Source organism: Streptomyces sp. NPDC018019 (genome assembly GCF_044327805.1).
GTDB lineage: Bacteria > Actinomycetota > Actinomycetes > Streptomycetales > Streptomycetaceae > Streptomyces.
The window spans coordinates 173,015-230,685 of the sequence record NZ_JBIRGD010000012.1 but is presented as its reverse complement, the minus strand read 5'-3'; the positions used below and the strand labels follow the sequence as shown (position 1 = coordinate 230,685).

Annotated in this window: 42 protein-coding genes and 2 pseudogenes (2 of these 44 running past the window's edge); 32 read left to right on the top strand and 12 right to left on the bottom strand. The window is 72.7% G+C overall.

What is annotated here, in order from left to right; genetic code table 11:
* Together miaB and ACH4FX_RS21460 are read left to right on the top strand one after the other, a co-directional pair.
* Positions 1-405: the end of a tRNA (N6-isopentenyl adenosine(37)-C2)-methylthiotransferase MiaB gene (miaB, locus tag ACH4FX_RS21465; protein WP_398481180.1), read on the top strand. Its footprint begins 1,080 nt before the window's first position; the window shows 405 of its 1,485 coding nt (coding positions 1,081-1,485); its start codon lies off the left edge, out of view; the stop codon is at positions 403-405.
* Positions 406-539: 134 nt separating this feature from the next.
* Positions 540-1,250, top strand: coding sequence for a class III extradiol dioxygenase subunit B-like domain-containing protein (locus tag ACH4FX_RS21460; protein ID WP_398481178.1), 711 nt, complete (start codon positions 540-542; stop codon positions 1,248-1,250).
* 449 nt (positions 1,251-1,699) lie between these two features.
* Here ACH4FX_RS21460 and ACH4FX_RS21455 read toward each other — a convergent pair whose 3' ends face one another.
* Positions 1,700-1,960: an antitoxin gene (locus tag ACH4FX_RS21455; protein ID WP_398481176.1), complete on the bottom strand. Its 261-nt coding sequence runs from the start codon at positions 1,958-1,960 to the stop codon at positions 1,700-1,702.
* Positions 1,961-1,985: 25 nt separating this feature from the next.
* A complete protein-coding gene (locus ACH4FX_RS21450; protein ID WP_398481174.1) occupies positions 1,986-2,267 on the bottom strand; it encodes a gliding motility protein in 282 nt (93 codons plus the stop codon).
* Positions 2,268-2,451: 184 nt separating this feature from the next.
* Here ACH4FX_RS21450 and miaA point away from each other — a divergent pair, with 184 nt between their 5' ends.
* From miaA to hflX, 6 genes are all read left to right on the top strand, one after another.
* Positions 2,452-3,390 carry a tRNA (adenosine(37)-N6)-dimethylallyltransferase MiaA gene (miaA, locus tag ACH4FX_RS21445; RefSeq protein WP_398481172.1) on the top strand — a complete coding sequence of 313 codons (939 nt, stop codon included), beginning with the start codon at positions 2,452-2,454 and terminating at the stop codon, positions 3,388-3,390.
* Between the two features lie 108 nt (positions 3,391-3,498).
* Positions 3,499-4,056, top strand: a complete 558-nt coding sequence (locus tag ACH4FX_RS21440; RefSeq protein ID WP_398481266.1) for a hypothetical protein — start codon at positions 3,499-3,501, stop codon at positions 4,054-4,056.
* A gap of 29 nt (positions 4,057-4,085) precedes the next feature.
* On the top strand, positions 4,086-5,027 hold the full coding sequence (gene dapF, locus ACH4FX_RS21435; RefSeq protein ID WP_398481170.1) for a diaminopimelate epimerase: 942 nt from the start codon (positions 4,086-4,088) through the stop codon (positions 5,025-5,027).
* A gap of 141 nt (positions 5,028-5,168) precedes the next feature.
* Positions 5,169-7,505, top strand: a complete 2,337-nt coding sequence (locus ACH4FX_RS21430; protein WP_398481169.1) for a RelA/SpoT family protein — start codon at positions 5,169-5,171, stop codon at positions 7,503-7,505.
* A 251-nt stretch (positions 7,506-7,756) separates the two neighbouring features.
* The gene (locus ACH4FX_RS21425) at positions 7,757-9,544 is read left to right on the top strand and encodes a M1 family aminopeptidase (RefSeq protein WP_398481167.1); all 1,788 of its coding nucleotides are present in this window, start codon (positions 7,757-7,759) and stop codon (positions 9,542-9,544) included.
* A 139-nt stretch (positions 9,545-9,683) separates the two neighbouring features.
* The gene (gene hflX, locus ACH4FX_RS21420; RefSeq protein ID WP_398481165.1) at positions 9,684-11,171 is read left to right on the top strand and encodes a GTPase HflX; all 1,488 of its coding nucleotides are present in this window, start codon (positions 9,684-9,686) and stop codon (positions 11,169-11,171) included.
* A gap of 165 nt (positions 11,172-11,336) precedes the next feature.
* Here hflX and ACH4FX_RS21415 read toward each other — a convergent pair whose 3' ends face one another.
* Positions 11,337-12,524: a trypsin-like serine peptidase gene (locus ACH4FX_RS21415; protein WP_398481163.1), complete on the bottom strand. Its 1,188-nt coding sequence runs from the start codon at positions 12,522-12,524 to the stop codon at positions 11,337-11,339.
* A 545-nt stretch (positions 12,525-13,069) separates the two neighbouring features.
* On the opposite strand from ACH4FX_RS21415, the pseudogene ACH4FX_RS21410 reads away from it, so the two are divergent.
* From ACH4FX_RS21410 to ACH4FX_RS21390, 5 genes and pseudogenes are all read left to right on the top strand, one after another.
* Positions 13,070-14,437 (top strand): annotated as a pseudogene (locus ACH4FX_RS21410) (diaminobutyrate--2-oxoglutarate transaminase family protein); the annotation flags it as partial.
* A gap of 742 nt (positions 14,438-15,179) precedes the next feature.
* Positions 15,180-17,387 (top strand): IucA/IucC family protein, encoded by a 2,208-nt coding sequence (locus ACH4FX_RS21405; RefSeq protein WP_398481161.1) that lies wholly within the window; start codon positions 15,180-15,182, stop codon positions 17,385-17,387.
* A gap of 216 nt (positions 17,388-17,603) precedes the next feature.
* Positions 17,604-18,353: a GNAT family N-acetyltransferase gene (locus tag ACH4FX_RS21400; protein ID WP_398481159.1), complete on the top strand. Its 750-nt coding sequence runs from the start codon at positions 17,604-17,606 to the stop codon at positions 18,351-18,353.
* Positions 18,354-18,945: 592 nt separating this feature from the next.
* Positions 18,946-21,009, top strand: coding sequence for an IucA/IucC family protein (locus tag ACH4FX_RS21395; protein ID WP_398481265.1), 2,064 nt, complete (start codon positions 18,946-18,948; stop codon positions 21,007-21,009).
* 41 nt (positions 21,010-21,050) lie between these two features.
* Positions 21,051-23,033, top strand: a complete 1,983-nt coding sequence (locus ACH4FX_RS21390) for an ATP-dependent DNA helicase (protein WP_398481157.1) — start codon at positions 21,051-21,053, stop codon at positions 23,031-23,033.
* Between the two features lie 214 nt (positions 23,034-23,247).
* On the opposite strand, the gene lexA is transcribed toward ACH4FX_RS21390, so the two are convergent.
* Positions 23,248-24,036, bottom strand: coding sequence for a transcriptional repressor LexA (gene lexA / locus ACH4FX_RS21385; protein ID WP_398481155.1), 789 nt, complete (start codon positions 24,034-24,036; stop codon positions 23,248-23,250).
* 543 nt (positions 24,037-24,579) lie between these two features.
* Here lexA and nrdR point away from each other — a divergent pair.
* Complete coding sequence (gene nrdR / locus ACH4FX_RS21380) at positions 24,580-25,110, top strand: transcriptional regulator NrdR (protein WP_398481153.1); 531 nt, start codon at positions 24,580-24,582, stop codon at positions 25,108-25,110.
* A 120-nt stretch (positions 25,111-25,230) separates the two neighbouring features.
* Positions 25,231-28,101 (top strand): vitamin B12-dependent ribonucleotide reductase, encoded by a 2,871-nt coding sequence (locus ACH4FX_RS21375; RefSeq protein WP_398481151.1) that lies wholly within the window; start codon positions 25,231-25,233, stop codon positions 28,099-28,101.
* A 146-nt stretch (positions 28,102-28,247) separates the two neighbouring features.
* On the opposite strand, the gene ACH4FX_RS21370 is transcribed toward ACH4FX_RS21375, so the two are convergent.
* The 3 genes from ACH4FX_RS21370 to ACH4FX_RS21360 form a co-directional block, all read right to left on the bottom strand.
* The gene (locus ACH4FX_RS21370; protein ID WP_398481149.1) at positions 28,248-28,781 is read right to left on the bottom strand and encodes a TerD family protein; all 534 of its coding nucleotides are present in this window, start codon (positions 28,779-28,781) and stop codon (positions 28,248-28,250) included.
* A gap of 142 nt (positions 28,782-28,923) precedes the next feature.
* Complete coding sequence (locus ACH4FX_RS21365) at positions 28,924-29,328, bottom strand: VOC family protein (RefSeq protein ID WP_398481147.1); 405 nt, start codon at positions 29,326-29,328, stop codon at positions 28,924-28,926.
* Between the two features lie 33 nt (positions 29,329-29,361).
* Positions 29,362-29,949 (bottom strand): TetR/AcrR family transcriptional regulator, encoded by a 588-nt coding sequence (locus tag ACH4FX_RS21360; protein ID WP_398481145.1) that lies wholly within the window; start codon positions 29,947-29,949, stop codon positions 29,362-29,364.
* 190 nt (positions 29,950-30,139) lie between these two features.
* On the opposite strand from ACH4FX_RS21360, the gene ACH4FX_RS21355 reads away from it, so the two are divergent.
* Positions 30,140-31,537, top strand: coding sequence for an amidase (locus ACH4FX_RS21355; RefSeq protein WP_398481263.1), 1,398 nt, complete (start codon positions 30,140-30,142; stop codon positions 31,535-31,537).
* 68 nt (positions 31,538-31,605) lie between these two features.
* On the top strand, positions 31,606-32,211 hold the full coding sequence (locus ACH4FX_RS21350; protein WP_385234997.1) for a YdbC family protein: 606 nt from the start codon (positions 31,606-31,608) through the stop codon (positions 32,209-32,211).
* Positions 32,212-32,295: 84 nt separating this feature from the next.
* Here the strand turns inward: ACH4FX_RS21350 and ACH4FX_RS21345 are convergent, their stop codons facing one another.
* Entirely contained in the window at positions 32,296-33,048 is a 753-nt protein-coding gene (locus ACH4FX_RS21345; RefSeq protein ID WP_398481261.1) for a TetR/AcrR family transcriptional regulator, read from the bottom strand.
* A 186-nt stretch (positions 33,049-33,234) separates the two neighbouring features.
* On the opposite strand from ACH4FX_RS21345, the gene ACH4FX_RS21340 reads away from it, so the two are divergent.
* The 4 genes from ACH4FX_RS21340 to ACH4FX_RS21325 all read left to right on the top strand — a co-directional run bounded on the left by ACH4FX_RS21340 (position 33,235) and on the right by ACH4FX_RS21325 (position 36,771).
* Complete coding sequence (locus ACH4FX_RS21340) at positions 33,235-33,894, top strand: histidine phosphatase family protein (protein ID WP_398481143.1); 660 nt, start codon at positions 33,235-33,237, stop codon at positions 33,892-33,894.
* 11 nt (positions 33,895-33,905) lie between these two features.
* Positions 33,906-34,811: an ADP-ribosylglycohydrolase family protein gene (locus ACH4FX_RS21335; protein ID WP_398481141.1), complete on the top strand. Its 906-nt coding sequence runs from the start codon at positions 33,906-33,908 to the stop codon at positions 34,809-34,811.
* 544 nt (positions 34,812-35,355) lie between these two features.
* Positions 35,356-36,057 carry a ribonuclease HII gene (locus tag ACH4FX_RS21330; RefSeq protein WP_398481139.1) on the top strand — a complete coding sequence of 234 codons (702 nt, stop codon included), beginning with the start codon at positions 35,356-35,358 and terminating at the stop codon, positions 36,055-36,057.
* A gap of 66 nt (positions 36,058-36,123) precedes the next feature.
* Complete coding sequence (locus ACH4FX_RS21325) at positions 36,124-36,771, top strand: hypothetical protein (RefSeq protein WP_398481137.1); 648 nt, start codon at positions 36,124-36,126, stop codon at positions 36,769-36,771.
* Positions 36,772-37,182: 411 nt separating this feature from the next.
* On the opposite strand, the pseudogene ACH4FX_RS21320 reads toward ACH4FX_RS21325, so the two are convergent.
* Together ACH4FX_RS21320 and ACH4FX_RS21315 are read right to left on the bottom strand one after the other, a co-directional pair.
* Positions 37,183-37,746 (bottom strand): annotated as a pseudogene (locus ACH4FX_RS21320) (hypothetical protein); the annotation flags it as partial.
* A gap of 233 nt (positions 37,747-37,979) precedes the next feature.
* Positions 37,980-40,142, bottom strand: coding sequence for a RecQ family ATP-dependent DNA helicase (locus ACH4FX_RS21315; RefSeq protein ID WP_398481135.1), 2,163 nt, complete (start codon positions 40,140-40,142; stop codon positions 37,980-37,982).
* 126 nt (positions 40,143-40,268) lie between these two features.
* Here ACH4FX_RS21315 and ACH4FX_RS21310 point away from each other — a divergent pair, with 126 nt between their 5' ends.
* The 7 genes from ACH4FX_RS21310 to ACH4FX_RS21280 all read left to right on the top strand — a co-directional run bounded on the left by ACH4FX_RS21310 (position 40,269) and on the right by ACH4FX_RS21280 (position 51,918).
* Positions 40,269-42,068: a DUF4192 family protein gene (locus ACH4FX_RS21310; RefSeq protein ID WP_398481133.1), complete on the top strand. Its 1,800-nt coding sequence runs from the start codon at positions 40,269-40,271 to the stop codon at positions 42,066-42,068.
* 113 nt (positions 42,069-42,181) lie between these two features.
* The gene (locus tag ACH4FX_RS21305) at positions 42,182-44,263 is read left to right on the top strand and encodes a glycogen debranching N-terminal domain-containing protein (protein ID WP_398481132.1); all 2,082 of its coding nucleotides are present in this window, start codon (positions 42,182-42,184) and stop codon (positions 44,261-44,263) included.
* 48 nt (positions 44,264-44,311) lie between these two features.
* Positions 44,312-45,076, top strand: a complete 765-nt coding sequence (locus tag ACH4FX_RS21300) for an NUDIX domain-containing protein (RefSeq protein WP_398481130.1) — start codon at positions 44,312-44,314, stop codon at positions 45,074-45,076.
* 407 nt (positions 45,077-45,483) lie between these two features.
* A complete protein-coding gene (locus tag ACH4FX_RS21295) occupies positions 45,484-47,697 on the top strand; it encodes an ATP-binding cassette domain-containing protein (protein WP_398481128.1) in 2,214 nt (737 codons plus the stop codon).
* 161 nt (positions 47,698-47,858) lie between these two features.
* Positions 47,859-48,815, top strand: coding sequence for a FadR/GntR family transcriptional regulator (locus ACH4FX_RS21290; protein ID WP_398481126.1), 957 nt, complete (start codon positions 47,859-47,861; stop codon positions 48,813-48,815).
* 576 nt (positions 48,816-49,391) lie between these two features.
* Positions 49,392-50,951, top strand: a complete 1,560-nt coding sequence (locus ACH4FX_RS21285) for an RNA polymerase sigma factor (RefSeq protein ID WP_398481124.1) — start codon at positions 49,392-49,394, stop codon at positions 50,949-50,951.
* 151 nt (positions 50,952-51,102) lie between these two features.
* On the top strand, positions 51,103-51,918 hold the full coding sequence (locus ACH4FX_RS21280; protein WP_398481122.1) for a S1 family peptidase: 816 nt from the start codon (positions 51,103-51,105) through the stop codon (positions 51,916-51,918).
* Between the two features lie 208 nt (positions 51,919-52,126).
* On the opposite strand, the gene ACH4FX_RS21275 is transcribed toward ACH4FX_RS21280, so the two are convergent.
* A complete protein-coding gene (locus ACH4FX_RS21275; RefSeq protein ID WP_003981845.1) occupies positions 52,127-52,357 on the bottom strand; it encodes a hypothetical protein in 231 nt (76 codons plus the stop codon).
* Between the two features lie 445 nt (positions 52,358-52,802).
* Here ACH4FX_RS21275 and ACH4FX_RS21270 point away from each other — a divergent pair, with 445 nt between their 5' ends.
* The 4 genes from ACH4FX_RS21270 to ACH4FX_RS21255 all read left to right on the top strand — a co-directional run bounded on the left by ACH4FX_RS21270 (position 52,803) and on the right by ACH4FX_RS21255 (position 57,528).
* Entirely contained in the window at positions 52,803-54,923 is a 2,121-nt protein-coding gene (locus tag ACH4FX_RS21270; protein ID WP_398481120.1) for a type IIA DNA topoisomerase subunit B, read from the top strand.
* Between the two features lie 179 nt (positions 54,924-55,102).
* The gene (locus ACH4FX_RS21265) at positions 55,103-55,591 is read left to right on the top strand and encodes a DUF1453 domain-containing protein (protein WP_398481118.1); all 489 of its coding nucleotides are present in this window, start codon (positions 55,103-55,105) and stop codon (positions 55,589-55,591) included.
* 72 nt (positions 55,592-55,663) lie between these two features.
* Entirely contained in the window at positions 55,664-56,854 is a 1,191-nt protein-coding gene (locus ACH4FX_RS21260) for a sensor histidine kinase (protein ID WP_398481116.1), read from the top strand.
* Complete coding sequence (locus ACH4FX_RS21255) at positions 56,851-57,528, top strand: response regulator (protein ID WP_398481115.1); 678 nt, start codon at positions 56,851-56,853, stop codon at positions 57,526-57,528. Before ACH4FX_RS21260 ends, ACH4FX_RS21255 begins: the two co-directional genes overlap by 4 nt.
* A gap of 5 nt (positions 57,529-57,533) precedes the next feature.
* On the opposite strand, the gene ACH4FX_RS21250 is transcribed toward ACH4FX_RS21255, so the two are convergent.
* Positions 57,534-57,671, bottom strand: the 3' end of a protein-coding gene (locus tag ACH4FX_RS21250; protein WP_398481113.1) for a response regulator. The gene runs 537 nt beyond the window's last position; 138 of the gene's 675 nt are visible here — the last part of the coding sequence; the start codon falls outside the window, past its right edge — the gene reads right to left on this strand; the stop codon is at positions 57,534-57,536.

Here is a 57,671-nt window from a genome sequence, read left to right as displayed (position 1 = left end):
TACGAGCGGCTGGTCGCCCTCCAGGAGGAGATCTCCTGGGAGGAGAACAAGAAGCAGGTCGGCCGCGTCCTGGAGGTCATGGTCGCCGAGGGCGAGGGCCGCAAGGACGACGCCACGCGCCGCCTGTCCGGCCGCGCCGCCGACAACCGCCTGGTGCACTTCGCCCGCCCCGAGGAGCCGGTGCGCCCCGGCGACATGGTGACCGTCGAGATCACCTACGCCGCCCCGCACCACCTGCTCGCCGAGGGCCCCGCCCGGGCCGTCCGCCGTACGCGTGCGGGCGACGCCTGGGAGAAGCGCAACGCCGCCCCGGCCGCCAAGCCGGCCGGTGTCATGCTGGGCCTGCCGACGATCGGCGCCCCGGCACCGTCCCCGGCCCCGGCGGCGGGCTGCGGCTGCGAGTGACGGAGCGGGCGGGGCGGTGGCTGTCCCGCCCGTACGGGGGCGCCACCGGACCGCGCGGCCCGGCCGGGCGCGGCTCCGGCACCCGGTCCCGGAGCTGCCGTGTCGCCCGCGGCGGCCTTGCTAGGGTTCCAGCCATGCTTGTCGCCGCCGCCGTCTGCCCGTGTCCGCCGGTCCTCGTCCCGGAGGTCGCCTCCGGTGCCGCACCCGAGCTGGACGGCCTGCGGGCCGCCGCCCTGGACGCGGTCGGCGTGCTCGCGGCGGCGCGGCCGGACCGGCTGGTCGTCGTCGGCCCGGCCGAACAGGCGGGCCGCGGGCCGCACGCACAGGGCGCGGTGGGCTCCTTCCGCGGCTTCGGCGTGGCCCTGGACGTCACTCTGGGAGCCGCCGAGACGCCCCCGGAACGGCCGCTGCCGCCGTCCCTGTCGGTCGGCGCCTGGCTGCTGGCCCGTACGGACTGGGCCGACGCGCCGGTCGAGGGGCTGGGCGTCGGCGAGCCGCTGCCCGGCGACCGCTGCGCGCAGGTCGGCCGGGAGATCGCGGCGTCGGCGGAGCGGGTCGCCCTGCTGGTCATGGGGGACGGCAGCGCCTGCCGGACGGTGAAGGCACCGGGCTACTTCGACGAACGGGCCGAGGGCTTCGACGCCGTTGTGGCGCGCGCTCTGGAGGCCGCGGACACCGAGGCGCTGGCCGGACTGGACGCGGAGCTGGCGAGCGAGCTGAAGGCGTCCGGACGCGCCTGCTGGCAGGTCCTGGCGGGCGCCGCAGAAGGCGCCGGGCTGCGCGGCGAGCTGCTGCGCGAGGAGGCCCCGTACGGCGTGGGGTACTTCGTGGCGGCCTGGTCGTAGGGCGCGTAGGCGTACGGGCGCGCGACGGGGGTCAGACACGTGCCGTGGTGGTGCGGGAGCGTCGTCGGGCGCAGGGGCGCACGGGCGTGCAGGCGGTCAGGTGTACGGGCATGCAGGCGCAACGGGCGTGCGGGCGTGCCGGGAGCCGCGTGGGAGCGCTGTACGGCGTGTGGGCGCGCCCTGAGCCGTCCTGGGACGACCTGAGTCGCCCAGGGGCGCTGGAGGGCGCGGGCGCCGGTCATGGGCGCTTCCGGAGCCGCACCGCCCGAGCTGCCCTGACAAGAGCGTGACGGCCCCTGCCGTCCTAGAGAGGTACGTGCCGGTCGCTGCCGTCCTAAGAGATACGCGCCGACCCGGGGCCCCGTGGACACGCGACGGCCGCGGAGCGCGTCGCTCCGCGGCCGTCGTGCGCCGTGCGGGCCGTCCCGGCCCGGAGTCCTGCGGGGACGTCAGGCGGCCGGGCCCTGCGGGCCGGGGCCGCCGCTGCCGTCGGACCGGCGGGATTCCCCGGCCAGCCGCCCGAGGGCGTCCTTCGCCTTGCCGGCGCCGGTCCCGATCTGACTGCTGTACTTGCCCTGGGTCCTCTCGTCGACCGCCCGTGCGGCCTTGTCGAGGCCCTGCTCGATCCGGTCCCCGTGCTGCTGCGCGAGATCACCGGCCCGGTCCTTCAGCGGACCGAGCTTGGCCTTGAGGTTGTCCAGCAGGCCCATGGGCCACCTTCTTCCGTACCGCGTGCTACTTGCGGGCGCCTTCCCCGGCCTCGCTGTCGGCGGCCTCCTCGGCCGACTGCTGCTTGGGGATCTCGACACCCTCGGCGGCAGCGGCCGCACCGGCCTCCTCGGCGGACGGCTGCGCGTCCGGGCCCGTCGCCCCGTCCTGCGCCGCCTGCCCGGCGGCCGCGGCGGAGCGCTCCGCCGACGCGTCGCCCCCGGCTTCCTCCGCCGTCACCGTCGCGGCGGCGGCTTCCTCCGTCGACGCCTCGCTCTTACGGCGGCGAAACCGTGAAAACACACCCATATCTCTGCTCCATACCGTACTCGTGCGGGCGAAATCCCGGGACGCCCGGAGCGTCCCATTGCGCCGCCCGCGGGCTCCGGTCCGTGAACCGGCGGCCGGAACCTCGCAACAGGCAACGAACTCGGAGGCGAGCCGTCACGTCGCTCATTCGGGATGCGGGCCGCGGGTTTGCGAGACTGGGCCGGTGAACACCGCAGTTCCCGCACCCCGGGTCATCGCCGTCGTCGGTCCCACCGCGGCCGGAAAGTCCGATTTGGGCGTCGCGCTCGCCCGGCACCTCGGTGGCGAGGTCGTCAACGCCGACTCCATGCAGCTCTACCGCGGCATGGACATCGGCACCGCCAAACTGACGGTGCCCGAGCGCCAGGGGGTTCCGCACCACCTCCTGGACATCTGGGACGTCACCCGTGCGGCGAACGTCGCCGAGTACCAGCGCCTGGCCCGCGCCGAGATCGACCGGCTGCTCGCCGCGGGCCGCACACCGGTCCTCGTGGGCGGCTCCGGCCTGTACGTACGCGGCGCCATCGACGCCCTCGACTTCCCCGGCACCGACCCCGAGGTGCGCGCCCGGCTGGAGGAGGAGCTGGCCGAGCACGGCAGCGGCGCCCTGCACGCCCGGCTCGCCGCCGCCGACCCCGCCGCCGCCCGCGCCATCCTGGCCGGCAACGGGCGCCGCATCGTGCGCGCCCTGGAGGTCATCGAGATCACCGGCCGCCCCTTCACCGCCAACCTCCCGGGACACGAGGCGGTCTACGACACCGTGCAGATCGGCGTCGACGTCGGCCGCCCGGAACTGGACGAGCGCATCGCCCGCCGGGTGGACCGGATGTGGGAGGAGGGCCTGGTGGACGAGGTGCGGCGGCTGGTGGACGAGGGGCTGCGCGAGGGCCGTACCGCCTCCCGGGCCCTCGGCTACCAGCAGGTGCTCGCGCAGCTCGCGGGGGAGTGCACGGAAGCGGAGGCACGGGCCGAGACGGTCCGGGCCACCAAGCGCTTCGCGCGCCGTCAGGACTCGTGGTTCCGCAGGGACCCCCGGGTCCACTGGCTCAGCGGTGCCGCCGCGGACCGCGCGGAACTCCCGGAACGGGCGCTGGCGTTGGTCGCGCCGCCGGTCACAGCCTGATCACGTCCTGGCATCGGGACGCTCCGCCCGTCATCCGGGCCCCCGGGAGCGTGTCATCATCGACCTTCGATCGAGGCGTGCAGTCAGCAGTGGGGAGGGCGCGTGGCGATGGAGGCCGGCCCTCGCAACAGACCGCAGCAACCGGACGGGCCGAGTGACCGACAGCGGGACGCGACGGAGTCGCTGACCCAGGACGGACCCGGGGCCATGGGTCCGGACGGGGCTGCCCTGGAACACCCCGCCGGCGGGCCGGACCCGCTGGGCGAACCGGTGCGCCCGGCGGCACTGGACGGCACGGACGCCCCCGAGGAGGCCGTGGCGGGCGGTGCGTCCTTCCGGGAACTGCGCCCGCCGCGCCGGCTGCGCATCTGGCAGCTCGCGCCCATCGTGGGACTCGCCATCCTCGGCTCGCTGATGTTCGCCTTCCCGCTCGCCTTCGAGTTCGGCGGCGACGGCGGCGCGGTGATCTCCATGCTCGGCCTGCTGCTGTTCGGCTGCGCCGCCGGCTGGGGCATGATGGCCGCCCGCCGGGTCGGCCACACCTGGCCCGGCCTGCCCGCCCGCGGCTCCGGCCGCCGCCCGGACTGGCGTGTCGTCCTGGCGTACGCCGCCGTCGTGGCCGTGCTGGCCCTGCTGGCCGTATGGCGGGTCGCCCGGCTGCACTGACTGTCGGTGCCGCGCCGTACGATGCAGTCATGACCATCGCACAGGGGACCGCACCGGCCACGGGGGCCGCAGTGGACACCGCGCCGGCCGCCGCGGGCGGCCCCGGCCGCGGCATCGCCTTCCTCAAGGGACACGGCACGGAGAACGACTTCGTGATCATCCCCGACCCGGACGGCGTCCTGGAGCTGTCCGCCGGCGCGGTGGCGCGGATCTGCGACCGCCGGGCCGGTGTCGGCGGCGACGGCCTGCTGCGCGTGGTGCGCTCCGCCGCCGACCCCGCGGCCCGCGCCCTGGCCGGCGAGGCCGAGTGGTTCATGGACTACCGCAACGGCGACGGCTCCGTGGCCGAGATGTGCGGCAACGGCATCCGCGTCTTCGCCCGCTACCTCCAGTACGCGGGCCTGGCCGGCGAAGGGGAGGTGGCCATCGCCACCCGCGCCGGCGTGAAGCGGGTCCGCCTGGCCGCGACCGGCGAGGTCACGGTCGCCATGGGGCGCGCCGAGCTGCTCCCGGACGGCGTGACGGTCACGGTCGGCGACCGCAGCTGGCCCGCCCGCAACGTGAGCATGGGCAATCCGCACGCCGTCGCCTTCGTCGAGGACCTCGACCACGCCGGAGACCTGTACGGCGTCCCGCCGTTCAGCCCAGCCGCCGTCTACCCGGACGGCGTGAACATCGAGTTCGTCGCCGACCGCGGCCCGCGCCACGTCGCGATGCGGGTCCACGAGCGCGGCGCCGGCGAGACCCGCTCCTGCGGCACCGGCGCGTGCGCCGTCGCGGTCGCCGCTGCCCGCCGGGACGGCACGGACCCCGCGGTCACCGGCAGCCCCGTCACGTACACGGTCGACGTACCGGGCGGCAGCCTGACGATCACCGAGCTGCCGGACGGCACGGTCGAGAAGACCGGCCCCGCGGTCATCGTCGCGCAGGGCACGCTGGACCCTGCGTGGCTGGTCACGGCCCTCGACTGAGAGTTCGCTCGAATGGGTGATCCGGTTCACGCTGGGCGAGAGCGGGACAGCGCTGCGTGATGGGCTCGGTAGCATCAAGCACCGGCCCGGGGCGACCGACTGCGGGCGCCCGACCGCCGGTCGACGCCGCCGGAGGTGCCCATGAGCGCAGAGGCCACGAACCCTGGTAACCCCGTCGCGCCGGTCCAGGCCGGTCCGTCCGGCCCGGGAGCCGGCCCGTCCGGGCTGGGAGATGCCTCGCACCGCAAGCGTGGCCGCCCCCGTCTGGAGCTGCGCGGGCTGCGCCGCATCGGCCGGGCCGCGCTGCTCGGACCGGCCCCCCGCGACGGCCTGCCGGACGCCCTGGAGCACGTCGCCAAGGTGCACCGCGCCCACCACCCGGACGCCGACCTGGACACCCTCAGCCGGGCCTACGCGCTCGCCGAGTCCTCGCACCGCGGCCAGCTGCGCAAGAGCGGCGAACCGTACATCACCCACCCGCTCGCGGTGACCCTGATCCTGGCCGAACTGGGCGCCGAGACCACGACCTTGACCGCCTCCCTGCTGCACGACACCGTCGAGGACACGGAAGTGACGCTCGATCAGGTGCGCCGGGAGTTCGGCAAGGAGGTCTGTTACCTGGTCGACGGCGTGACCAAGCTGGAGAAGGTGGACTATGGCGCCGCCGCCGAGCCCGAGACGTTCCGCAAGATGCTGGTCGCCACCGGGAACGACGTCCGCGTGATGTCCATCAAGCTCGCCGACCGGCTGCACAACATGCGCACCCTCGGGGTGATGCGGCCCGAGAAGCAGGTCAGGATCGCCAAGGTCACCCGCGACGTACTGATCCCGCTGGCCGAACGGCTGGGCGTACAGGCGCTCAAGACCGAGCTGGAGGACCTGGTCTTCGCGATCCTGCACCCGGAGGAGTACGCGACCACACGTGCCCTCGTACAGGAGCACGCCGCCCGCCCGGACCCGCTCGCCGCCGTCGCGGAGCGGGTCCGCACCGTCCTGGACGAGGCCGACATCGCCGCCGAAGTCCTCATCCGGCCGCGGCACTTCGTCTCCGTGCACCGGGTGCGCCTGGCCCGCGGCACGGTCACCGGCACCGACCTCGGCCGTCTGCTGGTGCTCGTCGCCGAGGACGCCGACTGCTACGCGGTCCTCGGCGAGCTGCACACCTGTTTCACCCCGGTGGTCTCGGAGTTCAAGGACTTCATCGCCGCGCCGAAGTTCAACCTGTACCAGTCGCTGCACACCGCCGTCACGGACGAGGACGGCGCCATTGCCGAAACGCTCATCCGTACGCACCGCATGCACCGCGTGGCCGAGGCCGGGGTGATCGCGCTGGGCAACCCGTACGCCCCGGCGGACGGCGCCGACCCCGCGCCGGAGCGCGCGCCCGCGGGCGGCGCGGAAGGGGCGCGCGCCGCCGAGGACGGGGAGCGGGTGGACCCGACCCAGCCCGGCTGGCTGTGCCGCCTCCTGGAGTGGCAGCGCGCCACCCCGGACCCGGACACGTTCTGGACCTCGCTCCGTGCCGACCTCGCCCAGGACCGGGAGATCACGGTCTTCTGCACGGACGGTGGCCCCGGCGACGACGGCGGCCCGACCGGCGTCGGCGCCGCCGGCACGGGCACGGCAGGCACCTCCGCCGTCGGCCTGCCCGCCGGCGCGAGCTGTGTGGACGCCGCGTACGCGCTGTACGGCGAAGGGGCGCACCACTGCATCGGCGCGCGCGTCAACGGCCGTCTCGCGACCCTCTCCACGGTCCTGTGCGACGGCGACAGCCTGCACCTGCTCATGGCCCCCGACTCCGCCGCCGGCCCCTCGCCCGACTGGCTCGACCACACCCGCACCCCGGCCGCCCGGCTCGCCATCTCCCGCTGGCTGGCGGCCCACCCGGGAGCCGACACGGGGACGGGCGAAGGCACGGTGGGGACGGGCGCGCCCAGCGGCCCCGGCGGGGCCCGCGGGACCGCGGCCACCACGGCGTCCGGGCGCTCCGGCGGGAGCGACACCGCCGGGCTGTCCACCGACCTCCCCGGCGCGACCGTACGGCTCGCGGGCTGCTGCACCCCCGTCCCCCCCGACAACGTCACCGGCTTCGCCGTACGGGGCGGCATCGTCACCGTCCACCGGGCGCTGTGCCCCGTGGTGGCCCGGATGGCCGCGTCCGGACGGAAGCCGGTCGGTGCCCGCTGGCGCGGCGCGGGGAACCGCGCGCAGGGCTGCCGGGTCACCCTCCTCGCGGAGGCGTTCACCCGGCCGCACCTGCTCGCCGACCTCACGGAGGCCATCGCGGCCGAGGGGGCCGCCGTGGTGGCCGCCGCCGTGGAACCGCCCCGCGAACAGCGGGTACGGCACACGTACACGCTCCACCTGCCGGACGCGGCCAAGCTGCCGTCCCTGATGCGGGCCATGCGGCAGGTACCGGGCGTCTTCGACGTGCTGCGGGCGGGCCGCACCCGGTCGACGATGGCGGCGCGTTCCTGATCCGCGCCTGCCGCTACGTGGTTCAGGACGGAGTTTCCGCCTGCCTCCGCACGGCCCACGCCGGAGAGGTGCTCCGAGTAAGCCCGCCCGCGCGCAGCCACGCGGGAGGCGCGTTCCCGAGAACGCCCGCCCCCGCGCGCCCGGTACACCCGTTCCCCACCGGCCTCGACGGACGTACGGCCCGCCCTCGTTCGGGTGCCGTACTGTCGCGTCGGCCACCGGCCGGGGCACCGCGCTGATAGCGGTGTGGCATGCCGCTTTCCTCGTACCACCCCGCCCCCGGCCCCGGCGGGCCCGCCCCGGCCCCCGGCCGGGGTCCAGAAGGCGCCCCGTCCCGTCCCCGGCCCGGAGCCGCCCGCCGCCGGGCCGCGCTCGGCCTGCTCGCCGCCGCCTCCCTGGTCGCCGCGGGACTGCCGGACGCGACGCCGCTCGGCGTCGGCGACCGGCTCTACCCGCACCTCGGCAATCCCGGCTACGACGTGCGCGCGTACGACATCGCCCTGACCTACCCCGGCCGCAACGACCGGCCGCTGGAAGCCGTCACGAAGATCACCGCACGCGCCACCGCCCGCCTGGACCGCGTCAACCTCGACTTCACGCACGGCACCGTCCGCTCCGTCGAGATCGACGGCCGGCCCGCGGCCCACGTCACCCGCGGCGAGGACCTGATCGTCACGCCCCACCGGGCCGTACGTCCCGGCACCCCGCTGCGCATCATCGTCCGGCACACCAGCGACCCGCGCCCCGGCAAGGGCGGCAAGGGCCGGGACAACGGCTGGCTGCGGACGAAGGACGGGCTGGTCATGGCCAACCAGGTCGACGCCGCACACCGCGTCTTCCCGGGCAACGACCACCCGTCGGACAAGGCCCTCTACACCTTCCGCGTGACCGCGCCCAAGGGCCTGACGGTCGTCGCCAACGGCCTGCCGGTGGCGCGCTACCCGGGCACCGTACGGGCCGTACCGGACGCGGGCGGGGCCCGCGCGGGACGAGCCGTACCGCCCGCGCGGGCGGTCCCGGCCACCACCTGGGTCTACCGCTCCGCCCACCCGATGGCCACCGAGGTGGCCCAGGTGTCCATCGGGCGCTCCGCGGTCGTCCGGCGCACCGGACCGCACGGCCTGCCGCTGCGGGACGTCGTACCGGCCGCCGACCGCAAGCGCCTGGAAACGTGGCTGGCCAAGACGCCCGGCCAGCTCGCCTGGATGGAGAAGAAGGTCGGCCGGTACCCGTTCGAGTCCTACGGGGTGCTGCTCGCGCAGGCCGAGACCGGCTTCGAGCTGGAGACGCAGACGCTGTCGCTCTTCGAGGAGCGGCTGTTCGCCACCGGCCCGTACCCCCGCTGGTACGTCGAAGCGATCATGGTGCACGAACTGGCGCACCAGTGGTTCGGCAACAGCGTCTCCCCGCGCACCTGGTCGGACGCCTGGCTCAACGAGTCGCACGCCACCTGGTACGAGGAGCTGTACGCCCACGAGCACGCCAAGAAGTCCATGGACGAGCGGACCCGGCGCGCCTACAGCGTCTCGGACCGGATGCGGCGCGAAGGCGGCCCGCCCGGAGCGCCGAAGCCCCCGTCCCCCGGCAACAAGACCGGCATCTTCCGCCCGGTGATGTACGACGGCAGTGCGCTCGTCCTGTACGCGCTGCGCGCCAAGATCGGGCACGCCGCCTTCGACCGGCTGGAGCGCGCCTGGGTGACCCGGCACCGCGACGGCGTCGCGGGCACCGCCGACTTCGTCGAGCTGGCCTCCCGCATCTCGGGACAGGACCTCGGCGGCTTCTTCCGCAGCTGGCTGTACGACACGAAGACGCCGCCGATGCCCGGCCACCCGGACTGGAAGAGCACCTACGCGACCCCGCACCCGCCCGCCGGGAAGCCGGGCGCGAAGCCGGCGGGGAAGCCCGCGGCCAAGCCGGGAAAGGGCGCGGCCAAGCCGGGCGCGAGGCCGGGGAAGCCCGCCACCGGGCCCGGGAAGGCGCGGGCCGCCGGGCCCGGGAGGACACCGCCCGCGGCCCCGCACGGAAAACCCGCGTGACGGCCCCCACCGGTCGTGCGACCATCATCTGGCCGACGACGGGGCGGCCGGGAATCTCCCGGGCCCTCCGGACGTTGTCACGAACGCAGGTTCCGGGGCCGTGCGGCCCGCGGGACGTTCCAACGACGCGAAGGATCAAATGACCTCCTCTTCTTCCCTTCCACAGGACCGACAGCGCCTCCCCGAGAGCCTTCGGGCCGACGCCCTGATGGAAGAGGACGTCGCCTGGAGTTACGAGATCGATGGAGAGCGTGACGGCGAGCAGTACGACCGCACGGAGCGAGCCGCCCTGCGCCGGGTGGCGGGACTGTCCACCGAGCTCGAAGACGTCACCGAGGTCGAGTACCGCCAGCTGCGCCTGGAGCGCGTCGTACTGGTCGGTGTCTGGACCAGCGGCACGGTGCAGGACGCGGAGAACTCCCTCGCCGAGCTGGCCGCGCTGGCCGAGACGGCCGGCGCGCTGGTGCTCGACGGCGTCATCCAGCGCCGCGACAAGCCCGACCCGGCCACCTACATCGGTTCCGGCAAGGCCTTGGAGCTGCGCGACATCGTCCTGGAGTCCGGCGCGGACACGGTGGTCTGCGACGGTGAGCTGAGCCCCGGCCAGCTGATCCACCTCGAAGACGTCGTCAAGGTCAAGGTCGTCGACCGTACGGCCCTGATCCTGGACATCTTCGCCCAGCACGCCAAGTCCCGGGAGGGCAAGGCGCAGGTCTCGCTGGCGCAGATGCAGTACATGCTGCCCAGGCTGCGCGGCTGGGGCCAGTCGCTGTCCCGGCAGATGGGTGGCGGTGGCTCCGGTTCGGCGGGCGGCGGTATGGCCACCCGTGGTCCCGGTGAGACCAAGATCGAGACGGACCGGCGGCGGATCCGCGAGAAGATGGCGAAGATGCGCCGGGAGATCGCGGAGATGAAGACCGGCCGGGACGTCAAGCGGCAGGAACGCCGCCGCCACAAGGTCCCCTCGGTCGCCATCGCGGGGTACACGAACGCGGGCAAGTCCTCGCTGCTCAACCGCCTGACCGGGGCCGGCGTCCTGGTGGAGAACGCGCTGTTCGCCACCCTGGACCCGACCGTGCGCCGGGCCGAGACGCCCAGCGGGCGGCTGTACACCCTCGCCGACACCGTCGGCTTCGTCCGCCACCTGCCGCACCACCTCGTCGAGGCGTTCCGCTCCACGATGGAGGAGGTCGGCGACTCCGACCTCATCCTCCACGTGGTCGACGGCTCGCACCCGGTGCCCGAGGAGCAGCTCGCCGCCGTGCGCGAGGTGATCCGCGACGTGGGCGCCACCGACGTACCGGAGATCGTGGTCGTCAACAAGGCGGACGCCGCCGACCCGCTGGTCCTCCAGCGGCTGCTGCGCCGGGAGAAGCACGCGCTGCTGGTCTCGGCCCGTACCGGCCAGGGCATCGACGAGCTGCTCGCGCTGATCGACGAGGAGCTGCCGCGCCCGCAGGTCGAGATCGAGGCGCTGGTGCCCTACACCCAGGGCGCACTGGTCTCCCGGGCCCACGCCGAGGGCGAGGTGATCTCCGAGGAGCACATCGCGGAGGGCACCGTCCTCAAGGCGCGCGTCCACGAGGAACTGGCCGCCGAGTTCCAGCCGTACGTACCGGCGGCGTGACGCGGCAGACGCAGCAGGACGCCGTGAGCACGACGCCATAGGCGGTACGAAGGCCCGCCCCTGGGAACAGGGGCGGGCCTTCGCGTTACGGGAGACGGCCGCACGCACGGCCGTACGACGAGGGCCCGCCCCCGGCAACCGGGAGCGGGCCCTCGTCCGCTGTGACTACTTCGACGCGAACTTCTTGCTCATCGCGCTGTACATGCTCTTGGCCTCCGGGCCGAGGTGCGGGCCCGCCAGCCAGCCGGCCGGACGCGGGCCGATCGAGGTGTTGGACACCAGCGTCGGCTTGCCGTCCGAGCCCTTGCCGAACCAGGGGCCACCGGAGGAACCGGCGGTCATCAGGCAGCCGATGCGGTACATGGTCGGCTTCTTGGCGTCCAGCGACAGACGGCCCGGCTTGTCGGTGCACTGCTGGAGCGTCGCGCCGTCGAACGGCGCCTCGGCCGGGTAGCCCTGGGCGGTGATGCTCGGGATGTCCGGGATCGCCGAAGCGTTGAAGTCCACCGAGTAGGCGCCGCCGGCGACCTCTTCGAGGGACTTGTTTCCCGCGCCCTTCTCCGGCGTCACGTGCATGATCGCGAAGTCGTACGGCGCCATCGGCACGCTGTTGCCCTGCGGACCGCCCTGGCTGATCCACTGGCTGGAGGTCGACGCGCCGTCGGCCCACCACACGCCCTTGGAGAACACCTGCTCACGCGTGGCGTTCTCCAGCTGGGCCGCGGACTTGCCGCTGTCGTTGAACGACGGGGCGAAGATCATGTTGCGGTACCAGCCACCGCTCCTGCCCGCGTGCACGCAGTGGCCCGCGGTCCAGACCAGGTTGGACTTGCCCGGGTGCGCCGGGTCCTTGACCACCGCGCCGGAGCAGACCGCGTGGCCCTCGGGCGTGTCGAAGAAGATCTTGCCGAGGCCGGGCGCGTTCTGGCCGAACGGCGGCTTGACCGCCTTGGCCTGCACCGCACGCGGCTCCGGGTCGGTCCGCCCCTGGTCACCGGAGATGTCCTTGGGCGTCGGCTCCTTCGGCGGCTTGGCCTTGCTCGCCCGGTCCGGGTCCCACAGGCCCTTGATGATCGGGTTGATGAACTCACTGGCCTCGCGGAGCCACTTGTCCTTGTCCCAGTTCTTCCACTCGCCGTTCTTCCACTTGTCCAGGTCGACGCCGTGTTCCTTCAGCTTGTCCTGGATGTCCTTGGGGATCGTGAAGCCACCCCCGCCCGCGCTGCCCTGCTCCGCGGACTGGCCGGGCTTCGCGTCCGCCTGATCGCTCTCGGGCCCGCAGCCGGTGGCGGTCAGCGCCACCACGGCGGTGAGAGCGGCCGCGGCCAGGACCGGCCGACGTATGGATCGCATGGGTGAACTCCCCCTGGTCTGTTCAGGCTTGCCGTTGTGAACTTGTCCGGCCCGGGCGGATGTATCGCGCCTCGGCCGGTCTTGCCGGTCATGCTCCGGCATGCTCCGGTCGTGCCTGGATCTGCTGTTTTGTCATGCACCGGAAAGCCGGGGCAGGTCCCCACTATGCCGGTGCCGTTGGGGACGGCGGCGGGCGGGTCCCTGGTTCCGGGAGTGGGGATCTTTACGGGAGAGGTGGGTGGGGCGTGGCCCGCCCTGGCCGGTGTCCGGTCTGCCCACCCCCGGCCGGCATCCGGTCCGCCCGCGGCAAGGATCTTCCGGCAGGCCGTGTTCTCCCGCCCGGTGCGTCGTTGACACGTACGGGGGACGGCTGAGCCGTGGCCGGTGGCAGGGGCAGCGGTCCGCCAGGAAGGCCCGGTCCGGCGGACCTGCCGACGACGGACCAGGCCCGGTGCGTGACGTGGCGGCCCAGCGGGGCCGTCGGTGCGCGGCGGGCCCGCTCGCAGTTCAACAGAAGAATCAGCCAGCAGGAGGACCGAACCGCCGTGGCCGTGACCCAGCCTCTGCCGATGTCACCCCCTCCCGCCCATGAGGGCATCCTGCGGCGGCAGTCGCTCCGCGAGTCCGCCGCCCGTACGTACGCGCGTTCGCTGCCCGTCGTCCCGGTGCGGGCGCGCGGGCTGACCATCGAGGGCGCCGACGGCCGCCGCTACCTGGACTGCCTCTCCGGGGCGGGCACCCTGGCGCTCGGGCACAACCACCCGGTCGTCCTGGAGGCGATCCGCTCCGTCCTCGACTCCGGCGCCCCGCTGCACGTCCTCGACCTGGCGACCCCGGTCAAGGACGCCTTCGTCACCGAACTGTTCGCCACCCTGCCTGCCGAACTGGCCGACCACGGCCGCATCCAGTTCTGCGGGCCGGCCGGCACGGACGCCGTCGAGGCCGCCTTCAAGCTGGTGCGCACCGCGACCGGCCGGGACGGGCTCGCCGCCTTCACCGGCGCGTACCACGGCATGACGGCGGGGGCGCTCGCGGCGTCCGGGGGCGCGCGGGACACCTCCGTGCTCCGCCTCCCGTATCCGTACGACTACCGCTGCCCCTTCGGTACGGGCGGCGAGCGCGGCGCCGAACTGGCGGCGCGCTGGACGGCGAACGTGCTCGACGACGAGAAGAGCGGCGTCGGCAGACCGGCCGGGATGATCCTGGAACCGGTCCAGGGGGAGGGCGGGGTGATCCCGGCGCCCGACGGCTGGCTGCGCCGGATGCGCGAGATCACGGCCGCGCGGGACATCCCGCTCATCGTGGACGAGGTACAGACCGGCGTCGGCCGCACCGGCGCCTTCTGGGCCGTCGGGCACAGCGGCGTGGTGCCCGACGTCCTCGTCCTGTCCAAGGCGATCGGCGGCAGCCTGCCGCTGGCCGTCATCGTCTACCGCGAGGAACTGGACGCCTGGCGCCCCGGCGCGCACGCCGGCACCTTCCGCGGCAACCAGCTCGCGATGGCGGCGGGCGCGGCCACCCTCGCCTACGTCCGGGAGAACGACCTCGCGCGGCGCGCCGCCGACCTGGGCGCCCGCATGCTGTCCCGGCTGGGCGGCCTCGCCGCGGAACACGGCTGCGTCGGTGACGTACGGGGCCGTGGCCTGATGCTCGGCCTGGAACTGGTCGACCCGGACGCCGCACCCGACCCGGCGGGCGCCCGGCCGGCCGCCCCCGCGCTGGCCGCGGCCGTCCAGCAGGAGTGTCTGGCCCGCGGCCTGATCGTCGAACTGGGCGGGCGGCATGGCGCGGTCGTCCGGCTGCTGCCCCCGCTCACCATCACCGACGAGCAGGCGGACGCGGTCCTCGACCGCCTCGCCGACGCGTTGACGACCGCGGCGCGCGCGGGGATGGAGAGGACGGATGGGGAGCCTGGGGTGCGTGTGTGGGCCGTGGCCCATGAGGCGGGTGGTGTACCGGGAGCGGACGTGGACGTGGACACGGATGCGGGCGCGAACTCGGCGTCTGCATCGGGTGATGCGGACGAAGCCGCGCCCGCGGCGGCTGTCGAGGATCTTTCGGTGCCAGGCCAGCGGGCCGCGCCGGGGGAGCGGGCGTGCGCGGGGGAGCCGGTGGTGGCAGGTGCGGAGGAGGCCGCGGACGGATCGTCCGCGGCAGGTGGGCAGGACGACTCGGTGCCTCGGCAGGACGACCCGGCGCCGCGGCAGGTGCCGACCCTCGGGGTGACGCCATGACCGGGGCTCTGTTCTGCTCCGGGGACGTGGGCGAGTGCGGTTCGTCGGGGGACCTCGGTCGTACGGAGGGCCACCGTGCGGTGGTTGCCGCTGGCCGTACGGTGGCCGACGCCGACCGTGCGAAGGACCGGCACGTTTCCGAAGCGCGCCCACCGGTCGGCCGCGACCGTACGGAGAGCCGCTGCCCATCGGCCCGCCCCGGACGTACTGGGAACCATCGCCCACCGCTCCGGCCCGGCCGCATGCGGGCCTTCTGTCTGCCGCTCCGGCCCGTGGCTCCCGGCCAACCCGTACGTCTCTGCCAACCCACGTCCCTCTGCCACTGCACCGCCCCCGCCTGCCCTACGACCCCCTCCCGCACCACGGCCCCCCGCCGTCCCCTCACCATCCAGACCGCGCCGACTCTGCGAGGCACACCCCGATGAACGAACGCCCCGGCCCCGACGGGACCCCGGCCGACGAGCGACGTCTGCCCCGTGAGCCCCTGGCCCGGCTGCGGGAGCCGGCCGTGCCGCGCCAGAACCGGCGTGCCGGTGCCCACGACAGTGCCGAGAACGGCGAGCACGGCGGCCATACCGGCTGCGCCGTACGGCTCGGGCACCACGAACGGCATGGTCACGAGGACTGCCACGGGCTCGGGACGACCCGGGTCGTCACCGTGTACTCCGATGACGAGGCCGATGACGGGTCCGACGACGGGATCGACGACGAAATCGATGACGGGATCGTCGATGAGGCCGACAATCGGGCCGACGACGAGACCGAGGCCGCGGCCGGACCTGCCGCCGGGCGGGAAACCGTCTCGCAGGGCCCTGCGCACGACCGGATGGAGCATGCGGATCCGGCCGTCGCCGCGGACGCCGCCGGTGCCGAGAGCCTGCTGCGCTGCTGGATCCGTGAGAGCGGCACGCCCCGCCCGGCCGGTGACCGGCTGCGCATCCCGCTCGACGCCAGCGCGGCGACCCTGCGCGTCCCCGTCCTGTACTGGTCGGACACCGGCTGGCACCGCTTCGGCGCCCCCGTTCTGGAAGGCACCCCCGCCGATGCCGCACCGCTGGACGCGGTGACTCTGGCCGCCTTGCTGCGCCGCGAGGCCGTACACGGCGGTGCGGGCGGGAACGCCGCCGGCGGAACCGGCGGTACGGACACCGACCCCACCGCCGCGCCGGACAGTGAGAGTGCCGACCTGGTCGGCCGCGTCGCCGACTCCGTACGGCACACCGCCGCCTTTCTCACGGACCGGCGCGCCACCCCGGCCGACGCCCCCGGCGGCTCCCGGTTCCTGGCCGCCGAACAGTCCCTGCTCTTCGGCCACCCCATGCACCCCACCCCCAAGAGCCGCGAGGGCCTGACCGAGGCCGAGACGCGCGCCTACTCGCCGGAGCTGCGCGGCGCGTTCCGCCTGCACTGGATGGCCGTCCACCCGGACGTGTTCACCACCGACTCTGCCTGGACCGAACGCGGCCGGACCGTCTCCGCCGAACGACTGGCCGTCCGGCTCGCCGAGGGCGCACCCCCGGCCCCTGCCGGCACCCTGCCGCTGCCGATGCACCCCTGGCAGGCCCACCAGCTGGACCACCGCCCGGACATCGCCACGCTGTACGCGTCGGGCCACCTCCGCGACCTGGGCCCCGGCGGCCCTGCCTGGCACCCGACCTCCTCCGTCCGCACCGTCTTCCGCCCCGGCTGCGACGCCATGCTCAAGCTCTCCCTGGGCCTGCGCATCACCAACTCCCGCCGCGACAACCTCCGCAAGGAACTGCGCCGCGGCGTCGAGGTGCACCGGCTGCTCCGCACCGGGCTCGCCGCGCAGTGGCGGGCCGCCTTCCCCGGCGCGCCGGGCTTCGACATCGTCCGCGACCCGGCGTGGTTCGGGGTCACCGGAGCCGACGGCGAGCCGGTGCACGGACTGGATGTGGTCATCCGGCACAACCCGTTCGCCGACTCCGACGACGCGGTCTGCATCGCCGCCCTCACCTCGCCGCGCCCCTGGCCCGGCCGCCCCGGTCTGCGTTCCCGCCTCGCCGACATCATCGGCAGGCTCACCGCGCGCACCGGCCGGCCCACGGGCGCCGTCGCCACCGAGTGGTTCCTGCGCTACCTCGAAGCCGTGGTCCGTCCCGTCCTTTGGCTCGACGGCACCGCCGGCGTGGCCCTCGAAGCCCACCAGCAGAACACGCTCGTCCTGCTGGACCGGAACGGCTGGCCCGCCGGCGGCCGCTACCGCGACAACCAGGGCTACTACTTCCGCGAGTCGCGCCGTACGGACCTGGAGCGGCGGCTGCCCGGCATCGGCGCCGCCAGCGACACCTTCGTCTCCGACGAGGTCACCGACGAACGCTTCGCCTACTACCTCGGCATCAACAACGTCCTCGGCCTCATCGGCGCCTTCGGCTCCCAGCGCCTGGCCGCCGAGAACGTGCTCCTCGCGGCCTTCCGGCGCTTCCTCACCGAGGCCGCAACCGGGCCCGCGGCGCACCGTTCACCCCTGCCCGGCCGGCTCCTGGAAGCCCGCACCCTGCGCTGCAAGGCCAACCTGCTGACCCGGCTGCGCGGCCTCGACGAACTCGTCGGCCCCGTCGACACCCAGTCCGTCTACGTCACCATCCCCAACCCCCTCCACTCGTGACCCCGCTACCGAACCGGTCCCGGTCCCGGCACTCGGCCTCCAGAAGCCCTGACCTGCCTACTCCCGCCTCCTGAAGCCCCGACCGCCTGCACCTGACCCCTGTCCCTGATCCCTGTCCCTGATCCCTCCGCCCCCTCCACGTCCCCTCCGCTTCCGATTCCCTGCCCGCCCGCCCCGTGACCTCGTGAGGAGGCCCGGAAAGGAGAGAGCGCCACCGTGCCCCCCACCGAATCCGGCATCGACCCGGGATCCGACGAGACCTTCGACCACCCCCTCGAAGCCCCTCCGGACGACGCGCTCGACGACACCCTCGACCTGCATCTGCCCCCCGACATCACCGCCCTGTTCAGCGACGCGCCGCTCTCCGCCGACCCGGCCGACGACCCGCGGAGCGGCCTCCTGCTCGACCACATCGCCGACTGGGGTCCGGCCGCGACCGACGTCGGCCCGTTCCAGCTCGTACCGGTACGCATCGAGCGCGACCTGCCGCTGATCTCCGCCTGGATGAACGACCCGGCCGTCGCGGCCTTCTGGGAACTGGCCGGGGCCGAGGAGATCACCGCCGCCCACCTGCGCGCCCAGCTCGACGGTGACGGACGCAGCGTGCCCTGCCTCGGCGTACTGGGCGGCGTCCCCATGAGCTACTGGGAGATCTACCGCGCCGACCTGGACCCGGTCGCCCGCTACTACCCGGCCCGGCCGCACGACACGGGACTGCACCTGCTGATCGGAGGCGTCGCCGACCGGGGCCGTGGCATCGGCACCGCGCTGCTGCGTGCCACCGCCGACCTCGTCCTGGATCACCGCCCGCAGTGCGGCCGGGTCATCGCCGAACCCGACCTGCGCAACATCCCGTCCGTCGCCGCCTTCCTCGGCGCCGGATTCCGCTACGCCGACGAGCTGGACCTGCCCGCCAAACGCGCCGCCCTCATGGTCCGCGACCGAGCCCACCGCCATCTCCTGTGAACACTTCCTTCCCCCGCGCCCGCCGCCGTCGCCCGCCCGTCGGCGGCTCCGGCCTGCCCGCCGCGCCCGGCGGCCCGACCGTCCCCTCTCGTCTCACCGGCATGTCCGTACGCCCCTCCCGCACTGTCCGTGTCTCCACACCTGTCCCCGTTCCCGAAGGCACTGTCCGTATAGCTCATGTCTCGTCCCCAGGAGTCCCGCCTTGCGTCCTTCCTCCGGACCTCTCCATAGCCCCGCCTCCGGCCCCGGCACCCCTGGCACGCCCGGCGCCGACGACCCCCACGACGGCAGCCCCGCACCGGGCAGCCCCACTCCGGGCCGTTCCGCTACCGGCGATGCCGTCCCCGGCACCTCCGGGCCCGGCGTCGGCGACAGCCCCGGGCCCGGCGTAACCGACAGCGCCACTCCGAGCGCCCACGGCCTCACCGCTCACGGCCTCCCCGTCACCGGCCACGCCTTCCCGGGCCCCGGCGCCCCCACCGCCGGCGCCCCGAGCGGCGGCCCCGCCCCCGGCGCCCCCGGCAGCGACCCCGCCGCCGGTCTCGGCGGGGCGAGCGACAGCAGCCGTGTCTGGCAGAGAACCGCTCGCCGGCTGCTGGCCAAGACGCTGGCGGAGTTCGCGTACGAGGGGATCATCACCCCCGAACCCGACCCCGGCGCTCCGGCCGTCCCCGGCCCTCGCGCCGCCCAGGACCTCGGCGACCACCACCACGACCACGGCCTCGGTGACCGCCATGGCCCCCACGCCGCTCAGGCCCCCGGCGCCCCCCACGGCTTCGACGACGGTCAGTTCCCCGGCGCCCGCCAGAGCCCCAGCGGCGACCACACCCCCGGCGGCAACCAACGCTCCAGCGACGACCCCGCCCCGCACGACGGCCGCAGCCCCGCCCCGAGCAACGGCCCCGGCCGCAACCAGTCCCGCCACCCGGCCGCGAGCCCCCGCTCCGGCTGTGAAGCCCCCACCCCCGGAGCCGAAGCCCCCGGAGATCCAGGCGCCCCGCACGCCCACACCGCGGACGGCTCCCGCGCCTATCGTCTGCCCCTGACCGAAGACGTCACCTATCGTTTCCGGGCCCGGCGCGGTGCGTACGGGCACTGGCGCGTCGATCCCGACTCCATCACCCCCACGGGCGACCCCCTTCACTTCCTCTTCCACGCCCACGCCACCGTCCTGGGCCTGTCCGGCGACACCACCGGCCACCTCATCCGCGAGCTGACCGCCACCCTCGCCGCCGACGCCCGCCTCGACACCACGGCCCTCAGCGCGGCACAGCTCGCCGACCTCGACTACGCCGCCCTGGAAGGCCACCAGACCGGCCACCCCTGGCTCGTCGCCAACAAGGGGAGGCTGGGTTTCTCCGCGACCGACGCCGCGGTCTGGTCACCCGAGGCCCGCATCCCACAGCGGCTGCCCTGGATCGCCGCACACCGCCGGCTGGCCGTCTACCGTGGCGTCCCCGCCCTGGCCACACCCGATCGTCTCTACGCCGATGAACTCACCCCCGAAATCCGCGCCGCCTTCGCCGAGACCCTCTCCGCGCAGGGGCTCGACCCCGCCGACTACCTCTACCTCCCCGTCCACCCCTGGCAGTGGGACGAGACCATCGCCCCCCTCTTCGCTCCCCAACTCGCCGACAAATCCATCGTCCCACTCACCACTGACAACGACCTGCGACTGCCCCAGCAGTCCATCCGCACCTTCCTCAACACCAGCCGCCCCAGGGCCCGCACGGTCAAGCTGCCGCTCTCGGTCCTCAACACCCTGGTCTGGCGCGGCCTGCCGACCGAACGCACCATCGCCGCCCCCGCCGTCACCGCCTGGGTCCACGGCCTGCGCGACGCCGACCCGTACCTGCGTGACGAGACCCGGGTGATCCTGCTCGGCGAGACCGCGTCCGTCACCGTCGAACACCCTCTGTACGACCGGCTGCCCGGCGTCCCGTACCAGTACAAGGAACTGCTGGGCTGTATCTGGCGCGAGCCGGTCAGCCGCCACCTGGACCCCGGGGAACGGGCCCGCACCCTGGCCGCGCTCCTGCAGACCGACCCGCACGGGCGGGCCTTGACGGCGGAGCTGGTGCACCGCTCCGGCCTGGCCCCCCGCGTCTGGCTGCGCCACCTCTTCGCCGCCCTGTTGCCGCCACTGCTGCACTTCCTCTACCAGTACGGCACGGTGTTCTCCCCGCACGGCGAGAACGCGATCGTCGTCTTCGACCAGCAGGACGTCCCCACCCGCCTCGCGGTCAAGGACTTCGTCGACGACGTCAACACCAGCGCCGAACCGCTGCCCGAGCACGCCACCATGCCCGCGGACGTCCGCGCGGTGCTGCTCACCGAACCGCCGGACTTCCTCACCCAGTTCATCCACTCCGGGCTCTTCGTCGGGGTCTTCCGCTACCTCGCCCCGCTGTGCGAGCAGCAACTCGCGGTCCCGGAGGCGGAGTTCTGGTCCCTCGTACGGGCGGAGATCCTGCGCCACCAGGGACGCTTCCCGCACCTGAAGAAACGCCACGAGACCTTCGACCTGCTCACCCCCCGCATTGCCCGGCTGTGCCTGAACCGCAACCGTCTCCACCTCGACGGATACCGCGACCGCGCGCAGCGTCCGCACGCCGCCGTGCACGGCACCGTACCCAACCCCCTCCACCACCCGTGACCGAGCAGATTGTCAGTGGGCCCGCGTAGGGTGGCACCGCTATGACGAAGCCCTCCCTCCCCGATCTGCTGCACGCCGCCGTCACCGCTGTCGGCGGCACCGAGCGCCCCGGCCAGATCGCCATGGCCGAAGCCGTCGCCGAAGCGGTCGACGACGGCTCCCACCTGCTCGTACAGGCCGGCACCGGCACCGGAAAGTCGCTCGGCTATCTGGTGCCGGCGCTGGCCCACGGTGATCGCGTGGTGGTGGCCACGGCCACCCTCGCGCTCCAGCGCCAGCTGGTCGAGCGCGACCTGCCGCGCACGGTCGACGCCCTGCACCCGCAGCTGCGCCGCCGTCCGCAGTTCGCCATGCTCAAGGGCCGCTCCAATTACGTCTGCCTGCACCGCCTGCACGAAGGCGTGCCGCAGGAAGAGGAAGAGGGCCTCTTCGACCCCTTCGAGCACGCGACACCGACCAGCAAGCTGGGCAAGGACCTGTTGCGGCTGCGCGACTGGGCGGACGAGACCGAGACCGGCGACCGCGACGATCTCACCCCCGGCGTCTCCGACCGCGCCTGGGGCCAGGTCTCGGTCTCCTCGCGGGAGTGCCTGGGCGCCTCGAAGTGCGCGTACGGCGCGGAGTGCTTCGCCGAGGCGGCCCGCGAGCGCGCCAAGCTCGCCGACGTGATCGTCACCAACCACGCCCTGCTGGCCATCGACGCCATCGAGGGCGCCCCGGTGCTGCCCCAGCATGACGTGCTGATCGTCGACGAGGCCCACGAGCTGGTCTCCCGTGTCACCGGCGTGGCCACCGGAGAACTCACCCCGGGCCAGGTCAACCGGGCCGTCAAGCGCGCCGCCAAGCTGGTCAACGAGAAGGCCGCGGACCAGCTCCAGACCGCCTCGGAGACCTTCGAGCGGCTGATGGAGCTGGCGCTGCCCGGCCGCCTCGAAGAGATCCCCGAGGATCTCGGCTACTGTCTGATGGCGTTGCGTGACGCCGCGCGTACGGTCATCTCGGCCCTCGGCACCACCCGCGACAAGTCCGTCCAGGACGAGGACGCCGTCCGCAAGCAGGCCCTCGCCTCCGTCGAGAACGTCCACGCGGTCGCCGAGCGCATCGCCAACGGCTCCGAGTACGACGTCGTCTGGTACGAGCGCCACGACCGCTTCGGCGCCTCCCTGCGCGTCGCGCCGCTGTCCGTCTCCGGGCTGCTGCGCGAGAAGCTCTTCGCGGACCGCTCCGTCGTCCTCACGTCCGCCACCCTCAAGCTGGGCGGGGACTTCAACGGCGTCGGCGCCTCCCTCGGCCTCGCCCCGGAGGGCACCGAGGGCGAGGACGTCCCGCGGTGGAAGGGCCTGGACGTCGGCTCCCCGTTCGACTACAGCAAGCAGGGCATCCTGTACGTCGCCAAGCACCTGGCCCAGCCGGGCCGCGAGGGCAGCCGTACGGACATGCTCGACGAGCTGGCGGAGCTGATCGAGGCCGCGGGCGGCCGTACGCTCGGCCTGTTCTCCTCCATGCGCGCCGCCCAGGCCGCCGCCGAGAACCTCCGCGGCCGCCTCGACATGCCGATCCTCCTCCAGGGCGAGGAGACCCTCGGCGAGCTGATCCGCACCTTCGCGGCGGACGCCCGTACGTGCTTGTTCGGGACGCTCTCGCTGTGGCAGGGCGTCGATGTGCCGGGCCCGAACTGCCAGCTGGTGGTCATGGACCGGGTGCCTTTCCCGCGGCCCGACGACCCCCTGATGAGCGCCCGCCAGAAGGCCGTGGAGGAAGCCGGCGGCAACGGCTTCATGGCGGTCGCGGCGACCCACGCCGCCCTCCTGATGGCCCAGGGCGCGGGCCGTCTCGTACGGGCCACGGGCGACCGCGGCGTCGTCGCCGTCCTGGACCCGCGCGTGGAGCGCGCCCGCTACGGCTCCTTCCTGCGCAAATCCATGCCCGAATTCTGGTACACGACCGACCGCAACCAGGTCCGCCGCTCTTTGGCGGCCATCGACGCGGCGGCCAAGGCGGCGGAAGGGGCAGAGGGCGCGTAGACCCCTCAGGGCCGTGTCGGGGGTCGTAACGGTGCCGCGGGCCGACCCCGCGCTTACCCGACGCCCCGCACCCCGTAAGAGCCCCGTAGCGACCCCACCATCCGTCGAGCAGCCCCCACGGAGATCGACCACGTCCGCGAGAGCGGCGTCGGCGCAGGGCAGAACCGAGCCCCGGGACCGGCGCAGTGGTCCCGGGGCTCGGTCGAGGGGTGGGTCAGACGCGCCGCAGCACCGCCACCACCTTGCCGAGGATCGTGGCCTCGTCACCGGGGATGGGCTGGTACGCGGAGTTGTGCGGCAGCAGCCACACATGGCCGTCCTCGCGCTTGAAGCGCTTGACCGTCGCCTCGCCGTCGAGCATGGCGGCGACGATGTCGCCGTTCTCCGCGACCGGCTGGCGACGCACGGTGACCCAGTCGCCGTCGCAGATGGCGGCCTCCACCATGGAGTCGCCGACGACCTTCAGCACGAACAGCTCACCGTCGCCGACCAGCTGCCGGGGCAGCGGGAAGACGTCCTCGACCGACTCCTCGGCGAGGATGGGGCCGCCGGCGGCGATCCGGCCGACGAGCGGGACGTACGACGCCGCGGGCTTGCCCGTCGTGTCGGTCGGCGCACTGCTGGGCTGGTCGGAGCCGCGGACCTCGTACGCCCGGGGGCGGTGCGGGTCGCGGCGCAGGAAACCCTTGCGCTCCAGAGCCATGAGCTGGTGGGCGACGGACGAGGTGCTGGACAGCCCGACCGCCTGGCCGATCTCGCGCATGGACGGCGGATAGCCGCGGCGCTGGACGGAATCCCGGATGACCTCGATGACCCTGCGCTGTCGGTCGGTGAGTCCCGAACTGTCGGCGCGGATGCCTGGAGGACGGCCGGGCAGTGAGCGGGCCGGCTTCTGCCCCTCGGGTGTCATTGCGTCGTCCATCGGCGGTTTCCGGGTCTGCTCGAATCGGCTCTGGGAGTGGCTCTGGGCGGTGATGGTGGCGCTGTCTGCGGTGGTGGTCACGTCGGCCCCTCTCGGAATGTGCTCCCTAGTTAGCCAACGGTAGTTGCTTTCGAAAGGTTGCGCCAAACACACGTTCGAGTGAAAATTTCCGGATTAGCTGACCTGATCACGGGCTTAGGTGTATAGCCGAAAGGCAATTCGGGTCATTGCGGTACTCTTCGCCCCGAGCTCGTGGCCGGGTGCGCGTACCGGCCCGCGAGGTGCGGGCGGGCGCCGCGACCTGCCGGATTCTGTCATCCCCGCCCCGCCGGAGCCGCCCCCGGGTCCCGTCCCGTACTCTCGTCGACGGCCCTCCGAGCGGCCGGCGAGGCTCCGCCCCCCTGCGACACGCCTGGGGCGTCGATGACCTCCGGACACCACATCTAGTGCTTTGATGACTACAACCGCCTACAAGTTGTGGTGCCGGTGTCTTACGGGGCTCCCGGGATCGCCTATGCTTGGGGCTGCTCCGAGGGGCCCGTGAGGGCCACCGGAGGCCATCAGCCGTACGCCGGAACCATGGGCGTGCGACCGTAATTTTTCGAGGGTGAGGAGGGTGAGATCATGCATTGCCCCTTCTGCAGGCACCCCGACAGCCGGGTGGTCGACAGCCGTACCACCGATGACGGCACCTCGATCCGCCGGCGCCGCCAGTGCCCGGACTGCTCCCGCCGCTTCACGACCATCGAGACCGCGTCACTGATGGTGATCAAGCGGAGCGGGGTCACCGAACCCTTCAGCCGTAACAAGGTCATCGCCGGCGTGCGCAAGGCGTGCCAGGGCCGGCCGGTCACCGAGGACGCTCTCGCCAAGCTGGGACAGCGGGTCGAGGAAGCGGTGCGCGCCACCGGCAGCGCCGAGCTGTCCACCCACGACGTCGGGCTGGCCATACTGGGCCCGCTGCAGGAACTGGACCTCGTCGCGTACCTGCGGTTCGCGAGCGTCTACCGGGCCTTCGACTCGCTGGAGGACTTCGAGGCGGCCATCGCCGAGCTGCGGGAGCAGCGCGAGCAGGAGCCGCCCGCGCGGGAGTGCGGATGCGAGGGGAGCGCCGGACAGCCGGCGGTCCCGGTGCCCGCCACCGCCGCCGACTGAGATCGGCGCACCACAGACCTGACCGGGGCATGTGCAGGCGCCCCGGTTCCAGACAGACACACACCGTGCCACGGGAAGAAGTGCGCACATATGGGCGTTTTGCCCGTACAGGGAGGCGGAATGACAGAGACGACGAGCGGCCCGGCACGAGGCTCCCGCGCCAAGGGCAGCAAGGCGAGCAAGGGGCTGCGCATCGAGCGCATCCACACCACCCCCGGCGTACACCCGTATGACGAGGTGACGTGGGAGCGCCGTGACGTCGTCATGACCAACTGGCGCGACGGCTCGGTCAACTTCGAGCAGCGTGGCGTCGAGTTCCCCGAGTTCTGGTCGGTGAACGCGGTCAACATCGTCACGAGCAAGTACTTCCGCGGCGCGGTGGGCTCCGACACCCGGGAGTCGAGCCTCAAGCAGCTCATCGACCGGGTCGTCAAGACGTACACGAAGGCCGGCGAGGACAACGGCTACTTCGCCTCCCCGGCGGACGCCGAGATCTTCGAGCACGAGCTGGCGTACGCCCTGCTCCACCAGGTCTTCAGCTTCAACTCCCCGGTGTGGTTCAACGTCGGCACGAAGCAGCCGCAGCAGGTCAGCGCGTGCTTCATCCTCTCCGTCGACGACTCCATGGACTCGATCCTGGACTGGTACAAGGAAGAGGGGATGATCTTCAAGGGCGGCTCCGGCGCCGGCCTGAACCTCTCCCGCATCCGCTCCTCCAAGGAACTGCTGTCCTCCGGCGGCAACGCCTCGGGACCGGTCTCCTTCATGCGCGGCGCCGACGCGTCCGCCGGAACGATCAAGTCGGGCGGTGCCACCCGCCGCGCCGCCAAGATGGTCGTCCTGGACGTGGACCACCCGGACGTCGAGGCCTTCATCGACACCAAGGTGAAGGAGGAGGAGAAGGTCCGCGCGCTGCGCGACGCGGGCTTCGACATGGACCTGGGCGGCGACGACATCACGTCCGTCCAGTACCAGAACGCGAACAACTCGGTCCGCGTCAACGACGAGTTCATGAAGGCCGTCGAGAGCGGCTCGAAGTTCGGTCTGCGCGGCCGGCTGAACGGCGAGGTCATCGAGGAGGTCGACGCCAAGGCGCTGTTCCGCAAGATGGCGGAGGCCGCCTGGGCGTGCGCCGACCCCGGCATCCAGTACGACGACACCATCAACCACTGGCACACCTCGCCGGAGTCGGGCCGGATCACCGCCTCGAACCCGTGCAGCGAGTACATGCACCTGGACAACTCCTCGTGCAACCTGGCCTCGCTGAACCTGATGAAGTTCCTGCGCGACGACGACAAGGGCAACCAGTCGTTCGACGCCGAGCGCTTCGCGAAGGTCGTCGAGCTGGTCATCACCGCGATGGACATCTCCATCTGCTTCGCCGACTTCCCCACCGAGAAGATCGGCGAGACCACCCGCGCCTTCCGCCAGCTGGGCATCGGCTACGCCAACCTCGGCGCCCTGCTGATGGCCACCGGCCACGCGTACGACTCGGACGGCGGCCGCGCCCTCGCCGGTGCCATCACCTCCCTGATGACCGGCACCTCCTACAAGCGCTCCGCCGAGCTGGCCGCGGTCGTCGGCCCGTACGACGGTTACGCCCGCAACGCCGACGCCCACAAGCGCGTCATGAAGCAGCACGCGGACGCCAACGGTGCCGCCAAGCGCATGGACGACCTGGACACCCCGGTCTGGGCCGCGGCCACCGAGGCGTGGCAGGACGTCATCCGCCTCGGCGACAAGAACGGCTTCCGCAACGCGCAGGCCTCCGTGCTGGCCCCCACCGGCACCATCGGCCTGATGATGGACTGCGACACCACGGGCGTCGAGCCGGACCTGGCCCTGGTCAAGTTCAAGAAGCTGGTCGGCGGCGGCTCCATGCAGATCGTGAACAACACGGTCCCCAAGGCGCTCAAGCGGCTCGGCTACCAGCCGGAGCAGGTCGAGGCGATCGTCGCGCACATCGCCGAGCACGGCAACGTGATCGACGCCCCCGGTCTGGACCCGGCCCACTACGAGGTCTTCGACTGCGCGATGGGCGAGCGCTCCATCTCGGCCATGGGCCACGTACGGATGATGGCGGCGGCCCAGCCGTTCCTGTCCGGCGCGATCTCCAAGACCGTCAACCTGCCCGAGTCGGCCACCGTCGAGGAGGTCGAGGAGGTCTACTTCGAGGGCTGGAAGCTCGGCCTGAAGGCGCTGGCGATCTACCGCGACAACTGCAAGGTCGGCCAGCCGCTCTCCGCCAAGAAGAAGGAGGAGAAGAAGGCCGAGGAGAAGCCGGCCGAGAAGGTCGTCGAGTACCGTCCGGTCCGCAAGCGTCTGCCCAAGGGCCGTCCCGGCATCACCACCTCCTTCACGGTCGGCGGCGCCGAGGGCTACATGACCGCCAACTCCTACCCGGACGACGGTCTGGGCGAGGTCTTCCTGAAGATGTCCAAGCAGGGTTCGACCCTCGCGGGCATGATGGACGCCTTCTCCATCGCCGTCTCGGTGGGTCTCCAGTACGGCGTGCCCCTGGAGACGTACGTCTCGAAGTTCACCAACATGCGCTTCGAGCCGGCCGGCATGACGGACGACCCGGACGTGCGGATGGCGCAGTCGATCGTCGACTACATCTTCCGCCGCCTCGCGCTGGACTTCCTGCCGTTCGAGACCCGCTCCGCGCTGGGCATCCACTCCGTCGAGGAGCGCCAGCGCCACCTGGAGACCGGTTCGTACGAGCCGACCGACGAGGAGCTGGACGTCGAGGGCCTGGCCCAGTCGGCGCCCCGCCTGGAGTCGGCGAAGGAGCCCGCCTCGACGAAGGAGATCGTCGAGGAGACCGCGGCCCCGGCCCCCAAGCAGGCCCACACCAACGCGGAACTGGTGGAAATGCAGCTCGGCATCAACGCCGACGCTCCGCTGTGCTTCTCCTGCGGCACCAAGATGCAGCGTGCGGGCAGCTGCTACCTGTGCGAGGGCTGCGGTTCCACGAGCGGTTGCAGCTGATTCCAGGCGCCGGTGAGGCGTGAAGTGAACAGCTGAAAGGAGGCGGAGTCGGCATATCGGCTCCGCCTCCTTCGTATGGGGAGGAAAGGGCAAATCGCGCGCCGGGATTCTTCGGCCTTGCCCGCTCCTGTTGTTCCCTTCTTCTCTTAGCTGCCCATTCCGCTGCCCATGACGGTCACGAAGGTTTCCGGGTCGGTGTCAAAACCCCGTACGTCAGGGCGGAACCGCCATTGCCCCGACGCGTCCCGGCGGAATTCCGCTATCACCGCCGCGGTCGCACCGGCGACCGCCGAGAAGTCGTCCGCCGACAATTCGTCGTAGCCCTCGTTGATGCGGACGGCGGTGTTGCTGATGTCGCCGAAGGTCGTGCGCCCGCCGCGCTGCTGAATGGCCACACCGACGACGACCCGGCCGTACCGGTCGGCCAGCCGGTTCAGCTCCAGGACCATCGCCTCGTCGGTGCCGAACCCGAGGCCGGTCCGGCTGTCCCTGCTCAGGGTGATGGTGCCGTCGGGTGAGCGGCTGTCGAAATGCACCAGGTAGTCCGGTGTGCCGTGCAGATCGTCCGTGACGTAGGTCGCGGCGATGATGTCCAGGTCATGGGCCGGAGTGCCCGCGGGGCTGGGGTCCCACTTGAGGGTCACTTCGGCTTTGCCGATCCCTTTGTTGAGGCTGCTCACAGAGATCCCTTCCGGTGTTGCAACTCACGGGCTGTGCAAGGCGGTCCACCATCGTTTCACGCTCCGCAAGCCCTGCCCCGGGGGTCGGGGCGACGCCGTCCCGGTCGGCAGGACTGGTACGCGTACTGCCTCTCCGACGTATTCAGTACGACTGGAGTTCCACCAGCGTCCCGTCCGGAGTACGCAGGTGGGCCGTACGGAGGTGCGCTCCCCAGTCGGGGCGGTCCTGCGGCTGTGCCACGATATCGGCGCCGTGCGCGGCCAGTTGCGGGGTCGCGTCGTCCACCACGGGTACCCGCAGTACGAGCATGGACGGGTCCTGGGCCGCCGGCCGGGGCGGCAGCGTGTCCGTACCGACCGCCTGTGCCATGGTCTCGCGCGAGAAGAGGGCCAGGACGGTCTGCCCGTCAACCTCCCCATGGGCGTATCCGGCCTGCGGTATGACCTTGACGGGCTCGATGCCCAGGAGGTCGCGCAGGGCGCCTTCCCAGAAGAGGGCGGCGGCTTCGAAGTCCTCCACGAGGAGGCGCGGATGGAGAGCATCCATGACCGGCAGATTAGCCCGGCCGGGAGGCGGTGATCAGGCGGTCACGTCGCCCCAGAGGCGCGTCAGATGACTGTCCAGGGCGTCCAGTGCGGTGTCGGGGGGGAGGTGGCCGATCAGGACGTGGGTGGTCAGGCCGTCGGTGAGGGCGAGCAGCGTGCGTGCCTCGCGCTCCGCGTCGGGGCTTCCGGTGGCCTCGGTGATGAGACGTGTGAACAGTCCGTGCAGGTCGGCGTAGTTGCCCCGCAGGATTTCGGCGAGCGGTGGGCTGACCGCGGCCTGCGCGACGAAGGCGAGCCAGACGCGGGCCTCGGCGCTGTGCTCGGGGCGCAGCAGGGAGATTTCCGTGGTCGCGTGCCCGAGTGCGGTACGGGCCGACTGCGCCGGTGACTCGGTGAGCCTTGCTGCCACCCGTGCCGAGATCCGCGCCCCGATGTGCCCGAGCGCGAAGATCAGCATCTCCTCCTTGGTGTGGAAGCAGCGCTGCACCGCCCCCATGGACACCTCGGCGCGTGCCGCCACGTCCCGCAAGGTGACGCCTTCCAGACCGCGTTCGTCGGCCAGGTGACAGACGGCGTCGGCGATCTGCCGGCGGCGGCTTTCGTGGTCCACCTGCTTGGGCATGGGGGCGCTCCCGGTATTGCGATGCGTTCGTATCGATGACAAGGGTACGATGTGATGCAGTTGCATCGGAACGGGTGTGGGGGCCGGGTGCCGGGGTGCGGCTGGTCGGTGGCCGAGTGCGTCAGTGGGGCGTCCGGTCGTGGAGAGAGCGAAGGAGCGCGTAGTGGAAGCACAGCAGGGGCTGTGGGAGATGTCCGCCGGGGCCCAGGCAGCCGCCGTCCGGAGCGGTGAGGTGACCGCTGTCGAGGTGGTGGAACGCCACCTGGAGCGCATCGCCGAGGTCAATCCGGCCGTCAACGCCGTCACACAGGTGTTCGCCGACCGGGCGCGTGCGGACGCGGCCGAAGTGGACCGGCGGCGCGCCGCGGGGGAGGACCCGGGGCCGCTCGCCGGCGTGCCCTTCACGGTCAAGGAGACCACTGCCGTCGAGGGCGTGCCGACCACGTACGGCGCGGAGCGCTTCCGGCACAATGTCGCGCACTCCGATGCGCCCCCGGTGGCGCGGCTGCGCGCCGCCGGCGCCGTACCGATCGGCCACAGCAACATGCCCACGCTCGTCCTCGCGGGCGTCCACACGCGCAGCGAGCTGTACGGCGACACCCACAATCCCTGGACGAAGGCCGTGACGCCGGGCGGCACCAGCGGTGGCGACGGCGCCGCCGTGGCCAGTGGCATGGCCGCGATCGGGCTCGGCAACGACTCCGGCGGATCGGTGCGCATCCCCGCATCCTTCTGCGGAGTGGCGGGCCTGAAGCCCACGTACGGGCGCTTTCCCGCCGATCACCGCCTCGGCCCGGACGATCCGGCGCTGGCCACCCAGGTGCTGGTCGTCGACGGGCCGCTGGCCCGTACGGTCGGCGACCTCCGTCTGGCGTACGAGGCACTGGCGGGCACCGACCCGCGTGACCCGAGGGCCGTACCGGTTCCTCTGTACGGCGAGCCCGTACCGCGGCCACTGAAAGTCGCGATGGTCACCGACCCCGGCGGCAAGGGGGTGCACCCCCAGGTGCGCAAGGCCGTCGAGGACGCGGCGGACGCGCTGCGCGACGCCGGCCACGAGGTGTGCGAGGTGCCGGACGTGCCGCGCCTGGAGGAGGCACTGGAGGTCTACGGCCGGATGACCATGGCCGAATTCGCCCCCACCTGGCCGGTGGTGCGGACCCTCCTGGGGGAGGAGGGGCATCGCTACATCGAGATGTCGATGAAGGAACGGAATGCCGTACCGGCGGACGTGCCGGAGTACCTGCGCCTGACGAGTGCCCGGCTCGGCATCCGGAGGGCGTGGGCCGAATTCCTGGACTCCTACCCGTTGTTGCTGGCTCCGGTCTTCACCGAGCCGCCCTTCGAGCCGGGGCTGGAGGTGCGTGACCAGGAGGGGCACGCGCGCGTCCACCGGGCGATGCGCCTGTGTACGGCCACGAGCTTCGTGGGCGTGCCGGCGGTTGCCGTACCGACCGGGGTCGTGCAAGGGCTTCCGTACGGCGTGCAGCTCATCGGGCGCGCCTACCGGGAGGACCTGTGTCTGGAGGCCGCCGAAGCCGTGGAACGGCGGTTCGGGGTGTTCACTCCGATCGACCCGCGACCGTAAGGCAGTTCGGTGTGGTGGGTGCGTGACGCGCGGTGATGCCGGGCCGCCACGGGCCGTACGATGGCGCGGTGCTGGTCAAGTGGATTAGATGCACGGTCGTGGACCGCCGCGGGTTCGAACGGGGGCAGCGCAAATGGGCGGGCCTGCTCGGCGAACCGGGATTCCGGGGGCAGGGCGGCGGATGGAGCAGGACGCGGCCGTCGGTCGCGCATCTGGTCGCCTTCTGGGAGAGCAGGGCGTTCTACGACTCCTTCATGGCGCGCTCGCACGACCGGCTGGCAGCGGCCCAGGTGGGCACGTTCAAGGACTCCCGGGTGCGGCTGTTCGAGTACGAACTCGACGTGAAGGTGGGCTTCCGGCCCGTCTTCGCGGACGCCGACGTGCTGCGCATAGCCCACTGCCAGGTGCGTGCCGACCGGGTCGAGCACTTCATGCTGATGCAGGAGAAGGTGTGGAATCCGGCCATGGCCGGCTCCCCGGGCATGCTGCGCGGCCTGATGGGGCGTGCGCCCGGGGAGGAGTTCCTCATCCTTTCGATGTGGGAGTCGGCGGCCGAACGGGGGAAGTACCGCCCGGAACGGGTCGAGCGGCTGGGGCTGCGGGCCCAGACGGAGGCCGATGTGCGGGCCGTGACGGGGGATGTTGCCGATCTTGAACCGTCGTGGACGGTGTGAGGGGCGGTCGGGGGCGGGGGACGGTGCGGCGGGGTGGTTGTCACGGAGCCCGGTCGCGGCGAGGCCACCTGGCGAGGGCCGCCGCTACTCGGGTGGGCCGGATGGGCCGGTTCCGGTCCGTGCAGCCAGGCCGGGCGCTTGTGAAGTGGGCGTACCGGCAGCCGCCCCGGGGACCGGCTCGCCCGCGGATGAAGCGAACACTCCGGCGTGCGCAGCCGCCAGTGCCGCTGCGGCGCTTTGGTCGGCCGTGTGCGTGTCGACCGGCTCGCGCGTGATGAAGAGCCGGAGGAAGAGCGGGGCGCACGCGGCCCGCGCGAGCGCTCCGGCGTCGATGCCGCGCCCCTGGGCGGCCGGCAGTTCACCGCGCTCGACGGCGCGCCGGACGAGGGGTTCACAGCGCCGGAAGCGTTCGCCGTAGTAGGCGCGCAGCGCGTCGGCGGCCCGCTGTGACTGGAATGCCGCCGCGATGATCGCGGAGCCGGAGGACGCCGTGACCGGATCGGTGAACGACTCCACTACCTCGCGGGCGAGCGCGCGCAGATCGCCCGCGAGGGAACCGGTGTCGGGCGGTGTCCAACTGTCCTCGCCGGCCAGGTCGAGGGTGTCGGCCAGCAGTCCTTCGAGGTCGCCCCAGCGGCGGTAGAGCGTCGTCTTGTGCACGCCCGACTGCTCCGCGACGTACTCGACGGTCAGGCCGGGGTAGCCGTGCTCGGCCAGCCCCGCCAGCACGGCGTCGCGGACGGCGGCGCGGGTGCGGGCGGTACGCCCGCCCGGCCGGCGGGTGCCGGGGCTCGGCGCGGCAGAGGCCCCCGGTGATTTTTCCTCAGGCAACTGCAACTCCCGTTGCGTTAGTGCGGCGGCGCGTGTCATCATCGTCGTAACGCAACAAGCGTAGCGTTTGAGTTCGCGGTGCGGTGTCGTACCGCGCAGGCGGGAGGTGCGCATGACCAGTGCCAGGGCAGCCATGAAGGGGCGAACCAGGGGCATGAGGCATGTACAGAGCAACCGTTTTAGGGTGGCGGCATGGCACGGCCCCGACGCATCGTCCTCATCCGCCACGGAGAATCGGAGGGGAATACCGACGACACGGTCTACGAACGGGAGCCCGACCACGCGCTGAGCCTGACGAAGGACGGGCTGCGGCAGGCCGAGGAGGCCGGCGCGTCACTGCGCGCGATGTTCGGCGACGAGCGGATCTCCGCGTACGTATCGCCGTACCGCCGCACGCACCAGACCTTCCAGGCCCTCGGTCTCGACATGGACCGGGTCCGGGTCCGCGAGGAGCCGCGGCTGCGCGAGCAGGACTGGGGGAACTGGCAGGACCGCGAGGACGTCCGCCTCCAGAAGGTGTACCGCGACGCCTACGGCCACTTCTTCTACCGCTTCGCGCAGGGCGAGTCCGGCGCCGATGTGTACGACCGCGTCGGCGCGTTCCTGGAGAGTCTGTGGCGCAGCTTCGAGCACCCGGACCACCCGCCCAACGTCTTGATCGTCACGCACGGCCTGACCATGCGGCTCTTCTGTATGCGGTGGTTCCACTGGACCGTGGCCGAGTTCGAGTCCCTGACCAATCCGGGGAACGCCGAGTGGCGCTCGCTGCTCCTGGGCCCGGACGGCCGGTACGCGCTGGACCGGCCGTTCGAACGCTGGTGTGAGCCGGAGTCGTACGGCATCACCGGTTAGAGTGCACACCGATGAGCGCCGACCACCGTGACGCAGACCGCTTCGAGCGGGCCCTTACGAGCCTGCGCGGACTTTCCCTGGGCGATGCCCTCGGCTCCCAGTTCTTCGTTCCCGCCAACTACCCCAGCCTCAAGCGCCGCGAGCTGCCGCCGTCACCGTGGCAGTGGACCGACGACACGGAGATGGCCTGCTCGGTCGTGGCCGTGCTCGCCACCCACGGACGTATCGATCAGGACGCGCTGGCCCGCTCCTTCGCCGATCACCACGACGTCGACCGTGGCTACGGCCCGGCCGTCAACCGCATGCTCCGGCTGATCCGCGAGGGCGGCGACTGGCGCGAACTGGCCTCGGCGCTCTTCAACGGCCAGGGCTCCTGGGGCAACGGCGCGGCCATGCGCATCGCTCCCCTCGGCGCCTGGTACGCGGACGACCCCGAGCAGGCGACACACCAGGCCGAGATCTCGGCCTACACCACCCACCAGCACCGGGAAGCGGTGGTCGGAGCCATGGCGGTGGCCGCCGCGGCCGCCCTGGTCGCTGCTCCCGGCCGTACGACCGGCCCCAAGGACCTGCTCGACGGTGTGCTGGAACTGATCCCGCGCAGCGCCGTACAGGCCGGCCTGCGGCGTGCCCGGGACATGCTCGACTACGGCGACGCCGGCACGGTCGCCGCGGTGCTCGGCTGTGGGCGCCGGACCAGCGCCCACGACACCGTGCCCTTCACGCTGTGGGCCGCCGCCCGCCACCTAGGCGATTTCGAGCAGGCTTTCTGGGCGACTGCCCAGGCCGGCGGCGACGTGGACACGACCTGCGCCATCGTCGGGGGAATCGTTGCTGCCGGTGGCAGCACTCCGCCCCAGGACTGGCTGGACCGCACGGAAGCGCTCCCGGGCTGGCTGCCGGAGCTTTCCGGCTGAGCGGCCGGGCAGGGGAACAGCTGTAACGGGGGAGGGTGTGGCCGGAAGGCGGAGGGCGAGGGCGTGCGGCCGGGGAAGCTCGCGACCGGATGATCAAGCACGCTGCTCAAGCCCGTAGTTGATCTATCGCGGAACCGGAGCCGGAACGGGACCCGGAGCCGGAACCGGGGTGCGGGTGCCGCGGTACAACTGGGAAGTCCCTATCGCGCCCGGCTCGCGCCGATGCGCTCCGGACGCCGCTATCGCGCCTATGTCGCGCCGGTGGGCTCCAGGGCATCGGCGCTGCGCCCTATGTGCCGGTGCATGCCGACCCTCTGGAACCCCGTGCCCGGCCCCGCCGTCGCACCCCGCACCCGCGGACGCACAAGCTGCGACCTGCACGGGCGCCGCTCTCCGCCCATGATCGCCCGCCCGTCCGCCCCTGCCGCAGACCGCCGAAACTGCCCCGGCGATCATCACTCGATCGTGTTCGCCGCCGGAGCGTCGCGGTCAGCCGGACCCGGTGCGCACGGCCGTCGCGATTAGGCGTACGCTTGCTGGCGCCATGCCGTACGAGCCCCCAACCCACACCGTCGAGCGATCGCTTCGCGCCACCACGGGTGCCAAGATCATCGCTGGGGTGGACGAAGTCGGGCGCGGCGCCTGGGCCGGTCCGGTCAGCGTCTGCGCAGCCGTCACCGGACTGCGCCGCCCGCCGGCCGGACTCACCGATTCCAAGCTGCTGACACCCAAGCGACGTACCGAACTCGCCGAGGTGCTCGACGGCTGGGTCACGGCGCACGCCCTGGGGCACGCCTCCCCGGAGGAGATCGACGAGCTGGGCATGACCGCGGCGCTGCGGCTCGCGGCCGTACGCGCCCTGGAGGCGCTGCCGGTCCGTCCGGACGCGGTCATCCTCGACGGCAAGCACGACTACCTGGGCGGTCCCTGGAAGGTCCGTACGGTCATCAAGGGCGACCAGTCCTGCATCGCGGTGGCTGCGGCCTCCGTGCTCGCCAAGGTTCGCCGTGACGCGATGATGGGTGAACTGGCCGACGTGCACGCCGACTTCGCCTTCGCGGAGAACGCCGGCTACCCGTCGCCGGCGCACCGTACGGCGCTGGAGGAGTACGGCCCCACGCCCCACCACCGGGTGTCGTGGTCCTACATGGACGCCCTGCCCCGCTGGCGGCACCTGAAGAAGGTGCGCAGCACCCCCGAAGCAGCCGCTCTGGAGGCCGGTGGCCAACTCGGCTTCGACTTCTGAGCGGTGCGGGCATGAATTCGGTACCCGATGACGTGTTCCGCACCTACGTTTGATAGACATCCTTTTATGCCTCTCATCCCCGAGGAGCCTCAGATTCACGAGAGTGTCCCGGGTCCCCGCGCAACTCCGGCCGCCGGCCGCACCGCGTCGACCCCCCGTCCCGTTCCCGGCCCCGGTCCCCGCCCCGCGCCTCCGCGCGGTGCCCCCGCGGCCGGCGTCCGCCCCGGCAAGCCCGGACCCACCGCGCCGTCCCGTGGGCCGGCCGGTGCTCCTCCGGCGCAGCGTCCGGGACCCAAGCAGTCCGCCGGTGGCACCGGCGCCGCTTCCGGAGCGCAGCTCCAGCTGATCCCGGCCCCCCAGTCCGGCGCGCTCGACGCCGCTGAAGAGGCCGTCGACCTGCTGCTGGACTCCGGGCGTGCGCCGGGCGACATCCTGGTGCTCACGACCGGCGAGATGCACCCCTGGGCCGCGCACGAGCTGTCCTTCGGCGAGGCGTCCTACTGGGCGCAGCAGGACGCCGCGGACGACGTGTTCTACGCGGACGCCGGCGCCGAGCGCGCGACCGGACGTCCCGTCGTGGTCGTCGCGGTGAACGGCGGCGCGGAGGAGATCATCTCCCGCGCCCTGCCCGCCGCGATGGCCCGGGCCGGGGCGCTCCTGGTCGTCTGCGGCGACCCGCAGCGCATCAACGCCCTGCTGGGCGTCAACGCCTGAGGGTCACCGACGGGGGGAGCCCGGCGGCCACGGGCCGGCCGGGCATCTCGCGCCGCGTACACGTGGTCAGCGGGCCGCTGCACGCCGCCTGGACTCCGCGGTGCCGTCGGCGCCACGGAGCGGTTCCGGCCGGCCGCCGCCGCACGGCTGCTCCGCCGGAAGCCGCGACTGCACGGGGTACGGCTGCGGTGCGGCCGTACGTGCCCGTTCCGCTGCGGGGGACTGCCCAACCGGGCTCAACCACTCCGGTGACTCGGACGGTGGCGACAGCCCGGACTGCCGTGACGTGGCCGCACGCCCGGATGTCTCGGGCTGTCCCGCGCTTTCGGTTTCCCCGGACGTAGTGCGTGGGGCCGCTCCCGGCGTCTCCTTGTGCTCCGCCGGACCGGGCTGTTCCGGTACGCGTCGGCGCGGCGGCTGTCCCGTACTACGGGGGCGTTCGGTATGCATGACCGAGCGCGGACGTCGGCCTCCGCGCCCCTCGCCCAGCACCTGCCAGCCACTGCGTGTCAGCGTGATGTACGCGCCGCAGCGCAGGCCGTGCAGCGTGCACGCGTCGCGCAGCCCCCACATCCAGGCCCCGTCCGTCTCCGTCCAACACGGCTCGCCCTCACGGCAGTAGAGCAGCACGGCCGTACGGACCGGCACCCGCAGCCGCAGGTCGTGCGGGACGACTCGGCGCAACTGGGTCAGCAGCGCATTGCGGAACTCCCAGCCGTCCGGGGCCGAGGCGTGCTGGACGAACGACGCGCTGGCGGTGATGCGCTCCTCGGGGCCGAGCACCGCAACGACGGCCGTCGACAGCCCCGGCAGGTGGCGGTCGTGCAGACCGGTGACCACCTCGCGCGGGTTGCGCAGCAGGGGAATCCCGGCCGAAGCCCACTCGGAGGGCTCCAGCATGCGGCTCAGCCGGGCGGCGGAATCGGCGGAGGTGGGCAGGGACACGTCCGGGGGCTGGGCGAAGCCGAAGGTCACGGTCCTCCCTTCGTCTACGCGTCCACGCGCCGGACGGCGGCCGGCCGCGCGGGCACGGCTCGGTACCGCCGGATCCGATCGCGGACGGCCGGTACAGGGAAGCGGGGCCAATTCTCGCGTTCGTACAGGCATGCGGCAATGAAGTGAACGCGTGCACGGTCTGAATCGGGCACCGCGCTTGCTGTATTCCTGCCCGCCGCACGGGCCCCTGACGCCCGACCACCCCCTTCACCTCACCCTTGCACGGCAAGGACCAGCGGAAACACTCCGGCCGCGCCCGCCATGCGCACCAGCCGCGCGGCCACGGCCAAGGTCCATCCGGTGTCCGCGTAGTCGTCCACCAGGAGCACCGGGCCGTTCGCCGACGCCAGAGCCTGCGCCAACTCCGGTGGCACGCTCAACGAGCCGTGCAGCGCCCGCAGTCGCTGCGCGCTGTTGCTGCGCGGAATCCGGGTCTCCGCAGCGTGATCCACGTACGTCACCGTCCCCAGGAACGGCATCCGCCCGACGGCGGCGATGCGCTCTCCCAAGGAGCGGACCAGCTGCGGACGGCTGCGGGAATCGAGTGTCACCACGCCCACGGGACGCGCCGGGGCGTCCGGCGCCCCCGATGCCCAGCCGCCCGGACCCTTCGCCCAGTCGGCGAGGACCGTGACGACCGCGGACGCGACATCGTCCGGAATCGGTCCGTCCGGGGCCTGCGGGGCGAGCATCGGGCGCAGCCGGTTGCCCCAGCCGATGTCGGAGAGCCGGCCCAGCGCACGCCCGGTGGCCGCCTGTTCGCCCGCCGGAATGCGTCCCTTGAGATCGACACCGATGGCGGGGAGGCCCGTCGGCCACATCCGCCGCGGCTCCACCTCCACGCCGGGACGCCCCAGCTCACCGCGTGACGCGTCCAGCGACGCGGCGGACACCTCCGTGCTGAAGCGCGCGCCCGCGCAGTTGTCGCAGCGGCCACACGGCGCCGCCGCCTCGTCGTCCAACTGCCGCCGCAGGAACTCCATCCGGCAGCCCGTCGTCGTGGCGTAGTCCCGCATGGCTTGCTGCTCGGCCTCGCGCTGCCGCGCCACCCAGGCGTAACGCTCGGCGTCGTACGTCCACGGGCGGCCCGTCGCGGTCCAGCCGCCCTTGACCCGGTGGACCGCGCCGTCCACGTCGAGCACCTTCAGCATGGTCTCCAGGCGCGAGCGGCGCAGTTCGACCAGCGGCTCCAGCGCCGGCAGTGACAGCGGCCGGTCCGCGCCCGCCAGGACGTCCAGGGTCCGGCGCACCTGCTCCTCGGGCGGGAACGCCAGGGAAGCGAAGTACTTCCAGATCGCCTCGTCCTCCCGGCCGGGGAGGAGCAGCACCTCGGCGTGCTCGACACCACGGCCGGCGCGTCCGACCTGCTGGTAGTACGCGATGGGGGAGGACGGCGAGCCGAGGTGCACCACGAAACCGAGGTCGGGCTTGTCGAAGCCCATGCCCAGCGCGGAGGTGGCGACCAGGGCCTTGACGCGGTTGCCGAGCAGGTCGTCCTCGGCCTGCTGACGGTCCGCGTTCTCGGTCTTGCCGGTGTACGAGGCGACCGTGTGGCCGCGCTGCCGCAGGAAGGCGGTGACCTCCTCGGCCGCGGCGACCGTGAGCGTGTAGATGATCCCGGAGCCCGGCAGCTCGTGCAGATGGTCGGCCAGCCAGGCCAGCCGGTGGGCGGCGTCCGGCAGCGGGAGCACGCCCAGACTCAGGCTCTCCCGGTCCAGCGGGCCGCGCAGGACGAGTGCCTCGGCGCCCTCGCCGGTACCGAGCTGCTCGGCCACGTCGGCGGTGACCCGCGCGTTGGCCGTCGCCGTCGTGGCGAGCACGGGCACACCGGGCGGGAGGTCGGCGAGCATCGTGCGCAGCCGCCGGTAGTCGGGCCGGAAGTCATGGCCCCAGTCGGAGATGCAGTGTGCTTCGTCGACCACCAGCAGGCCGGTGGCCGCGGCCAGCTTGGGGAGCACCTGGTCGCGGAAGTCGGGGTTGTTGAGGCGTTCCGGCGATACGAGCAGCACGTCGACCTCGCCCGCCGCCACCTCGGCCTGGATCGTGTCCCAGTCCTCGGTGTTGGACGAATTGATCGTGCGCGCGTGGATCCCGGCGCGGGCCGCCGCATCGACCTGGTTGCGCATCAGCGCGAGCAGCGGGGAGACGATCACGGTCGGACCGGCGCCGCGCTCGCGCAGCAGCGCGGTCGCGACGAAGTAGACCGCCGACTTGCCCCAGCCCGTGCGCTGCACCACCAGGGCGCGGCGGTGCTCGGCGACCAGCGCCTCGATCGCCCGCCACTGGTCCTCGCGCAGCCGGGCCGTACCGCCGGGGTCCCCGACGAGGCGGGAGAGGACGGCATCGGCCGCGGCACGCAGGTCTTCGTTGCTCATGGCTCCATGCAACCCGATGCCACTGACAACGCGCGAACCGCCGCCCGAAGCTGTGGACAACTTCCGTCACCCGGGAGTTATCCACAGGGGTCGCGGCGGCGTGGCGGTTCGCGGGATCTTCGAGCCATGAGCCAGCACAGCGAACAGCCCAGCCAGTCCGAACCGACCCGCCGACCCGGCGAGCCCGACCGGCGGACCGGCCCGCATCCGGGCCGGTCCGACCAGATCGACCGGTCCGACCAGATCGGCCGAGCTGATCACCACGATGGGCCCGATGAACTCGACCGACCCGATCAGCTCGGTCGGCCCGCCCGACGCCACCGGCCCGAACAGCTCGATCAGCCCGGCCGACCGGGCCGACCCGCCGGCCCAAGCGCACCGACAAGCCCGTCCGCACCGATCAGCCCGGCCACCTCGTGCCGTCCGCCCGCGTCACCCGCCCCGCCTTCCCCACCGACGCCCGAGTGCGAAGCCGCGGGGGCGGCGGAAGGGGGTGAGGGGACCGAAGAGGCCAGGGTCACCCTGCGTGGGCCGGCCGAGCTGGCCGACGCGCTGCCGTATCTCCTGGGCTTCTTCCCGGACGACAGCATCGTCCTCGCCGGCCTGCACGGCGAGCGGGGGCGGTTCGGCAGCCGGGCCCGGCTCGGCATCCCGGCCGACCGGACGCAGTGGCCGTACGTGTCCGACCAGCTCGCCGACGCCCTCATCTCCCTCGGCGAGGAGCGCCGGTCCCGCCCGGAGGGGATCATCGTCTACCTCTGCCAGGAACCGGCGGAGGGGGAGAACGGCCGGGACGTGATGGAGCGCCTCCGCCCGCTCGCGCAGTGGCTGCGCATCGCCTGCGGCGCGCTGGACGTGCCGGTGCTCGACGCACTGTGCATCTCCAACGGCCGGTTCTGGTCCTACTGCTGCCCCGACTTCCGCTGCTGCCCCGCCACCGGCACCCCCATGACCCCGCCGGGCACGTCGGTGATGGCCGCCGCCGCTGCCTACGCGGGTATCCAAGTGCGCGGCTCGCTCCGCGAGATGGAGGCCCGGCTGGCCGCACGCACCGGACCGCGTGCTGCGGAGCAGACGTCCGCGTTGGACGCGGTGGCGCACCAGCTCGTCCCGCGCATGATCCAGGAGGGCACGGCGACGTCCGTGCGGGCGGAGACCCTGGTGCACGCCCGGGAGCTGATCCGCCGGTTCCGCGAGGACCCGCCCACGGGCAGCCGCCGGGCCAGGGACGCCTGTGACGACGCGCTCCTGACCGACACCGAGGCCGCCCGCCTGATCGTCGGCCTCCAGGACCGCATCGCCCGTGACCGTGCGGCGGAGTGGATGGAGGGGATCGACGCCGAGCCGGCACTGCGTCTGTGGCAGGCGCTGTCCCGGCGCTGCGTGGGCGGCTATGCGGAATACGCCGTGGCGCCGTTGTCGCTGGCGGGCTGGGTGGCCTGGGCGACGGGCGACTCGCCGTCCGCCCGCGTCGCGCTCTCCCGGGCGCTGACCTTCGACCCCGAGTGCCTCTTCGCCCAGCTGCTGCACCGTGGCATCAACCAGGGGCTGGACCCGGAGACGCTGCGCCGCTGTCTGAGGGAGGAGCAGGCCGAGCGCGCCGCCGGTGCGGACGGGGCGCCGGCGGGGAAGACCGTACTGGCGTCCATGGGTGCCTCCGTGCCGGTGATGATGGACGGACCCGTCCAGGTGCCCGGAGCCCGGTCCGAGGCTGCCCGGTCAGGGGAAGCCGGCCGCGTCACCGGACCGGAGCGGCCCGCTGTGCCGGGTGGCTCCGGTGCGACCGGCCGGCCCGGTGGAAGCGGCCGTTGTGGTGGCTCCGACCGTCCCGGCGGACCGCGTGGCAGTACGCGCCCGGCCTCGCGTACGAGCACCGGCCGGACCGGGCGCCGTACCAGCCGCAACGGTGACGGCAGCCGGCCGTGAGCCCGCCGGTGCTGCGGCGCCGGCGTGACCTGGGCGCCGGCCGCGCCGTTCACCTCTGTGGCGCAGTCCGTATGGAGCCCAGACCCCAGCAGGGAGCGCAGAGAGTGTCAGGCATGGTCCCCACCACTCAGCCGGCCCGCCGGGCACCCGGAGATCACCGTTCCGGGGTGCCCCGGCCTCCGGAACCGCAGCCCGTCCACGGGACCGTGATCTGCGTCGCCCTGCCGGCCCTGGCCATCTCGTCCGAAGAGGGCCAGCTCACCGGCCAGGGTACGGACGGCTTCTACCGTGTCGGGCGCCGCGTCCTGTCGCGGTGCCAGCTGAGCGCGGGCGGCGCCGAACCCGTCGTGGTGCAGGGGAGGCTGGTCGCCGCGGACCGCGCGCGGTTCGTCGGTACGGTCCGTACGGCCGTCGACCGCGGTCCGGATCCGGAGGTCCGAGTCGAACGGCTGCGAAGCGCCGACGGCGTCGAACGGATCACGTTCCACAGCAGCGCGCCACGCCGGGTGCGGCTGCCCGTGGAACTGCGGCTGGGCACGGACCTCGCCGAGCTGGCCGCGATCGCCGTCGGCGTCGCCGGGCCCGAACTGCCCGCCAGCGTCCACGGTTCGGGCCTGCGGTGGTCCGCCGCGGGGGTGCACGCCGTGGCCGCGGCCACCCCGGCGCCCACGGACGTCATGGCCTCGGCCGGACTCCTGTGCTGGGAACTGGACCTGCCGCCCGGCGGTCACCACACCATCGAAGTGCGCGTCCGGCTGGAGCACGCGACTTCGGGGCCCCTCGTCGGCAGACCGGTACCGCTCCCGGCCTCGCGCGGCGGTGAGCAGCCACCCCGTCCCTGGTCGGCGGCGCGGCTCCAGTGCGACGACCCCCGCGCCGACGTACTGCTGGCGACCTGTCTCGACGATCTCCACGGGCTGCTGATGCGCGGCCCCGGCGCCCCCACGGACACGTATGTCGCGGGCGGTGTCCCCTGGCGCTGTGGCCTTTCGCCGGCCGAGGCCCTCTGGGCGGCTCGCATGCTGCTCCCCCTCGGCACCCGGCTCGCGGCGAACACCCTGCGCATGCTCGCCCGCCTCCAACTCGACGGGCCGGGGGCGGATTCCGGCCGAATTCCCGGCGGCCTGCGGGACGCGGGGCCGTATGCGCCACCCAGTTGCACGGGCGTCGAGGCGACGCTGCTGTTCCCCACGGTCCTCGCTGAAGCCCGCCGCTGGGGGCTGCCCGAGCGCGAGACCGAGCAGTTGCTCCCGGCGGCGGAGCGCTGCCTGAGATGGCTGCACACCACCGTCGGAGACGGGGACGCTTCCGGTGACGGAGCCCTGAGCGGAGGCAGCGGCTACGTCCCCGATCCAGTCCCCGGAGGGCCGTACCGCTGCGCCACACAGGCCCACGCACACCGGGCCGCGCTCCTCGGTGCCGATCTCCTCGACGCCTACGGGAGACCGGGCGCGCCGGCGCTGCGCGAGTGGGCGGCGGGGCTGCGCGCAAGGTTCCGTGAGGAGTTCTGGGTGGAGGGCCGCAGCGGTGGCAGTCCGGCCGTGCTGCGCACTTCCGGTGGGCGCCTGCTGCCGCACCTGGGTTCCACCGCCGCCCACCTCCTGGACACCGGCCTGCTCGGTGGTGGCCGGTCGGCCGTCGGCCTGCTCGACCCGGCGCGCACCGAGCGGCTCGCCCGACTGCTGGGCAGTCCGGCGATGGACTCGGGCTGGGGCCTGCGGGGGCTGGGGGCCAAGGAGAGCGGCTACAACCCCTTCGGACATCGCAGCGGCGCCGTACGGATCCACGAGACGGCCGTCGCCGTCGCCGGTCTGGCCGCCACCGGCCACGAGAAGGAGGCCGGCTCCCTGGTCCGTGGCCTCGTCGACGCGGCGCAGAGCTTCGCCTACCGGCTCCCGGAGATGTACGCGGGCGAGCAGCGGACCTGCGACGGCGCACCCGTGCCGCACCCCGCCGCCTGCCGCCCGGCGGCGGTGGCCGCCGCGGGCGTGGTGCACGCGCTGACCGCCCTGGCCGGAGTGCGCCCCGACGTGCCGGCGGGGACCGTGGCGGTCCGCCCGATGGGCAGTGCCCCACTCGGCGCCATGCAGTTCACCGGGCTCAGTGTCGCCGGGCAGCCGTTCGCCGTACGGATCAGCAGACTCGGCCTGGGGCTGGTGGAGGAGGCCGCGGATGGCTTGCAACTGGGGGCGTGAGGTGCGCCAGGGCCTGATTATCGTCAGGCGGACGACTATGATCGCGCCATGCCTCCCTACGACCCGTCGGCCTTCCCTCCGTTCGCCGTTACCGTCGATCTGGTGGTGCTCACCGTGCGCAGGCACGCGCTGTGCGCGTTGGCCGTGCGCCGGGGCGAGCCGCCGTTCCAGGGGCGCTGGGCCCTGCCGGGCGGGTTCGTACGGATCGACGAGGACCTGGAGGCCGCCGCCGCCCGGGAACTGGCCGAGGAGACCGGTCTGCACGCCCACTGCCCGGCGGGTCCGCCGCCACCCTACGGAGCGCACCTGGAACAGCTCGCCACGTACGGCGACCCCAAACGCGATCCCCGGATGCGCGTGGTCAGCGTCGCCCACCTGGTGCTCGCGCCCGACCTCCCCGCCCCGACGGCGGGTGGCGACGCCCACAGCGCGCGCTGGGCCCCGGTGGAGACGCTCCTGGAGCAGGACGGTGGCCTCGGCCGCGAGGGCGAACAGTCCGCCCCGCTCGCCTTCGACCACGCGCGCATCCTCGTGGACGGCGTGGAGCGGGCCCGTTCGAAGATCGAGTACTCCTCGCTCGCCACCGCTTTCTGCCCGCAGGAGTTCACCGTGGGGGAGCTGCGCAGGGTCTACGAAGCGGTGTGGGGAGTAGCGCTGGATCCCCGCAACTTCCACCGCAAGGTCACCGGAACGCCGGGCTTCCTGGTGCCGACCGGCGGGACGACGACCCGTCAGGGCGGCCGCCCCGCCCAGCTGTTCAGAGCCGGCGGTGCCACGCTGCTCAACCCGCCGATGCTGCGTCCGGAGGTCTGAGCGGCGTCCCCCGCCGAACGGCGCCTCCGCGCCGGGGACGGTGAGTTCCAGCGGGGCGAAGGCGGTAGCGGAATGTGGCGCCATGAGGGCATGCCGGAGCCTGGCGTCATAGCGGGCTGGGCTCACCGGGGTGGTGTCATGCCGCGATCTGACGACGTGCCGGGCCAAGGCGGCGCCCGTGAATCACGGTGCGATGTGCGTCGGCGGCGGCTTGGCGGATCGGGATATCGGGGTGGCCGGGACGGGGGTGATGCCGGGGTTGCGTGGTCGGCGGAGCGTGACACGCATGGAGGCCAACCGGAGGGCATTCCTCGCAAATCGGACATACGGCGTTACCGTGGCCGGGTGAGTCGCCACCTCCTGCTTCCCGCCGCTTCCGTAAGGTCCCGCACTTCGTGGGGGTCCCGATGATCCAGGCCATCGGGCTGACCGGCGGTTCCCGCGAAGGGCGGCGCCCCGCCGTCGACGACCTGAGCTTCGAGGCTCCCGCGGGCCGGATCACCGTCCTGCTCGGCCCCGAAGGCGCCGGCAAGACGACCGCCCTGCGGCTCATGCTCCAGTTGGAGAGCGGCCGTGGCGTCGCGCTCTTCCGGGGCCGCCCGCTGCACCGCGTACCGAACCCGGCCCGGGAGATCGGTGTGGTCTTCGGGGACGTGCCCGGACACCCCGCCCGTACGGCGCGCGGGCATCTGCGCATGCTCAGCGCCGCGGCCGGGGTGCCGGCGTCCCGTGCCGAAGACGTCCTGGACGTCGTCGGCCTCAGCGGTCTGGCCGACGAGAAACTCGGCGCGTTCTCGCGGGGCATGGACCGCAGGCTCGGCCTGGCCGCGGCCCTCCTCGGCGACCCGCACACCCTTCTCCTCGACGAGCCCTCCCGGGACGTTTCCCCACGTGAGGCGGCATGGCTGCACGGCTTGCTGCGGGGCTACGCGGCGCAGGGCGGTGCCGTACTGGTCACCTCCAGCGACGCACGGGCAGCCGCCCGGCTCGGCCACCGGGTCGTCACCATCGAGGACGGCAGGCTGGTGGCGGACCAGAGTGCGGCCGATTTCGCCCGTACCCGGCTGCGCCCCCGCGTCGTGGTCCGCTCGCCGCACGCCGACCGGCTCGCGTCGCTGCTCGTCGACGAGTCGCAGCGGGCCCGTCCGGGCGCGGACCCGAGCGCCGGTCACGCGGTTGAAGTCGTACGGGAGAGCGGCAGCCGTATCGCCGTCTACGGGAGCACCTGCGCGGCCGTGGGGGACACGGCCTTCCGGCACGGCATCCTGGTGCACCGGCTCGCCGACGAGGTGGGGGACACCGGGCCGATCTCCCCGCTCACCCGCGCCGACGGCCGCGCCCGGAGCGCAGCCGCCCGCGCGGCTCAGAACGCCCCGGACCGCGCCCCGCACGCGAACGCCACGACTCCCGCGCCCGCGAAGGCCGCACTCGACGCGACCGTCACGTTCGACCCCGCCCCCGCGCTCGACGCACCCGCGACGCGTCCACTCGACACGCCCGCACCCCACAACACCCCCACCGATTCCCCCGCGCCCGCCGCGCCCGCCGCGTCCACCGCCCCCGCCACCTCAGCTCAACCTCCCGAACTTACCGCCTTCGCCGATCCGCCTCCGTCCCCCGTGACCGGGCAACTCGTCAACCCGGCTCCACCGGTCGACTCCACCCCGCCGTCCGGCCTGCCCGCCCCGACGCCTCCCGAAAGCGCGCTTTCGTCCGCATCGCCTGCCCCACCCGCCTCGACCTTCAAGCCCCTGAAACCCCTCCGCACCACCCTCCCCGCAGGCGCCCCCGGCCCCGCCCCTGCCTCGCCGGAAGCCGCCGCCCGGAAGCTGGTCAGCCTGCGGCTGGCCGGTCGGGGGCCGGAGTGGCCGCTGCGGTACGAGTTCCGCCGCGCCACGACCGACCCCGCGGGCCCGGTCGTCGCCGTCCTCTCCTTGGCCCTCGCCCTGGTCTTCGCGCTTCTCCTGACCCGCGCCGGCGACACCTCCCGGGTACACGTGCTCACCGGCTGGCCGCGTCAACTTCCGTTCCCGCCGGCCGCGCTCGCCGCCGGGCTGATCGGGGCACTCTCCTTCGGCCAGGAGTTCCGCTACCCGGCCCTCGCCCCCGAACAGGGCACGGTGCCCCGCCGACTCGGGCTGCTCGTCGCGAAACTGCTGGTCAGCGGTGCCGCCGCGATGCTGCTCGCGCTCGGGACGCTGCTCCTCGACGGCCTGCTGGTGCACGGTCTGTTCGGTGCCGCCGGGCTGCCGCAGGGCGGTGACTGGAAGGTGCTGGCCGTCAGTTGGACGGCCCTCATGGTGGGCTGTGCGTGGGCCGGCGTCCTGGCGGCGGGTGTCTTCAGGTCCACCGCGATGGGGCTGGCGGCGGTCCTGGCCGTACCGGTACTCGTCCTGCCGCTCGTGCAGCGGGCGTTGGAGACCCCGGCCGCCCGGTCCCTGGTCGGGGTGCCCGCGCGGCTGCGCTCGGCGGCGCTGGTGCAGTGGCCGTCCGGTCTCGACCAGGCGGTCGGGGCGGCGCTGCGGCTGGCGGCCCAACCGGTGGGCGGCGCGCTCACGTTGTCGCTCGCCGCACTGGTCCTCGCCTACACCATGACCGCCCTGCGCAAAAGGGCCCGCTGACCGCGGTCGCCCCCGCTCGCGCGGTCCCGTTCCGCGCCCTCCCGAGGGGAGCACCTTTCTTTCCGATAAAGCGTCAATTGGGGAGCGATGGGCGATCACCCTTTCGTGTGCTTTTCACCAAAGACCTCAAGGGGTCCCGGGGCGTCGCCGACAAATGATGCGTGAGTACCCTTGCGCACACCATGATGACCGCGGCTCGCCCCGCCGACACCGGCCTCGCCGGTCCGGGCGAGCTTGACCGCTACTCCTACGCCAACGCCGCGGGCGCACCCGGCGCCGGCGGGGTCGCCCACGCGCCGGGCGCCGAGCGGGCCGACCGCGTGCCGCCCGTCTGGGACGGGGCCGATGCGGACATGGCTCGGGCCGGCCGCCGCGCGGCGGGCAACCGCGGCCGTGGACTGCACGGCCAACTCGTCCAGCAGCTCGGCCAGATGATCGTCTCCGGTGATCTCGGCGCCGACCGTCCGCTCGTGCCCGAGGAGATCGGCCAGCGCTTCGAGGTCTCCCGCACCGTCGTCCGCGAATCCCTGCGGGTCCTGGAGGCCAAGGGCCTGGTCAGCGCCCGCCCGAACGTGGGCACCCGGGTACGCCCGGTCAGCGACTGGAACCTGCTCGACCCCGACATCATCGAGTGGCGGGCGTACGGACCGCAGCGCGACGACCAGCGCCGGGAGCTGTCCGAGCTGCGCTGGACGATCGAGCCCCTCGCCGCCCGGCTCGCCGCCGGCCACGGCCGCGACGACATCCAGCAGCGCCTCGCCGACATGGTCGAGATCATGGGGCACGCCGCGGCCCAGGGCGACGCGCTGACCTTCGCCCGCGCCGACTCCGAGTTCCACACCCTGCTGCTCCAGCTCGCCGGCAACCGCATGCTGGAGCACCTCTCCGGCATCGTCACCTCCGCCCTGCACGTCTCGGGCGGACCGTCCGGGGGCTGCGAGCGCCCGGCGGAGAAGTCCGTCGGCCAGCACATGCGGATCGTCGACGCGATCGGCGCCGGCGACGCCGCGGGGGCCGAGGCCGCGATGCGGACCCTCCTGACCGCTCACGGCGAGACCGGCGGCCAGGGCACCGGCGGCGCCGGGGACCTCACCGTCCCGCCGCCTCGCGAGCACTGAGGACCCGGCGCCGCCGAGGGCCGCGCCGAGCGGCCCGGGCCGGCCGGGGAGGGCCGGCCGAGGGGCGTGCACCCGTACAGGACGGGAGGTGCGTCCGCACGGAACGGAAACGGCCGAAACCGTGCGGTCCGCCCGGGGCGCGGGGAGCGGACGCCAGGCGCACGGAGTGCATGGGGGCGCACAGGGCGTGCGGACGCCGCCGGAGCGCACCGGCGCGGGCGGCGGCCCGCGACAGTGCCCCGCCGCGAGCGAGCGGCGGTGCGTGAGCCGATGTACGCCAGGCCGCCGGGCCCGGAAGCGCGATCCGGGCCCGGCGTTTGCTTGGGAGGATTGCGCCCCGTAGAGGAGGGAATGTTCCGTTATGCGGTGTGACTCGGGCCACGCAGATTGGGCGTAACGCTCGCCGGGGAGGCGCGATGACTTAAGAGGTGATAGCCGAGGAGGGAATGCGAGCGGCGCTTTCGGCGCTGTTCAACTCCCCGGCTTCCCCAGCGCCGTCGGTCCATCCCCGCCGACGGTCGTCGGCTCCGGTCCGCCGTGGACGGGGTCGGAAGCCGTTTCCATCGTTCCGAGAGGTTGTTCGTGTCGGCCAGCACATCCCGTACGCTCCCGCCGGAGATCGCCGAGTCCGAGTCAGTGATGGCGCTCATCGAGCGGGGAAAGGCTGATGGGCAGATCGCCGGCGATGACGTGCGTCGGGCCTTCGAGGCTGACCAGATTCCGCCAACCCAGTGGAAGAACGTTCTGCGCAGCCTCAACCAGATCCTCGACGAGGAGGGTGTGACGCTGATGGTCAGTGCCGCAGAGGCGCCCAAGCGCACCCGCAAGAGCGTCGCAGCGAAGAGTCCGGCGAAGCGCACCGCCACCAAGACCGTCGCGGCCAAGACCGCCACGGTGAAGAAGGCCACCACCGCGGCCGCCGCCCCGCTGGGCGACACGTCGTACGGCGAGGCCGAGGGCGGGGCCGAGAAGAAGGCGGTCGCCAAGAAGGCCGCCGCCAAGAAGACGGTCGCGAAGAAGGCTGCCGCCAAGAAGACCGTGGCGAAGAAGACCGCGGCCAAGAAGGACGTCGACGACCTCCTTGAGGACGAGCCGATCGAGGAGGCGGCGCCCGCGGGCAAGGGCGACGCCGCGGCCGAGGTCCCCGAGGGTGCCGAGAACGCCGGATTCGTGCTGTCCGACGACGACGAGGACGATGCCCCCGCGCAGCAGGTCGCCGCGGCCGGTGCCACCGCCGACCCGGTCAAGGACTACCTCAAGCAGATCGGCAAGGTCCCGCTGCTCAACGCCGAGCAGGAGGTCGAACTCGCCAAGCGCATCGAGGCCGGCCTGTTCGCCGAGGACAAGCTGGCCAACTCCGACAAGCTGGCGCCGAAGCTCAAGCGCGAGCTGGAGATCATCGCCGAGGACGGCCGCCGCGCCAAGAACCACCTGCTGGAGGCCAACCTCCGCCTGGTGGTCTCGCTGGCCAAGCGCTACACCGGCCGCGGCATGCTCTTCCTGGACCTGATCCAGGAGGGCAACCTCGGTCTGATCCGTGCGGTCGAGAAGTTCGACTACACGAAGGGTTACAAGTTCTCCACGTACGCGACGTGGTGGATCCGCCAGGCGATCACCCGCGCCATGGCCGACCAGGCCCGGACGATCCGTATCCCCGTCCACATGGTCGAGGTCATCAACAAGCTGGCCCGCGTGCAGCGCCAGATGCTCCAGGACCTGGGCCGCGAGCCCACCCCGGAGGAGCTGGCCAAGGAACTGGACATGACCCCCGAGAAGGTCATCGAGGTCCAGAAGTACGGCCGTGAGCCGATCTCGCTGCACACTCCGCTGGGTGAGGACGGCGACAGCGAGTTCGGTGACCTGATCGAGGACTCCGAGGCGGTCGTGCCGGCCGACGCGGTCAGCTTCACCCTCCTCCAGGAGCAGCTGCACTCGGTCCTGGACACGCTCAGCGAGCGCGAGGCCGGCGTGGTCTCCATGCGCTTCGGACTCACCGACGGCCAGCCCAAGACGCTGGACGAGATCGGCAAGGTCTACGGCGTCACGCGCGAGCGCATCCGCCAGATCGAGTCGAAGACGATGTCAAAGCTGCGCCACCCGTCGCGTTCGCAGGTTCTCCGCGACTACCTGGACTGATTCCCGGGCGGTCGCTCCGGACGGCCGTACGAGTGCATCGCGGGCCCGGTCCTCCCCAGGGTGGGCCGGGCCCGCGGTGTGTCCGGGTGCGCGATGCTGCCGACTGGCTCACCCTGGGTGTGCGAACACTTCCGCACAGTCAGGAGCGTGTATGCGTGCATACGTCCGGGCCGCCCTCGGGGCGCTCGTCCTGGTCCTCGCCGTCCCGCCGGTCACCGCGCGGGCGGACGAGTCGGTGGTGGGAGGCCGCCCGGTGAAGGTCTCCGACCACCCGTGGATGGCGGCGCTCAGCTCGCGCTCGCGCTTCGGGACCGACCGCTCGGGCCAGTTCTGCGGTGGTGTGCTGGTCGGCCGTGCGACGGTGGTCACGGCGGCGCACTGCCTGAGCCGTGCGGTGCTGGGTGTGGACTGGCAGCAGGTCAGGGACCTGCGGATCATCGTGGGCCGCGAGGACATGCGGGGGCGGGGCGGGCAGGAGCTGGTGCCGCGGCGGGTCTGGGTGAATCCGACGTACGACAGCTACAGCAATGCCGGTGACATCGCCGTGCTCACGCTCGGCAAGCAGATGCCGAAGGGCCGGGCGCTGCCGATGGCCAAGGCCGGCGACGCCGCGTACAAGGCCGGTACGAGCGCGAACGTGTACGGCTGGGGCGACACCACGGGCAACGGCACGTACGCGGCCACGCTCCGGTCGGCGCAGGTGCAGGTCTACTCGAACGCGGCGTGCAGCAGGGCGTACCCGGGCAATGCGGACGGCAAGTACCTGGCCGATTCCATGCTGTGCGCGGGAACGCCACAGGGCGGCCGGGATGCGTGCCAGGGCGACAGCGGCGGGCCGCTGGTGGCGCGGGGGCGGCTGATCGGCCTGGTGTCCTGGGGGACCGGTTGCGGAAAGGCGGCGAAGCCGGGCGTCTACACGCGGATCGCCACGATGATGAAGCATGTGACCGCCCACGGCGGCGGCTGAGCGCCGTGGCGCGGGCGGCTGGACCCGGACGTCGGGGTCGCTGGTCGCGGGGCCTCAGCACGCCACAGCGGACGCTTGAGGGCACTGCCGCAACGCCGGGGCCGGTGGCCGCGGGAACAGACGAGTGCGGGCGGCTTCCCGGTGGTGCCGGGAAACCGCCCGCCGCACGGCCCTAGGCCGCTACTCGCTCGTCGTCGGATGCGATGTGTCAGCGTTCCTCATCGGAAGCAGACGCGGGAGAGGCGGTCAGCCGCTCCGTCTCGTCCTGTATTTCCGCGGCGATCTTCTTGAGTTCTGGCTCGAACTTGCGGCCATGGTGGGCGCAGAAGAGCAGTTCGCCGCCGGACATCAGGACGACGCGCAGGTATGCCTGGGCGCCGCAGCGGTCGCAGCGGTCAGCGGCCGTCAGCGGGCTCGCGGGGGTCAGAACAGTAGTCACGTCGCCTCTTCTCTAGCTCGACGAGCTGTCGTACCAGGGTCAACATCCAACCAGGCCGAAAACGTTCCCGCTCGTGCCTATTCCCTGAAAAAATTTTTCCAAGGACGCCGGGTGTTGCCGGGTGGCGGCGAATGAGCCGTATTGCGTGGTGGTCTGATTCACGTTGTTGCTGGGCTTTTGTCCTCCCGGCTGGCTTGCCGGTTGTTCAGGAGGACGTGCCCGGAGCCTAAATGGTTCATGCCTCGAAGGGAACGTGATGTGCGCGTCACCGCACTCTCACCCCTTCGAGGGATCGAACATCTGAGCGAAAGTCTACTACCATGCACATCGTCACGGGTGGCGTCACTTCGGCTCTACCAGGCCTCGGTACGCTCTGACCGGCGACACCGCCACGACCGGGTCCGCGGAATGCGGGCCACCAGTAATTCAGCGAGGAGCGAACCGCGTGACCGCCGAGATGTCCGTGCCGTCCACCGCAGTGCTGACCGGGGCAGACCGGGACGGTTCCAACTACACCGCGCGGCACCTGCTCGTCCTGGAGGGGCTGGAGGCCGTCCGCAAGCGCCCGGGCATGTACATCGGGTCGACGGACAGCCGCGGTCTGATGCACTGCCTCTGGGAGATCATCGACAACTCCGTCGACGAGGCCCTGGGGGGCTATTGCGACCGTATCGAGGTGATCCTCCACGACGACGGCTCGGTGGAGGTCCGGGACAACGGCCGCGGCATCCCGGTCGACGTGGAGCCGAAGACCGGCCTGTCCGGCGTCGAGGTCGTGATGACCAAGCTGCACGCCGGCGGCAAGTTCGGCGGCGGCTCGTACGCGGCCTCCGGCGGTCTGCACGGCGTCGGCGCCTCCGTGGTCAACGCGCTGTCCGCCCGGCTGGACGTCGAGGTGGACCGCAACAGCAAGACCCACTCGATCAGCTTCCGCCGCGGTGTGCCCGGCATCTTCACCGAGTCCGGCCCCGACGCCCCCTTCGATCCGGCCAACGGCCTGCTCAAGGGCAAGCGCATCCCCAAGACCCGCACCGGCACCCGTGTGCGCTACTGGGCCGACCGGCAGATCTTCCTCAAGGACGCCAAGCTGTCCCTGGAGACGCTGCACGCCCGCGCGCGCCAGACGGCCTTCCTGGTGCCGGGCCTGACCCTGGTCGTACGGGACGAGCGCGGCGTCGAGAGCGACGGTCCGACGGAGGAGACCTTCCGCTACGACGGCGGGATCAGCGAGTTCTGCGAGTACCTGGCGCAGGACAAGGCCGTGTGCGACGTGCTGCGGCTGTCCGGCCAGGGCACGTTCAAGGAGACCGTGCCGGTGCTGGACGAGCGCGGCCACATGACGCCCACCGAGGTGACCCGGGAGCTGGGCGTGGACATCGCGCTGCGCTGGGGCACCGGCTACGACACCACCGTCCGGTCGTTCGTCAACATCATCGCCACCCCCAAGGGCGGCACGCACGTGTCCGGATTCGAGCGGTCGGTGGCCAAGACCGTCAACGAGGCGCTGCGGTCGGCCAAGCTGCTGCGGGTGGCCGAGGACGACGTGGTCAAGGACGACGCCATGGAGGGCCTGACCGCGGTCGTGACCGTGCGGCTGGCGGAGCCGCAGTTCGAGGGGCAGACCAAGGAGGTGCTGGGCACCTCGGCCGCCTCCCGGATCGTCGCGCAGGTCGTCGCCAAGGAGCTGAAGGCGTTCCTGACCTCGACGAAGCGGGACGCCAAGCAGCAGGCCCGCGCGGTGCTGGACAAGATCGTGGCGGCGGCCCGTACGCGCATCGCGGCCCGGCAGCACAAGGAGGCCCAGCGCCGCAAGACGGCCCTGGAGTCGTCCTCGCTGCCCGCCAAGCTCGCCGACTGCCGCAGTGACGACGTGGAGCGCAGCGAGCTGTTCATCGTCGAGGGCGACTCGGCGCTGGGTACGGCCAAGCTGGCGCGCAACTCGGAGTTCCAGGCGCTGCTGCCGATCCGCGGCAAGATCCTCAACGTTCAGAAGGCGTCCGTTTCGGACATGCTCAAGAACGCCGAGTGCGGTGCGATCATCCAGGTCATAGGAGCCGGCTCGGGCCGGACCTTCGACATCGACGCGGCCCGCTACGGCAAGGTCATCTTCCTGGCGGACGCCGATGTGGACGGCGCCCACATCCGGACCCTGCTGCTCACGCTGTTCCAGCGCTACATGCGCCCGATGGTCGAGCAGGGCCGGGTCTTCTCGGCCGTGCCGCCGCTGCACCGGGTGGAGCTGATCCAGCCCAAGAAGGGCCAGGACAAGTACATCTACACCTATTCGGACAACGAGCTGCGGCAGACGCTGTTGGAGCTGCAGCGCAAGAAGATCCGCTACAAGGACAGCATCCAGCGCTACAAGGGCCTGGGTGAGATGGACGCCGACCAGCTCGCCGAGACCACGATGGACCCGCGCCACCGCACCCTGCGCCGGATCAACATCGGCGAGCTGGAGGCCGCCGAGAAGGTCTTCGACCTGCTCATGGGCAATGAGGTCGCGCCCCGCCGGGAATTCATCACCAGCTCCGCCGCCACCCTGGACCGTTCCCGCATCGACACCTGACGGCGAGCCGCGCGGGCGCGTGAGGCGCGGCGCGCCGTTACGGGCGCTTCTCCACCCACGGGTGGAGGGGCGCCTGCCGCTTTTTCCACCCGGGGCCCACCCGCACGCCGATCCGGGCGGTGGGGCGCGCTTCGTAGCGTCGGGACCGTTGTTGTTCCCGTGCCCCGGAGGCCCAGGTCATGAGCGGCTCGCTCAACGTTCTCGTCATCGTCGCGGTCATCGCCCTGGTGGTCGTACGACAGCTCAAGCCGCAGCGGCTGGATGCGGACGGCCGGCGCTGGTGGCTGCTGCCCGGCGTTCTCGCGTTCATGGCGGTGCGCGAGCCGGGCCTGCTCGATGCCGCGCACCCCGCCGGGTCCGCCGTCCTGGTGGCCGTCGGGGTCGTCCTCGGTCTGCTCACCGGCGCGGCCTGGGCGTGGACGATGCGTGTGTGGACCGACGCGGACGGCGCGGTCTGGTCGGCGGGCCGTCCGGTGACCGCCGTGGCCTTCGTGCTCGGCGCGGCGCTGCGGTTCGGCCTCTACGGTGTCGCGGTGCTGGTCGGTATCCACCTGGGCAGCCAGGCCACGATGCTGACCGTGGCCGCCACGCTGCTGGCCCGTACGGGCACCATGGCGTGGCGGGCCCAGACGCTGCGGCCGACGTACCGTGTTGCTGCCGGTGGCTGAGGCCGCGTGCCCGCGCCCCGGCCGTACGCACCGGTGGCCGGGCCCCGGAACCCCGCGCCGGAAGGATCGTTTGTGCCGCTGAGTATCTGGACGAGCTGGCCCTTGCGGGAGGCACTCTCCCGGGAAGGCTTCAGCACGACGCGGCTGTGGATCGGGCGGGGCATCCGCGTCCTGGTGATGGCCGCCCTTCTGTGGAGCGCCCTGGCGAACCGGCAGTTCCGGGGGGCGGGCGTCGCCCTGGGCCTGGCCGTGGTCGCGCTGTGCGGCCTGGCCCTGGGGGGCTTCTTCCGTACGACGCTCCAGCACCGGCTGTGGCCGGCGCTCGGGCTGCTGGCCGTACTGGAGGCCGGTGCGCTCTGGTTCCACCTGGTGGGCGCGACGGCACCGGCCGCCGTGGTGTGGGGCGCCGCCGCCGTGGTCTCGATGGAGCGGCTGCCGCTGGCGGCGGCGCTGCCGGCCGTGGCGGTGTCCCTGACGGCGTACACCGTGCGCAGCCCGGACGACTGGCTGTCCACCGCGACGACCGTCCTCGGACTCGCACTTGCGGGGTACGTGCTGCGCCTGGACTCGGAGGCGCGCGGCAACGCCCAGCGGCTGCTGACCCAGGAACGGGCCGCCCGCAAGGCCGAGGCCGAGACGGCCGCGATGGCGGAGCGGGGCCGTATCGCGCGCGAGATCCACGACGTACTGGCGCACAGTCTGAGTGCGCAGTTGGTGCACCTGGAAGCGGCGCGGTTGCTGATCCAGCGCAGCGACGACCTGGAGGCGGAGCGGCAGCAGATCCTTGAGCGGGTCGTGGCGGCGCGCGGCATGGCCAGGGAGGGGCTGGACGGCACGCGGCAGGCACTGTCGGCCCTGCGCGGCGAGATGGCCCCGGTGGAGGACTACTTGCGCAATCTGACGGCTGCTGAGGGCGCCCGCCTGGTGGTGACGGGCGAGCGGCGCGAGGTGCCTCCGGAAGCCGGTCTGGCGCTGCGCAGGGTGGCGCAGGAAGCGCTTACGAACGTACGCAAGCACGCGCCGGGCGCGCGGGTGACCGTACGCCTCGACTACGCGGAGAGCGAAGTGGAGCTGGAGGTACGGGACTCCGGCGCGCGCCGGAAGCCCTACGGCGGGAGGCAGGGTGCCCTCGACGATCTCGGCTCGTCCGGTTCCGGGTACGGTCTGCTGGGGATGCGGGAGCGCGCCGAACTCCTCGGCGGAACGCTGGACTCCGGTCCCGGCGAGGAGGGTTTCGTGGTGCGGTTGAGGGTGCCGGCATGACGGCGCGGGTCGTGGTCGCCGACGATCAGACCGTGGTGCGCGAGGGAATCGTGATGCTGCTGGGGCTGCTGCCGGGTATCGAGGTCGTCGGTTCGGCCGGTGACGGCGAGGAGGCGGTACGGCTCACCGCCGCACTGGCCCCGGACGTGGTCCTGATGGACCTCCGGATGCCCCGCTGCGACGGTGTCGAGGCCACCCGGCGCATCCGCACCGAGTACCCGGGCACCGAGGTCGTGGTGCTGACGACGTACGCCGACGACGACCATCTCTTTCCCGCGCTCCAGGCCGGCGCCCGCGGCTACCTGACCAAGGACGCCGACGGCGACGAGATCGTACGGGCCGTCGAGGACGTCCTGTCGGGCGAGGCGGGGCTGTCGCCGAAGGTGCAGCGGCGGCTGCTGGAGCGGTTCGCCGAGCCCGCGCGGGCCGCCGCCCCGGCGGCGCCGGCCGGGCCCCCGGACGGCCTGACCGCGCGCGAGGTGGAGGTGCTGCGGCTGGTCGCCGAGGGCCTGTCCAACCCGGAGATCGCCCGGTCGCTGCACGTCTCGAACGCGACCGTGAAGACCCATATCAACAACCTCTTCGCCAAGGCCGGGCTGCGGAACCGGGCCCAGGCGATCCACTACGCGTACCGCCACGGTCTCGCGCACCCGCCCGGCTCGTCCGCCACCTGACCGGGTCAGACCCAGACGTAGCGGTGTTCGGGGCGGCCGGTCTCGCCGTATCTGAGGCTGAGCCGGACGCGCCCGGCACGTTCCAGGAGCTTGAGGTAGCGCTGTGCGGTCTGCCGACTGAGCCCCGCCTGCCGGGCCACGTC

Excerpts from the sequence above, each read along its gene's own strand:
- ACH4FX_RS21415 (WP_398481163.1), bottom strand. The coding sequence starts at position 12,524 with ATGCGATCCATACGTCGGCCGGTCCTGGCCGCGGCCGCTCTCACCGCC.
- nrdR (WP_398481153.1), top strand. The coding sequence starts at position 24,580 with ATGCATTGCCCCTTCTGCAGGCACCCCGACAGCCGGGTGGTCGACAGC.
- hflX (WP_398481165.1), top strand. The coding sequence starts at position 9,684 with ATGACCTCCTCTTCTTCCCTTCCACAGGACCGACAGCGCCTCCCCGAG.
- ACH4FX_RS21440 (WP_398481266.1), top strand. The coding sequence starts at position 3,499 with ATGGAGGCCGGCCCTCGCAACAGACCGCAGCAACCGGACGGGCCGAGT.
- ACH4FX_RS21390 (WP_398481157.1), top strand. The coding sequence starts at position 21,051 with ATGACGAAGCCCTCCCTCCCCGATCTGCTGCACGCCGCCGTCACCGCT.
- ACH4FX_RS21340 (WP_398481143.1), top strand. The coding sequence starts at position 33,235 with ATGGCACGGCCCCGACGCATCGTCCTCATCCGCCACGGAGAATCGGAG.
- ACH4FX_RS21300 (WP_398481130.1), top strand. The coding sequence starts at position 44,312 with ATGCCTCCCTACGACCCGTCGGCCTTCCCTCCGTTCGCCGTTACCGTC.
- ACH4FX_RS21405 (WP_398481161.1), top strand. The coding sequence starts at position 15,180 with ATGAACGAACGCCCCGGCCCCGACGGGACCCCGGCCGACGAGCGACGT.
- ACH4FX_RS21325 (WP_398481137.1), top strand. The coding sequence starts at position 36,124 with ATGCCTCTCATCCCCGAGGAGCCTCAGATTCACGAGAGTGTCCCGGGT.
- ACH4FX_RS21280 (WP_398481122.1), top strand. The coding sequence starts at position 51,103 with ATGCGTGCATACGTCCGGGCCGCCCTCGGGGCGCTCGTCCTGGTCCTC.
- ACH4FX_RS21295 (WP_398481128.1), top strand. The coding sequence starts at position 45,484 with ATGATCCAGGCCATCGGGCTGACCGGCGGTTCCCGCGAAGGGCGGCGC.
- ACH4FX_RS21255 (WP_398481115.1), top strand. The coding sequence starts at position 56,851 with ATGACGGCGCGGGTCGTGGTCGCCGACGATCAGACCGTGGTGCGCGAG.
- ACH4FX_RS21355 (WP_398481263.1), top strand. The coding sequence starts at position 30,140 with ATGTCCGCCGGGGCCCAGGCAGCCGCCGTCCGGAGCGGTGAGGTGACC.
- ACH4FX_RS21265 (WP_398481118.1), top strand. The coding sequence starts at position 55,103 with ATGAGCGGCTCGCTCAACGTTCTCGTCATCGTCGCGGTCATCGCCCTG.
- dapF (WP_398481170.1), top strand. The coding sequence starts at position 4,086 with ATGACCATCGCACAGGGGACCGCACCGGCCACGGGGGCCGCAGTGGAC.
- ACH4FX_RS21360 (WP_398481145.1), bottom strand. The coding sequence starts at position 29,949 with ATGCCCAAGCAGGTGGACCACGAAAGCCGCCGCCGGCAGATCGCCGAC.
- ACH4FX_RS21315 (WP_398481135.1), bottom strand. The coding sequence starts at position 40,142 with ATGAGCAACGAAGACCTGCGTGCCGCGGCCGATGCCGTCCTCTCCCGC.
- ACH4FX_RS21375 (WP_398481151.1), top strand. The coding sequence starts at position 25,231 with ATGACAGAGACGACGAGCGGCCCGGCACGAGGCTCCCGCGCCAAGGGC.
- ACH4FX_RS21425 (WP_398481167.1), top strand. The coding sequence starts at position 7,757 with ATGCCGCTTTCCTCGTACCACCCCGCCCCCGGCCCCGGCGGGCCCGCC.
- ACH4FX_RS21335 (WP_398481141.1), top strand. The coding sequence starts at position 33,906 with ATGAGCGCCGACCACCGTGACGCAGACCGCTTCGAGCGGGCCCTTACG.
- ACH4FX_RS21460 (WP_398481178.1), top strand. The coding sequence starts at position 540 with ATGCTTGTCGCCGCCGCCGTCTGCCCGTGTCCGCCGGTCCTCGTCCCG.
- ACH4FX_RS21305 (WP_398481132.1), top strand. The coding sequence starts at position 42,182 with ATGGTCCCCACCACTCAGCCGGCCCGCCGGGCACCCGGAGATCACCGT.
- ACH4FX_RS21450 (WP_398481174.1), bottom strand. The coding sequence starts at position 2,267 with ATGGGTGTGTTTTCACGGTTTCGCCGCCGTAAGAGCGAGGCGTCGACG.
- ACH4FX_RS21430 (WP_398481169.1), top strand. The coding sequence starts at position 5,169 with ATGAGCGCAGAGGCCACGAACCCTGGTAACCCCGTCGCGCCGGTCCAG.
- ACH4FX_RS21365 (WP_398481147.1), bottom strand. The coding sequence starts at position 29,328 with ATGGATGCTCTCCATCCGCGCCTCCTCGTGGAGGACTTCGAAGCCGCC.
- ACH4FX_RS21310 (WP_398481133.1), top strand. The coding sequence starts at position 40,269 with ATGAGCCAGCACAGCGAACAGCCCAGCCAGTCCGAACCGACCCGCCGA.
- ACH4FX_RS21455 (WP_398481176.1), bottom strand. The coding sequence starts at position 1,960 with ATGGGCCTGCTGGACAACCTCAAGGCCAAGCTCGGTCCGCTGAAGGAC.
- ACH4FX_RS21330 (WP_398481139.1), top strand. The coding sequence starts at position 35,356 with ATGCCGTACGAGCCCCCAACCCACACCGTCGAGCGATCGCTTCGCGCC.